The organism is Kitasatospora sp. NPDC023120 (assembly GCF_055560835.1).
The window spans coordinates 46,549-102,177 of record NZ_JBVHHY010000009.1 but is presented as its reverse complement, the minus strand read 5'-3'; the positions used below and the strand labels follow the sequence as shown (position 1 = coordinate 102,177).

General features: G+C 72.8%; 54 protein-coding genes and 1 pseudogene (1 of these 55 only partly in view). 26 read left to right on the top strand and 29 right to left on the bottom strand.

The genetic code is table 11. The features are described from left to right. From ACZ3TI_RS15275 to ACZ3TI_RS15265, 3 genes are all read right to left on the bottom strand, one after another. Positions 1-1,457: the 5' portion of a DEAD/DEAH box helicase gene (locus ACZ3TI_RS15275; RefSeq protein ID WP_465726662.1), read on the bottom strand. Its footprint begins 238 nt before the window's first position; the window shows 1,457 of its 1,695 coding nt (coding positions 1-1,457); it begins with the start codon at positions 1,455-1,457; the stop codon falls past the left edge of the window. A gap of 158 nt (positions 1,458-1,615) precedes the next feature. Continuing rightward, positions 1,616-1,822 (bottom strand): cold-shock protein, encoded by a 207-nt coding sequence (locus ACZ3TI_RS15270; protein ID WP_030060364.1) that lies wholly within the window; start codon positions 1,820-1,822, stop codon positions 1,616-1,618. Positions 1,823-2,135: 313 nt separating this feature from the next. Then, positions 2,136-4,319, bottom strand: a complete 2,184-nt coding sequence (locus ACZ3TI_RS15265; RefSeq protein ID WP_465726661.1) for an MMPL family transporter — start codon at positions 4,317-4,319, stop codon at positions 2,136-2,138. A gap of 599 nt (positions 4,320-4,918) precedes the next feature. Between ACZ3TI_RS15265 and ACZ3TI_RS15260 the strand changes: the two genes are divergently transcribed. The 4 genes from ACZ3TI_RS15260 to ACZ3TI_RS15245 all read left to right on the top strand — a co-directional run bounded on the left by ACZ3TI_RS15260 (position 4,919) and on the right by ACZ3TI_RS15245 (position 10,399). Then, positions 4,919-7,192, top strand: coding sequence for an MMPL family transporter (locus tag ACZ3TI_RS15260; protein WP_465726836.1), 2,274 nt, complete (start codon positions 4,919-4,921; stop codon positions 7,190-7,192). 141 nt (positions 7,193-7,333) lie between these two features. Next, a complete protein-coding gene (locus tag ACZ3TI_RS15255) occupies positions 7,334-8,227 on the top strand; it encodes a phosphotransferase enzyme family protein (RefSeq protein WP_465726660.1) in 894 nt (297 codons plus the stop codon). Positions 8,228-8,398: 171 nt separating this feature from the next. After that, positions 8,399-9,400 carry a polysaccharide deacetylase family protein gene (locus tag ACZ3TI_RS15250; RefSeq protein ID WP_465726659.1) on the top strand — a complete coding sequence of 334 codons (1,002 nt, stop codon included), beginning with the start codon at positions 8,399-8,401 and terminating at the stop codon, positions 9,398-9,400. 33 nt (positions 9,401-9,433) lie between these two features. Beyond that, the gene (locus ACZ3TI_RS15245) at positions 9,434-10,399 is read left to right on the top strand and encodes a hypothetical protein (protein WP_465726658.1); all 966 of its coding nucleotides are present in this window, start codon (positions 9,434-9,436) and stop codon (positions 10,397-10,399) included. Positions 10,400-10,503: 104 nt separating this feature from the next. On the opposite strand, the gene ACZ3TI_RS15240 is transcribed toward ACZ3TI_RS15245, so the two are convergent. The 3 genes from ACZ3TI_RS15240 to ACZ3TI_RS15230 form a co-directional block, all read right to left on the bottom strand. After that, positions 10,504-11,205, bottom strand: coding sequence for an exonuclease domain-containing protein (locus tag ACZ3TI_RS15240; protein WP_465726657.1), 702 nt, complete (start codon positions 11,203-11,205; stop codon positions 10,504-10,506). 216 nt (positions 11,206-11,421) lie between these two features. Next, entirely contained in the window at positions 11,422-12,354 is a 933-nt protein-coding gene (locus ACZ3TI_RS15235; RefSeq protein WP_465726656.1) for a GNAT family N-acetyltransferase, read from the bottom strand. 140 nt (positions 12,355-12,494) lie between these two features. Next, positions 12,495-13,685: an SAV2148 family HEPN domain-containing protein gene (locus tag ACZ3TI_RS15230; RefSeq protein ID WP_465726835.1), complete on the bottom strand. Its 1,191-nt coding sequence runs from the start codon at positions 13,683-13,685 to the stop codon at positions 12,495-12,497. A gap of 526 nt (positions 13,686-14,211) precedes the next feature. Here ACZ3TI_RS15230 and glgX point away from each other — a divergent pair. The 3 genes from glgX to treZ all read left to right on the top strand — a co-directional run bounded on the left by glgX (position 14,212) and on the right by treZ (position 20,625). Further along, positions 14,212-16,335: a glycogen debranching protein GlgX gene (gene glgX / locus ACZ3TI_RS15225; protein WP_465726655.1), complete on the top strand. Its 2,124-nt coding sequence runs from the start codon at positions 14,212-14,214 to the stop codon at positions 16,333-16,335. A gap of 94 nt (positions 16,336-16,429) precedes the next feature. Continuing rightward, positions 16,430-18,895, top strand: coding sequence for a malto-oligosyltrehalose synthase (gene treY / locus ACZ3TI_RS15220; protein ID WP_465726654.1), 2,466 nt, complete (start codon positions 16,430-16,432; stop codon positions 18,893-18,895). After that, positions 18,895-20,625: a malto-oligosyltrehalose trehalohydrolase gene (gene treZ / locus ACZ3TI_RS15215; protein ID WP_465726653.1), complete on the top strand. Its 1,731-nt coding sequence runs from the start codon at positions 18,895-18,897 to the stop codon at positions 20,623-20,625. The genes treY and treZ overlap by 1 nt, the downstream gene beginning before the upstream one ends. A 16-nt stretch (positions 20,626-20,641) precedes the next feature. On the opposite strand, the gene ACZ3TI_RS15210 is transcribed toward treZ, so the two are convergent. Together ACZ3TI_RS15210 and ACZ3TI_RS15205 are read right to left on the bottom strand one after the other, a co-directional pair. Continuing rightward, positions 20,642-21,535, bottom strand: coding sequence for a transketolase family protein (locus ACZ3TI_RS15210; RefSeq protein WP_465726652.1), 894 nt, complete (start codon positions 21,533-21,535; stop codon positions 20,642-20,644). Positions 21,536-21,612: 77 nt separating this feature from the next. After that, positions 21,613-22,365, bottom strand: coding sequence for a transketolase (locus tag ACZ3TI_RS15205; RefSeq protein ID WP_465726651.1), 753 nt, complete (start codon positions 22,363-22,365; stop codon positions 21,613-21,615). Between the two features lie 57 nt (positions 22,366-22,422). Here ACZ3TI_RS15205 and soxR point away from each other — a divergent pair, with 57 nt between their 5' ends. Together soxR and ACZ3TI_RS15195 are read left to right on the top strand one after the other, a co-directional pair. Next, on the top strand, positions 22,423-22,971 hold the full coding sequence (gene soxR, locus ACZ3TI_RS15200; RefSeq protein WP_465726650.1) for a redox-sensitive transcriptional activator SoxR: 549 nt from the start codon (positions 22,423-22,425) through the stop codon (positions 22,969-22,971). A 111-nt stretch (positions 22,972-23,082) separates the two neighbouring features. Then, positions 23,083-23,247 (top strand): annotated as a pseudogene (locus ACZ3TI_RS15195) (aminoglycoside phosphotransferase family protein); the annotation flags it as partial. Between the two features lie 4 nt (positions 23,248-23,251). Here the strand turns inward: ACZ3TI_RS15195 and ACZ3TI_RS15190 are convergent. From ACZ3TI_RS15190 to ACZ3TI_RS15175, 4 genes are all read right to left on the bottom strand, one after another. After that, positions 23,252-23,596: a GNAT family N-acetyltransferase gene (locus ACZ3TI_RS15190; RefSeq protein WP_465726834.1), complete on the bottom strand. Its 345-nt coding sequence runs from the start codon at positions 23,594-23,596 to the stop codon at positions 23,252-23,254. A gap of 215 nt (positions 23,597-23,811) precedes the next feature. Further along, a complete protein-coding gene (locus ACZ3TI_RS15185; protein WP_465726649.1) occupies positions 23,812-24,339 on the bottom strand; it encodes a GNAT family N-acetyltransferase in 528 nt (175 codons plus the stop codon). A gap of 175 nt (positions 24,340-24,514) precedes the next feature. Next, complete coding sequence (locus ACZ3TI_RS15180; RefSeq protein WP_465726648.1) at positions 24,515-25,135, bottom strand: formylglycine-generating enzyme family protein; 621 nt, start codon at positions 25,133-25,135, stop codon at positions 24,515-24,517. 9 nt (positions 25,136-25,144) lie between these two features. Beyond that, entirely contained in the window at positions 25,145-25,651 is a 507-nt protein-coding gene (locus tag ACZ3TI_RS15175) for a TetR/AcrR family transcriptional regulator (protein WP_465726647.1), read from the bottom strand. Here ACZ3TI_RS15175 and ACZ3TI_RS15170 point away from each other — a divergent pair. After that, positions 25,601-26,026, top strand: coding sequence for an SRPBCC family protein (locus ACZ3TI_RS15170; RefSeq protein ID WP_465726646.1), 426 nt, complete (start codon positions 25,601-25,603; stop codon positions 26,024-26,026). The genes ACZ3TI_RS15175 and ACZ3TI_RS15170 overlap by 51 nt on opposite strands. Before the next feature lie 76 nt (positions 26,027-26,102). Next, positions 26,103-26,534, top strand: coding sequence for an SRPBCC family protein (locus ACZ3TI_RS15165; RefSeq protein ID WP_465726645.1), 432 nt, complete (start codon positions 26,103-26,105; stop codon positions 26,532-26,534). Between the two features lie 3 nt (positions 26,535-26,537). Here ACZ3TI_RS15165 and ACZ3TI_RS15160 read toward each other — a convergent pair whose 3' ends face one another. The 3 genes from ACZ3TI_RS15160 to ACZ3TI_RS15150 all read right to left on the bottom strand — a co-directional run bounded on the left by ACZ3TI_RS15160 (position 26,538) and on the right by ACZ3TI_RS15150 (position 27,897). Then, positions 26,538-26,990, bottom strand: a complete 453-nt coding sequence (locus ACZ3TI_RS15160; RefSeq protein WP_465726644.1) for a hypothetical protein — start codon at positions 26,988-26,990, stop codon at positions 26,538-26,540. 242 nt (positions 26,991-27,232) lie between these two features. Further along, the gene (locus ACZ3TI_RS15155) at positions 27,233-27,508 is read right to left on the bottom strand and encodes a hypothetical protein (protein WP_465726643.1); all 276 of its coding nucleotides are present in this window, start codon (positions 27,506-27,508) and stop codon (positions 27,233-27,235) included. Next, positions 27,505-27,897, bottom strand: a complete 393-nt coding sequence (locus tag ACZ3TI_RS15150) for an ATP-binding protein (RefSeq protein ID WP_465726642.1) — start codon at positions 27,895-27,897, stop codon at positions 27,505-27,507. The genes ACZ3TI_RS15155 and ACZ3TI_RS15150 overlap by 4 nt, the downstream gene beginning before the upstream one ends. A gap of 248 nt (positions 27,898-28,145) precedes the next feature. Between ACZ3TI_RS15150 and ACZ3TI_RS15145 the strand changes: the two genes are divergently transcribed. From ACZ3TI_RS15145 to ACZ3TI_RS15115, 7 genes are all read left to right on the top strand, one after another. Beyond that, on the top strand, positions 28,146-29,000 hold the full coding sequence (locus tag ACZ3TI_RS15145) for a helix-turn-helix domain-containing protein (protein ID WP_465726641.1): 855 nt from the start codon (positions 28,146-28,148) through the stop codon (positions 28,998-29,000). Beyond that, complete coding sequence (locus tag ACZ3TI_RS15140) at positions 28,997-29,206, top strand: DUF397 domain-containing protein (protein WP_465726640.1); 210 nt, start codon at positions 28,997-28,999, stop codon at positions 29,204-29,206. Before ACZ3TI_RS15145 ends, ACZ3TI_RS15140 begins: the two co-directional genes overlap by 4 nt. Before the next feature lie 183 nt (positions 29,207-29,389). Then, the gene (locus ACZ3TI_RS15135) at positions 29,390-29,644 is read left to right on the top strand and encodes a hypothetical protein (RefSeq protein WP_465726639.1); all 255 of its coding nucleotides are present in this window, start codon (positions 29,390-29,392) and stop codon (positions 29,642-29,644) included. Further along, on the top strand, positions 29,625-30,161 hold the full coding sequence (locus tag ACZ3TI_RS15130; RefSeq protein WP_465726638.1) for a DUF6879 family protein: 537 nt from the start codon (positions 29,625-29,627) through the stop codon (positions 30,159-30,161). Before ACZ3TI_RS15135 ends, ACZ3TI_RS15130 begins: the two co-directional genes overlap by 20 nt. A 24-nt stretch (positions 30,162-30,185) precedes the next feature. Further along, the gene (locus ACZ3TI_RS15125; protein ID WP_465726637.1) at positions 30,186-31,034 is read left to right on the top strand and encodes a helix-turn-helix domain-containing protein; all 849 of its coding nucleotides are present in this window, start codon (positions 30,186-30,188) and stop codon (positions 31,032-31,034) included. Between the two features lie 201 nt (positions 31,035-31,235). Beyond that, a complete protein-coding gene (locus tag ACZ3TI_RS15120) occupies positions 31,236-32,432 on the top strand; it encodes a methyltransferase domain-containing protein (protein ID WP_465726636.1) in 1,197 nt (398 codons plus the stop codon). Between the two features lie 105 nt (positions 32,433-32,537). Then, complete coding sequence (locus tag ACZ3TI_RS15115; protein ID WP_465726635.1) at positions 32,538-33,056, top strand: DUF6879 family protein; 519 nt, start codon at positions 32,538-32,540, stop codon at positions 33,054-33,056. A 326-nt stretch (positions 33,057-33,382) separates the two neighbouring features. On the opposite strand, the gene ACZ3TI_RS15110 is transcribed toward ACZ3TI_RS15115, so the two are convergent. Further along, entirely contained in the window at positions 33,383-36,100 is a 2,718-nt protein-coding gene (locus tag ACZ3TI_RS15110; protein ID WP_465726634.1) for a WD40/YVTN/BNR-like repeat-containing protein, read from the bottom strand. A gap of 459 nt (positions 36,101-36,559) precedes the next feature. On the opposite strand from ACZ3TI_RS15110, the gene ACZ3TI_RS15105 reads away from it, so the two are divergent. Next, positions 36,560-37,369, top strand: coding sequence for a class I SAM-dependent methyltransferase (locus ACZ3TI_RS15105; protein WP_465726633.1), 810 nt, complete (start codon positions 36,560-36,562; stop codon positions 37,367-37,369). A gap of 343 nt (positions 37,370-37,712) precedes the next feature. Continuing rightward, positions 37,713-38,534 (top strand): hypothetical protein, encoded by an 822-nt coding sequence (locus tag ACZ3TI_RS15100; protein ID WP_465726632.1) that lies wholly within the window; start codon positions 37,713-37,715, stop codon positions 38,532-38,534. 165 nt (positions 38,535-38,699) lie between these two features. Here ACZ3TI_RS15100 and ACZ3TI_RS15095 read toward each other — a convergent pair whose 3' ends face one another. The 3 genes from ACZ3TI_RS15095 to ACZ3TI_RS15085 all read right to left on the bottom strand — a co-directional run bounded on the left by ACZ3TI_RS15095 (position 38,700) and on the right by ACZ3TI_RS15085 (position 41,011). Then, positions 38,700-39,245, bottom strand: coding sequence for a hypothetical protein (locus ACZ3TI_RS15095; RefSeq protein ID WP_465726631.1), 546 nt, complete (start codon positions 39,243-39,245; stop codon positions 38,700-38,702). 180 nt (positions 39,246-39,425) lie between these two features. Further along, positions 39,426-39,980, bottom strand: coding sequence for a GNAT family N-acetyltransferase (locus tag ACZ3TI_RS15090; protein WP_465726630.1), 555 nt, complete (start codon positions 39,978-39,980; stop codon positions 39,426-39,428). A gap of 122 nt (positions 39,981-40,102) precedes the next feature. Then, positions 40,103-41,011, bottom strand: coding sequence for a LysR family transcriptional regulator (locus ACZ3TI_RS15085; RefSeq protein ID WP_465726629.1), 909 nt, complete (start codon positions 41,009-41,011; stop codon positions 40,103-40,105). Between the two features lie 70 nt (positions 41,012-41,081). On the opposite strand from ACZ3TI_RS15085, the gene ACZ3TI_RS15080 reads away from it, so the two are divergent. After that, positions 41,082-41,819: a CTP synthase C-terminal region-related (seleno)protein gene (locus tag ACZ3TI_RS15080; RefSeq protein WP_465726628.1), complete on the top strand. Its 738-nt coding sequence runs from the start codon at positions 41,082-41,084 to the stop codon at positions 41,817-41,819. A gap of 55 nt (positions 41,820-41,874) precedes the next feature. Here ACZ3TI_RS15080 and ACZ3TI_RS15075 read toward each other — a convergent pair whose 3' ends face one another. The 3 genes from ACZ3TI_RS15075 to ACZ3TI_RS15065 all read right to left on the bottom strand — a co-directional run bounded on the left by ACZ3TI_RS15075 (position 41,875) and on the right by ACZ3TI_RS15065 (position 43,899). Further along, positions 41,875-42,462 carry a GNAT family N-acetyltransferase gene (locus ACZ3TI_RS15075; RefSeq protein WP_465726627.1) on the bottom strand — a complete coding sequence of 196 codons (588 nt, stop codon included), beginning with the start codon at positions 42,460-42,462 and terminating at the stop codon, positions 41,875-41,877. A 121-nt stretch (positions 42,463-42,583) separates the two neighbouring features. Next, positions 42,584-43,186 carry a dephospho-CoA kinase gene (gene coaE / locus ACZ3TI_RS15070; protein ID WP_465726626.1) on the bottom strand — a complete coding sequence of 201 codons (603 nt, stop codon included), beginning with the start codon at positions 43,184-43,186 and terminating at the stop codon, positions 42,584-42,586. 62 nt (positions 43,187-43,248) lie between these two features. Further along, positions 43,249-43,899: an MBL fold metallo-hydrolase gene (locus ACZ3TI_RS15065; protein ID WP_465726625.1), complete on the bottom strand. Its 651-nt coding sequence runs from the start codon at positions 43,897-43,899 to the stop codon at positions 43,249-43,251. A gap of 63 nt (positions 43,900-43,962) precedes the next feature. On the opposite strand from ACZ3TI_RS15065, the gene ACZ3TI_RS15060 reads away from it, so the two are divergent. After that, entirely contained in the window at positions 43,963-44,430 is a 468-nt protein-coding gene (locus tag ACZ3TI_RS15060; RefSeq protein ID WP_465726624.1) for a MarR family winged helix-turn-helix transcriptional regulator, read from the top strand. Here the strand turns inward: ACZ3TI_RS15060 and ACZ3TI_RS15055 are convergent. Together ACZ3TI_RS15055 and rpsA are read right to left on the bottom strand one after the other, a co-directional pair. Further along, positions 44,410-46,617, bottom strand: coding sequence for an MMPL family transporter (locus ACZ3TI_RS15055; RefSeq protein WP_465726623.1), 2,208 nt, complete (start codon positions 46,615-46,617; stop codon positions 44,410-44,412). The two genes, ACZ3TI_RS15060 and ACZ3TI_RS15055, sit on opposite strands and share 21 nt — an antisense overlap. A 223-nt stretch (positions 46,618-46,840) precedes the next feature. Beyond that, positions 46,841-48,331: a 30S ribosomal protein S1 gene (gene rpsA, locus ACZ3TI_RS15050; RefSeq protein ID WP_030061640.1), complete on the bottom strand. Its 1,491-nt coding sequence runs from the start codon at positions 48,329-48,331 to the stop codon at positions 46,841-46,843. Between the two features lie 416 nt (positions 48,332-48,747). Here rpsA and ACZ3TI_RS15045 point away from each other — a divergent pair, with 416 nt between their 5' ends. Further along, entirely contained in the window at positions 48,748-49,662 is a 915-nt protein-coding gene (locus tag ACZ3TI_RS15045; RefSeq protein WP_465726622.1) for a class I SAM-dependent methyltransferase, read from the top strand. An 8-nt stretch (positions 49,663-49,670) separates the two neighbouring features. Further along, on the top strand, positions 49,671-52,181 hold the full coding sequence (hrpB, locus tag ACZ3TI_RS15040; protein ID WP_465726621.1) for an ATP-dependent helicase HrpB: 2,511 nt from the start codon (positions 49,671-49,673) through the stop codon (positions 52,179-52,181). A 99-nt stretch (positions 52,182-52,280) separates the two neighbouring features. Here the strand turns inward: hrpB and ACZ3TI_RS15035 are convergent, their stop codons facing one another. The 4 genes from ACZ3TI_RS15035 to ACZ3TI_RS15020 form a co-directional block, all read right to left on the bottom strand. Next, on the bottom strand, positions 52,281-52,658 hold the full coding sequence (locus ACZ3TI_RS15035; protein WP_465726620.1) for a nuclear transport factor 2 family protein: 378 nt from the start codon (positions 52,656-52,658) through the stop codon (positions 52,281-52,283). Positions 52,659-52,739: 81 nt separating this feature from the next. Next, positions 52,740-53,207, bottom strand: coding sequence for an NUDIX domain-containing protein (locus tag ACZ3TI_RS15030; RefSeq protein ID WP_465726619.1), 468 nt, complete (start codon positions 53,205-53,207; stop codon positions 52,740-52,742). A 15-nt stretch (positions 53,208-53,222) separates the two neighbouring features. Continuing rightward, positions 53,223-53,414, bottom strand: coding sequence for a DUF397 domain-containing protein (locus ACZ3TI_RS15025; RefSeq protein ID WP_465726618.1), 192 nt, complete (start codon positions 53,412-53,414; stop codon positions 53,223-53,225). Further along, positions 53,411-53,947 carry a DUF5753 domain-containing protein gene (locus ACZ3TI_RS15020; protein ID WP_465726617.1) on the bottom strand — a complete coding sequence of 179 codons (537 nt, stop codon included), beginning with the start codon at positions 53,945-53,947 and terminating at the stop codon, positions 53,411-53,413. Before ACZ3TI_RS15020 ends, ACZ3TI_RS15025 begins: the two co-directional genes overlap by 4 nt. Here ACZ3TI_RS15020 and ACZ3TI_RS15015 point away from each other — a divergent pair. After that, a complete protein-coding gene (locus tag ACZ3TI_RS15015; RefSeq protein WP_465726616.1) occupies positions 53,868-54,389 on the top strand; it encodes a hypothetical protein in 522 nt (173 codons plus the stop codon). The genes ACZ3TI_RS15020 and ACZ3TI_RS15015 overlap by 80 nt on opposite strands. Positions 54,390-54,490: 101 nt before the next feature. Continuing rightward, complete coding sequence (gene tgmA / locus ACZ3TI_RS15010; RefSeq protein ID WP_465726615.1) at positions 54,491-54,994, top strand: putative ATP-grasp-modified RiPP; 504 nt, start codon at positions 54,491-54,493, stop codon at positions 54,992-54,994. Between the two features lie 20 nt (positions 54,995-55,014). On the opposite strand, the gene ACZ3TI_RS15005 is transcribed toward tgmA, so the two are convergent. After that, positions 55,015-55,629, bottom strand: a 615-nt coding sequence (locus ACZ3TI_RS15005) for a hypothetical protein (protein ID WP_465726614.1), incomplete at its 5' end; no start/stop codon positions are given.

The following is a 55,629-nucleotide window of genomic DNA, read 5'->3' as shown; positions in this document are numbered from 1 at the left end:
GCGCCGCCCGGCTTCTCCTCGGTCGGAGCCGCCGAGGCGGCCTGGACCACCGGCACGGCCAGGGTGACCGGGACGCCGCTCGGCGTGCGGGCGCCGGTGATCCGGGCCAGGTCGGCGTCGCCGGGGCGGATCTTGGTGACGGTCGGGCGGATGCCGGCCACCGTCATCAGCCGGTTGACCTCGCGGCGCTGCTCGGGCAGCACGAGGGTGACGACCGTACCGGACTCGCCGGCCCGGGCGGTGCGGCCGCCGCGGTGCAGGTAGTCCTTGTGGTCGACCGGCGGGTCGACGTTGACGACGAGGTCCAGGCCGTCGATGTGGATGCCGCGCGCGGCGACGTTGGTGGCGATCAGCGCGGAGACGTGGCCGTCACGGAACTGGTCGAGGACCCGGTTGCGCTGCGGCTGGGACTTGCCGCCGTGCAGGGCGGCGGCCTTCACGCCGTTGGCGAGCAGCTGCTTGGCGAGCCGGTCGGCGCCGTGCTTGGTGTGCACGAACATGATCACGCGGCCGTCGCGGGAGGCGATGTGCGCGGTGGCGGACGCCTTGTCGGTCGGGTCGAGCTGGAGGACGTGGTGGTCCATGGTGGTGACCGCGCCGGCCGACGGGTCGACCGAGTGGGTCACCGGGTCGTTCAGGAAGCGCTTGACCAGCCGGTCGACGTTGCGGTCCAGGGTGGCGGAGAACAGCATCCGCTGTCCGCCCTCGGCGACCTGCTCCAGCAGCTTGGTGACCTGCGGCAGGAAGCCCATGTCGGCCATCTGGTCGGCCTCGTCCAGGACGGTGATCGCCACGTCGGAGAGGTTGACGTCGCCGCGCCCGATCAGGTCGTCCAGTCGGCCCGGGGTGGCGACCAGGACCTCGGTGCCGCGGCGCACCGCGTTGGCCTGCCGGTTGATCGACATGCCGCCGACGACGGTGGTGATCCGCAGGTTGACGGCGGTCGCGTACGGGGTGAGCGCCTCGGTGACCTGCTGGGCCAGCTCGCGGGTGGGCACCAGGACGAGCGCCAGCGGGTGCCGGGCGACGGCGCGGCTCCCGGCGGTGCGGGCGAGCAGCGGCAGGCCGAAGGCCAGGGTCTTGCCGGAGCCGGTGCGGCCGCGGCCTAGCACGTCGCGGCCGGCGATCGAGTCGGGCAGCGTGGCGCCCTGGATCGGGAACGGCTCGGTGACGCCCTCGCGGGTGAGCGCGGCGAGGATGCCCTTCGGCAGGTCGAGCTCGGCGAAGGTGGCCGCCGGGGGGCGGGACGGGGTGCCCTGGACGACGGTGAAGTCGGTGGCCTCGGGCACGGCGGTGCGGGTCTGCTTGGGGGCGCCCTGCTTGGGGGACGCGCCGCGGCTGCGCGGCTTGCGCGGGCGCTCGCCGCCCGCGGCCCGGCGGGCCTGGTCGGTGCCGCGGGCGCTGCGGTCGGTGCTGCGGGGGCCGCGGTCGCGCGGCGGGCGGGCAGGGGTGGTCACGGGATCTCCGTCCGTCGGTCGGCAGCCCGCGCTGCGGGCTGGTCGGCCGTCGGAAAGGATTTCGCCGCCCCGGCCGTACGGCGGCATGAGCGGGGGCCCGCACCGTGCGGTGCGGGCCCCCGCTTCGCGATGATCGCGAGTCAGCGTGGAGGCTGACGTCAGCCGATGATCTGGATGTTCTCGGCCTGCGGGCCCTTCTGGCCCTGGGTCACGTCGAACTCGACCTTCTGGCCCTCGAACAGCTCACGGAAGCCCTGAGCCTGGATGTTCGAGTAGTGGGCGAAGACGTCAGCGCCGCCACCATCCTGCTCGATGAAGCCGAAGCCCTTTTCGCTGTTGAACCACTTCACGGTGCCGGTAGCCATAACCGTCTCCTCATACTGGGGCATCAGGGATCCACACCTCGTGAATCCCCAAGTAGCCGCGATCCCCATCCGGAGACTGAAACACCGGACAAAACAAATGCGCCTGTTGGTTGGAACCAGCAGGCGCACATACACGTTCATGGGAACCAAAACTGCAACTGACTCGACTGTAGCACGGTGCCACCCCGAGCGACCGGGGATTTTCCGCTGAACAGATCACGTTTGGCGCCCCCGGCAAACGGGCAGGCGGCGCCCCGCCGAAGCGGGGCGCCGCCTGTGGCCCGGCCCGGGACCGACCCGGGCCGGATCGGGATCAGCGCCGGCCGGCCGGCTCCGGCACGCCGTGCGCGCCCGCCAGCGGGGCCGGACCCTCGCCGTGGCCGTGGCCGGGGTCGGCGCCGTGGCCGGGCCACCAGGCCTTGTTGCCGATCAGCGCGGTGAGCGCCGGGGTGAAGAACATCGCCATCACGAAGGCCGCCAGGATGATGCCGAAGGCCATCGCGAAGCCGAACTCCAGCATGAAGACGTTGCCCGCGAGCATGAAGGTCGCGAACGACGCCGCCAGGATGAAGCCGGCCGCCGCAACGGTCGGGCCGCCGTGGCGCAGTGCCTCGCGCGCCGCGTCACGCGGGCTGCGGCCCTCCCGGGCCTCCTCGCGGAGGCGGGCGATGATCAGGATGTTGTAGTCGGTGCCGATCGCCACCACGAAGAGGTAGATGAGGATCGGCAGCATGAACATCAGGCCGGTCTCGCCGCCGATGTTCTGGAAGAGCAGCGTGGTGGCGCCGAGGGTGGCGGTGAAGCCGAGGCCCACCGAGGCCATCAGGTACCAGGGGGCGACCACGCTGCGCAGCTGCAGGGCGAGGATGAGCAGGATCAGCAGACCCGCGATCGGGAAGACCAGCTTGTAGTCGTGGCTCATCGCGAGGTTGATGTCCTTGTAGACGGCGGTCAGGCCGCCGACCTTCGCCGAGGTCCCTGCCGGCACCTGGTCGTGCGCGACCTCCCGGAGCTGCGTGAGGGTGTCGATCGCCTCGTTGCTGTCCGGCTTGTGGGTGAGCATGACGGTGAAGTCGGCCGTCACGCCGTCCGCGCTGAGCTGGGGCTTCGGCGCGGCCTGGGCCACTCCGGGCACCCCGCCGAGCTTGGCGGCGTAGGACTCGAACGCCCCCGGGTCGAGCTTGGCGCCGCTGGTGTTGGTCAGGTAGACGTGGGTCGGGTCGGCCGCACCGGCGGAGAAGCCGTTGATCATCTTGTCCTGGACGACCATCGACTCCTTCTCCTTGGGCATGGAGCTGCCCGCCAGGTCGAAGGTGCCGTTGTAGCTCAGGGCGCCGGCGGACAGCGCCAGCAGCACGCCGCCGGAGGCGATCGCGACCACGGCCGGGCGCTTCTGCACCATCCGGCCGAGCGCGGCGAAACGCGCGTCGTTCGGCTCCCGCATCCACTTCTTGCCGGGCCAGAACACGGCACGGGCCGGGATGACCGCGAGCAGCGCGGGGGCCAGGGTGAGCGAGGCGAAGGCGGTGACCACGACGGCGATGGCCAGGGCGGGGCCGAGGGCCTTGAACATGCCCAGGCTGGAGAGGATCAGCACGGCGAACGCGACGGTGACGGCGCCGGCGGCCGAGGCGATCGCCTCGCCGACCCGCCCGACCGCGTTGGCCACGGCCTCCTTGCGGTCGTCACCGGCCCGCAGCCGCTCGCGGTAGCGGAACGCCAGGAAGAGGAAGTAGTCCGTGCCGACACCGAGCACGACGACGATCAGGATCGCCGAGAGGACGGGGGTGGTCTCGAGGCCGAAGGCCTTGGTGGCGTAGTTGATCAGGCCGTTTGCGGTCGGCATGGCGACCACGAGCGAGACCAGGAGCGGCAGGATGCCGGCCAGGATGCTCCGGAAGATCAGCCCGACGATGATCGCGACCAGGACGATCGTCGCCATCCCGATGAGGGCGTCGGCCGAGCCGGAGGCCTCCTGCTGGTCCAGCGACTGTGCGGCGGCGCCGCCGAGCTGGAACTTGACGTTGGTGCCCGAGGCGAGTGCCTTGCCCTCCTCGCGGAGCTGCTTGGCGACATCCCCGAACGCCTTGGGGTCCTGCTGCTTGGTCTTGTCGATGGCTATCGGGGCGAGCGCGTACTTGCCGTCCTTGGACGTGGTCTGCTCACCGACCGGGATGATCTTCTCGACGGCCTCGATCTTCTTGTCCGTGAGGCCCTGGACGATCTTGGCCATCGCGGCCTTGTCGTCGCTGTTCAGCGGGCCACCGTCGTTGCGCTCGAAGAGCGCCAGCGCGGACGGCGTGAAGCTGGACGGGAACGCCTGCTCCTGGAGCTGCGCCGCCTGGATGGACTCGTAGTGCTTGGGCAGGAATGCGGATTCGTCCGTCTGGGAGGTGACCTTCGGCGCCGTCGCGACGATGGCGATCATCGCGACGACCCACGCGGCGATCACCCACCACGCACGGCGAACGACGAAGTGTCCTAGTCGGTGGAACATGCTCGATGCCTCCTGGGCATGGTTCACCGCAGCCCTGAGGGGGACGGGGCACTGGGCGACGGCAGGACCGGTCCGGGCATGCACGCAGGCATGCCCTTGCCGGTCGGCAGGTAAGTGGCTTGGGGCATCATCTTACGAGTACTTGCTTGCCGCCCGGCAAGGAGCCCCCGTATTCCAACCCCCGTGCGGGGCCCCCCGAAACGGCCCCGACCCAGTTTCTCCCGAGCGCAACCCCGTTGACCTCGTGCTCCGGGTGGAGTCTCCTCCCCCTCAGGGTGGAGTTGCGTCCCCTACCCCCTAGGTGGAGTTCTCGGGGTCGGGGGGTAGGGAAAACCCCACCCCGCCCCCGAGGAGAGCACCAGGGAGCGGTCACCCGCCAGCCGGATTACCGCTCAATCGCCGCTTCCCTACTGTCGGTTGGGCGCCGGTCCGCACCCGGCGCGCAGCGGCCGGCGGTACCCGTGACCAGGGAGCCGCCGCCCGCTCCCGTCCGGCGACGAACGCCGCTCTCCCAGGGGGGACCTCCCGTGAAGCCCGTGCAGAACAGCCCAGCGAAGAACAGACCCGCGCAGCCCGGAGCAGCGCGGGCCGGACTCGGCATGGCCGCCGCGATGGGCGCCTGGAGCGCCCGGCACCGGAAGACCGCCGTCTTCGGCTGGCTGCTCTTCGTCGTGCTGGCCACCGTCCTCGGCGGCATGCACGGCAGCACCAAGGTGACCGAGGCCGAGTCGATGCCCGGGCAGGTCGCCCGGGCCGCGCGGATCCTCGACGAGGCCGGGCTGAAGAGCCCGTCCGGCGAGACCGTCCTGGTCCAGAGCGCCACCCGCAGCGCCGACGACCCCGACTTCCGGGCCGCCGTCGGCCAGGTGGTCGCCGCCGTCGACGGCACCGGCAGGGCCGCCGAGGTCCGCTCGCCGTACGACACCAAGGCGGTCTCCCGGGACGGCCACTCCGTGCTCGTCCTGGTGACGCTCAAGGGCGACCGGGACGAGGCGCTCGCGGGCGTCCAGAGCGTGATGGACGCGGTGGCCGGCGTGCAGCGGAAGAACCCCGGGCTGACCGTGGTCGAGCTCGGCGACGCCAGCTCCGGCAAGTGGATCCAGGACCAGTTCAAGGACGACTTCGCCCGCGCCGAGTGGACGGCCGTGCCGCTCGCCCTCGGCATCCTGCTGATCGCCTTCGGCGCGCTGGTCGCCGCCGTGCTGCCGGTGGTGCTCGCGCTCACCGCCTTCGTCGCGGCCGGCGGGCTGGTCGCGCTGAGCAGCGGCCTGCTGCACACCAGCAACGACGCCGGCTCGGTGATGCTGCTGGTCGGCCTCGCCGTCGGCGTCGACTACTGCCTCTTCTACCTGCGCCGCGAGCGCGAGGAGCGGGCCGCCGGGCGCGACGCGCGGACCTCGCTGGCGGTGGCCGCCGCCACCAGCGGCCGGGCGGTGCTGGTCTCCGGCGTCACCGTGGTGGTCGCCATGGCCGGCATGTTCCTCACCGGGATCGCCGACTTCCGGGCGATGGCCTTCGCCACCATCGTGGTCGTGGTCACCGCCGTGCTCGGCTCGCTCACCGTGCTGCCCGCCCTGCTGTCGATGCTCGGCGACCGGGTCGACAAGGGCCGGGTGCCCCTCCTCGCCAAGCTCCGCCGCCCGGACGCCGCGGGCCCTGGCGGACGCTTCTGGAACGCGTTGCTGACCCCGGTGCTGCGCCGCCCGCTGGCCGCCACCGTACTCGCCGGGGCCTTCCTGCTCGCCCTGGCCGCGCCGCTGCTCACCATGCACACCGCCAACCTGACCTTCCGCCAGCAGCTGCCCGCGGGCAACCCGCTGGTCGCCGCCTCGCAGAAGATCGAGGCCGCCTTCCCCGGCAGCCCGGCCCCGGCCACCGTCGTCATCAAGGCCGCCGACATCGACTCCCCCGCGATGACCGCCGCGATCGCCGACCTCAAGGCGAAGGCACTGGCCAGTGGGCGGATGCACGGCCCGGTGGAGGTCGCCGTGCACGCCGACCGGAACGTCGCCACCGTCGACATCCCGCTCAACGGCACCGGCAACAACGCCACCAGCAACGACGCGCTGAAGACCCTGCGTGAGGACCTGGTGCCCTCGACCGTCCTCAAGGTGCCCGGCACGGAGGCCCCGGTCACCGGGCGCACCGCCGGCTCGTACGACTTCAACGCCAGGATGACCGGTTCGATGCCGCTGGTCCTCGGCTTCGTGGTCGCCTTCGCCTTCCTGCTGATGCTCACCTCCTTCCGCTCGATCGCCGTGGCCGGCACCGCCGTGGTGCTCAACCTGCTCTCGGTGGGCGCCGCGTACGGGGTGCTGACGCTGGTCTTCCAGCACGGCGTGGGCGCCTCGCTGCTGGGCACCGCCGGGGTCGGCGCGGTGGAGTCCTGGGTGCCGCTGTTCCTCTTCGTGATCCTCTTCGGGCTCTCGATGGACTACCACGTGTTCGTGGTCTCCCGGATCAAGGAGGGCCACGACCGCGGGCTGCCGACCCGGACCGCGATCGCCCACGGCATCCGCTCCACGGCCGGGGTGGTCACCAGCGCCGCGGTGATCATGGTGGCGGTGTTCGCGGTGTTCGGCACCCTGTCCATGCAGGCGATGAAGCAGATGGGCGTGGGCCTGGCGGTGGCGGTGCTGATCGACGCGACGGTGATCCGCGCGGTGCTGCTGCCCTCGGTGATGAGCCTGCTCGGCGACCGCAACTGGTACCTGCCGCGCTGGCTGCACTGGCTGCCGGACCTCTCGCACGGCGAGTCCGTCCCGCCGCTCGGCGCCGCGAGCACCCTGCACGGGCAGCCCGCCGCCCCCGCCCCCGCTCCCGCCCTCGCCCTCGCGGCCGAGGGGGCACGGCACCGGCGGGTCGAGGTCTGAGCCGCCGGACCGGCTGACCCGTCGGACGCCGGCGACGCGGACGACGCCGGGCCCCGCAGCGCGCGGGGCCCGGCGTCCGTGCGTCATGATGATCACCGTCCGGGGCCTCCCGGGTGACCACCGCCGGAACGGAGCCCAGTCATGATCCCCTTCGACGAGGGCCGCGCCCGGCTGCTGCTCGCCCACGCCTGCGAGTCCGCCGGACTGCCCGGCCCCGGTGACGCCCGGCTGCTCGCGCTCGGCGAGAACGCCGTCTTCGACCTCGGCGACCCGGCCGTGGTCGCCAAGGTCGGCCGCGGCCCCGAACTGTACGACCGGGCGCACCGCGAGCTGACCGTCGCCCACTGGCTGGCCGGCCAGGGCGTCCCGGTGGTGCACCCGTACGACGCGGTGGCGCCCGAGCCGCAGCTGGCCGACGGGCACCCGGTCACCTTCTGGCACCGGCTCGCCCCCGCCGTCCGCCCCGCCCGCCCGGTCGACCTCGCCCCGCTGCTGCGCACCCTGCACCGGCTGCCGGTGCCGCCCGTGCCGCTCGGCCGGCGCGACCTGCTGGCCCCGGTCGAGCGCTGGCTGGCCTCCGCCGAGGGGCACGTCGACCCCGCGGACGTCGCCTTCCTGCGCCACCGCCGGGACGCCTTCGAGGCCGCCCTGCCCGACCTCGCCCCGCGGCTGCACCCCGGCGTGATCCACGGCGACGCGCTGCCGCGCAACGTCCACGTCGGCCCGGACGGGCCGGTCCTGCTCGACCTCGAGTTCGTCGCCAACGACCTGCGCGAGCACGACCTGGTGGTCCTCGCCCTCGCCCACGACCGCTACGGCGTGCCCGGCGAGGAGTACCGCGCGTTCACCGAGGCGTACGGCTGGGACGTGCGCGAGTGGCCCGGCTTCACGGTGCTGCGCGGCGCCCGGGAGACCGCCAGCGCCTCCTGGGTGGCGCAGCAGGCGGCGAGCAACCCGGCCGCGCAGGCGGAGTTCCGGCGGCGGGTCGACTCGCTGCGGGACGGCGCCACCGAGGTGCGCTGGTACCCGTTCTGACGGGGTCCGCTACCGCCGTCGGCGGGCGGACGCCAGCCGGGGCGGGTGTGAGAAGAGTCTTGGCGGGCAGGGGTCCGGCGCGCAACCGGGGCACGTACGGTGGGCGTCCTATCGGACAGTCATCCCGGCCCGAGGGATCGGCACCGCACTCGCGCCCCAGGAGCCGCCGCCATGCACCGGACCGCCCGCCGCCCCTCCGCCCCGACCCCGTCCCGCTCCCGGCGTCGACTGATCGCGGGCTGCGTGGCGGTGGCCGCCGTCCTGGGGCTGACCGCGTGCGGGACCGCCAGCGGAGCCCTGCAGTCGCCGAGCACCGCGGCCCGGCCGCCGGTCGCCGCGCAGCCGAGCGGGACGGCGGCGGCCACCATCGCGCCGGCGCCCGGCTCCGACGGGATGCCGCCCGCCCCGGGGGGCTCGTCCCCGTCCGTCCGGTCCGCCGCGTCCTCCCCGGCCGTCCCGGTGAAGCCGCGCACGCCCAAGGCGCCGGACTCCTCCTCCCCCGGCGCGCCGTCCTCCCCCGCGGCGTCCACCCCGCCGTCCGCACCGCCCACCACCCCGCCCGGGCACCCCGGGGCGGGCGCGGTGATCGGCACCGCCGCCTCCGGCGGCCGCACCGTCGCGCTCACCTTCGACGACGGCCCCGGCCCCGCGACCGGCCCGATCCTCGACCTGCTCGCCCAGTACCACGCCAAGGCCACCTTCTGCGAGATTGGCCAGAACGCCGCCGCCAACCCGGCCGTGGTCAAGCGCATCCTGGCCGCCGGGCACCGGCTCTGCGACCACAGCGTCCACCACCCGCAGCCCTTCGCGAAACTCCCGCACGACAAGGCCGTGTACGAGATCACCGCCGCCCGGGACATGATCGTCCAGGCCGGCGGCCCCGGCACCGAGGTCGGCTGGTTCCGCGCCCCCGGCGGCGGCTTCAACGCCGACAACGAGAACATCACCGCGGGCCTCGGGATGTCCTCGCTCGGCTGGTCCGTCGACCCGCGCGACTGGTCCCGCCCCGGCGTGCCGGCCATCGTCTCCACCGTGCAGAAGCAGCTCAAGCCGGGCGGCGTGATCCTGCTGCACGACGGCGGCGGCGACCGCGGCCAGACCGTCGCCGCACTCAGGCAGCTGCTCCCCTGGCTGGTCGCCCAGGGGTACACCTTCGACTTCCCGGCGGCCTGACGGCCTGACGGAGCATGGCCCTAGGGTGTGCGGGTGACCGACAGCAGCCCCACCCCCGCCGAACTCGTCGCCGCCGTACCGGGACTGGCCCCGTACCTGCGGCCCGCCACCCTGCTCCATCCGTACGCCGCGACGCCCGACCCGCAGGCGAGCCGGATCGGCGGCCCGGCGCTGTGGCCGGCCGACCGGCCCTGGCCGCACTGCACCGCCCGGCACCTGGACGACGAGTACCAGGACGTCCCCGAAGCCGACCGCGCGATCTGGGAGTCCATCGACCGCGCGGTGCGGGAACGGGCCAGGGCCGGCGGTGGCGCGCACGTCCTCACCGCGGAGGAGGCCGCCGAGCAGCGCCGGATCATGGGCGACGCCGGATCCCTCGACCTGGTCAACTGGCAGACCCACCGGAAGGTCACCGAGCGGCCCGCCGCCGGCACGGCCATGGTGCCCCTCGCGTACGTCCGCGCCGAGGACGCCCCGCACCTGCCCTGGCCGCAGGGCACCGACCGGCTCCAGGTGCTCTGGTGCCCCAACGACCACGACGACCTTCCGAACACGCGCTACTACTACGGCCCGAACGTCGAACTCCACTGGCAGCGCGCCGCCGACCTCGCCCCCGCCGCGCCCCCGGCGCCCCGGCGCAGCGACGGGACGTACCTGCCGACGCCCTGCGCGCTGCGCCCCGAGCAGATCCTGGACCTGCCCGACCAGGACGAGCTGCCCGGCGAACTCCACGACTCCGCCGAGGAGTTCGCGCGGCAGTTCGGCCTGGAGTACCACCGGGCCCTGTCCTGCGCGGACGGCTGGAAGCTCGGCGGCTGGCCGTCCTGGCACTCCACCGACCTGGTCCCGATCGACTGCGGCTGCGGCGCGCGAATGGTCCACCTCTTCACCGTGGACAGCGGCGGTGACCCGGACCTGTCCGTCGGACGGTTCGGCGAACTGCACGTCTTCACCTGCCCGGTGGACCTGACGCACCCGGTGGGCCTGGACATCCAGTGACTCCCGCAGCCGGCGGCCCGCCGAGGCCGCCCGCCCGGGCCCGGGTGGGCGGCCTCGGCGGGGGCGAAGGCCCCGCCGTTCGCGGAAGACCCGGGCCCCGCCCGCTAGCGGGCGGGCCAGCGCGGGTCGACCACCGCCTGCGGGTCCTTGCCGCGGCGCAGCCAGGCCTGCAGGCCCTGCGCCCAGTCGTGGTACCAGTCGATCTGCCGCCGGTGCAGTTCGGCGGGCGCCACCTCCCCCACCTCGGCCGGGTAGCGCCCGGCCAGTGCGACGGCGACCCGGACGGCGGCCAGCGCGTCGCTGCCCGCCTCGTGCGCGTCCGTCAGCTCCACCCCGTACACCTCGCAGACCCGCTGCAGGGTCCGCGAGCCCTTGCGGTACTTGTCCACGGCCCGGTCGATCACCAGCGCGTCCAGCACCGGCCCGACCGGTCCGCCCATGCGCTGCGCGAGCGTCGCCAGTCCGTACCGGCGCAGCTCGGCGTCGAGGAGCGACAGGTCGAACGGCGCGTTGAACGCCACCACCGGCCGCCCGGCGGCGATCCGCTCGCACAGCGCGGCGGCTATCTCCTCCACCGCCTCCTTCGCCGGCCGCCCCTTGCTCCGCGCCACCTCGTCCCCGATCCCGTGGATCGCCTCCGCCTCGGCGGGTATCGGCACCCCGGGGTCGAGCAGCCAGTGCGCGGCCCCCACCCGGGCGGCCCCGACCGTGTCCACGAGCGCGGCCGTGACGATGCGGTCCACGGCCGGGTCGGTGCCCGTGGTCTCCAGGTCGAAGCCGACCAGTGGCTGCTGCCACCAGCTCATCAGGTGTGTCCTTCCGTCCTGCCTCTCGAAACAGCCCCTATCATCACCCGCCCCACCGACAACCCGGCCCACGCCCCCGGCCGCACCCCCACCCGGCGGGCGGGGAGGCGTGTGCCGGTCGCGGTCGCAGGGGCGGGCCGGTCACCGGCCGTCCGGCCTGCGCGCCCCGGAGCGTCCGGAGCCGTGTGGCTCCCTCCGGGACCGGCGGGAGAACCGCTACCGCACCAGCCGGCGCGCCTCGGCGAGGACCTCGGCGTCGAGCTCCTCACGGGTGCGGGTGGTGGCGCCGAGGAGGTCGTAGTCGTCATCGAGGCACGAGAGCGGGTCGGCCGCGTCCAGCCCGTGCCCGAACCGCTGGTGGACGGCGCGGGTCAGCCCCCGGGGCGTCAGCTCCCCGTCCAGGAAGCGCGCGGCGAGCGTCCGCAGCGCGGCCCGGTCGGCGGAGTCGCTCCCGTACGGGTGGAAGACCAGTCCCTGCTCGGCCAGCGCGGGCGGCAGCAGCGTCTCCAGGTCGGTGGAGGCGTCGCCGTACTCGCAGGCGGCCAGTTCGCGCAGGGCCGGGCCGTCGAGCCCGGCGACCAGCGCCTCGCAGGCCGCGTCGATCACCGCACGGCCGGCGGCGGCGCCGGTGCTCCACAGGGCGGCCCAGTCCTGAAGGCGGGTGCGCGCCTGTTCCGGGGTGGTGGCGGGGGTGGGTGCGGGGGCCGGGCGGTACATGTGGACGTCGATCCGGTCCTCGTGGACGACGGTGAAGCCGTGCCGCTCGTACAGCCGCCGGGCGGCGCTGCCCTGCAGGACGACGAGGTGCACCGGCTCCCCGGCGGCGTCGGCCTCGGCGAGGAGGTGGCGCAGCACGGCGGTGCCGAGGCCGCGGCCCTGGAGGTGCGGGGCCAGGTAGAACAGCTCCAGGTGGCGCCCGCCCCGCTCGTCGGGGCGGACGGTGACGGAGCCCGCGAAGGTGCCGTCGGCCAGCAGCACGGACGTCCACCTGGTGGAGAAGGAGTCCGCCACCCGCCGGCGGGAGCGGTCCGGGTCCCAGCGGCCGAGGCGTTCCAGGTCGGCGCGCATGACCCGGTCCTTGAGGTCGGTGATGCGTTCGAGGTCGGCGAGCGCGGCGGGTACCAGGGTCCAGGCGGGGGGCTTGTTCACGGTCCGCAGTCTGGCAGCCCTGCCGCCGCTGCGACCAGGGCGTTTCTCACGATCCGAACCTCACGCCGCGACCTCACGCCGCGACCTCACGCCGCGGCCTCACGATCCGAACCTCGCGGCGCGGCCTCGCCGAGCCGCCCTCAGGACACCGGCCGGGAGTCCGCCCAGACCCCCTCGAACTCCTCGCGGTAGACCTCCAGCAGTCCCGGTTCGGTGCCTCCGGGCTGCTGGCCGGCGCCGCCGCGCAGCACCAGCGCCGGGGACTCCATTCCCCGGGAGCGGCGCAGGTAGGGCTGGATGACGCCGAGGTCGCGGCCCTGTCGGCGTCCGCCCGCCTGGCCGGTGGTCCGGGGGCCCTCGACCAGGTAGGCGGTGAAGCGCGGGGTCTCGTCGAAGACCCGGATCTCGAAGCCGCCCTGGTCCCGCAGCCGGGCCCGGACCCTGCGCACGTGCATGATGTTCATCTCGATTGAGCGGGACAACTCGCTGCGCCCGAGGCCGAGTTCGCGTTCGCGTCGGCGCACCGCGCTGCTCGCCGGATTGAGGAACAGCAGCCGTACCCGGCAGCCCTCCCCGGCGAGCCGCACCAGGCGCTTGCCGGTGTAGTTCTGGCAGAGCATGCCGAGGCCGATGCCGAGCGCGTCGAGGCGCCGGGCGCCGTCCAGCAGGTCCTCCACCGGCAGGTCGCGCTGCAGCCGGACCCGGTCGGCGTGCACCGCGACCACGTCCGCGTACCGGCCGGCGACCAGGGACTCCACCACGTCGGCGGGCACCCCGCCCGCGCCGCCGTCCAGGACGGCCAGCAGCCGGGCGGCGGCCCGCTCGGTCTGGGCCAGGACGGTCTGGGTGAGCACCCGGTTGCGGGACACCACGTGCCGGGCCACCTCCAGCTCGTCCAGCGCGAGCTCGATCTCGCGCCGGTCGGCCAGGTACGGCTCGAAGCAGGGCCAGTGCTGGACCATCAGTTCGCGCAGCTGGGGCAGGGTGAGGAAGACGAGCGGGTCGTCGTCGGCCGGGTCGAGCAGGTAGCCCTTGCGGCGGCTGACCTCGCGCACCGCCCCGGCCCGGTGGGCCCACTCCTCGCCGGCCGGTCCGGCGGCGGCGGTGACCCAGTCCTCGCCGTGGGCGGGGGCGTAGATGGGGTGCAGCACCTCGTCGACGAGGGAGCGCAGCCGCTGCTCGACCAGGTTGAGCCAGACGTAGGCGCGGCCGGACATCCGCACCCGCTGGTAGGAGTCCTCCCACTCGGCGGCCGACCAGGCCAGCGCCGGTATCTCGACCGGGCCGCTCTGGGCGGGCACCAGCGAGCGGCCGGTCAGGGTGGGGCGCATGACGACCGTGGGCGCCTCGCTGCGGGCCGCGCCCCGGCCGGGGCCGTCGGGCCCGGAGCCGCGGCCGCCGGCGGGGAACACCATGCGCCACCTCGTCTGGTCGTCTTCGTTCTGCCCCGGGGCCGTTGACTGCCCGTCGGCAGTCCGCCGGGTCGGCCGGGGCGGCCGGACGATCAAGGGTACTGCCCGCCGAGAGCCGACCGCAGCCGTATGCCCGAGGGCTCCGCCCCTACCGGCAGGGCCGCCGGGGCCCGCACCTGCGGCGCCACCGGGCCCCGCACCACCGGCACCACTCTTCACACGAATGCCCGCCGGACACTCGTTCGGACCAACCCGGGCCGGTTCTCCCCGCCGCCGGGGAAGGGCTCGGGAAGTATTGCGGGCTGTGCTCTGCGTCACGGCGCGCGAGCGCCGCACATGTCCGGCCGCCCGGCCGGGCAGGAGAGCGTCCGGGTCCGGGCAGGCTGCCGGACCTATCGTCGGACTACACGGCAGTTTCCGTCTGCAGCAAGGAAGTTGGGGAGTCATGCAGGTCTGGCCCGGTACGCCCTACCCCCTCGGCGCCACCTACGACGGGGCCGGTACCAACTTCGCCGTGTTCTCCGAGAGCGCCGACCGCATCGAGCTGTGCCTGCTCGCCGAGGACGGCTCCGAGACGGCGGTCGAGCTGCGCGAGACGGACGCCTTCGTCCGGCACGCCTACCTCCCGGGCGTCCAGCCCGGCCAGCGCTACGGCTTCCGCGTGCACGGACCGTACAACCCGGGGCTGGGCCAGCGGCACAACAGCGCCAAGCTGCTCCTGGACCCGTACGCCAAGGCGATGAGCGGGCACATCGACTGGGACGAGTCGGTCTACGGCTACCACTTCGGCGCGCCAGAGCGCCGCAACGACCTCGACTCCGCCCCGCACACCATGCACTCGGTGGTGATCAACCCGTACTTCGACTGGGGCACCGACCGACCGCCGCGCACCGACTACCACCGCACCGTCATCTACGAGGCCCACGTGAAGGGCCTCACCCGGCTGCACCCGGGCATCCCCGAGGAGATCCGCGGCACCTACGCGGGCCTGGCCCACCCGGCGGTGATCGAGCACCTGGCCAAGCTCGGCGTCACCGCGATCGAGCTGATGCCGGTGCACCAGTTCGTCCGCGACCACCGGCTGCGGGACCTGGGGCTGGCCAACTACTGGGGCTACAACACCGTCGGCTTCTTCGCCCCGCACTCCTCCTACTCCTCCACCGGCGACCGCGGCCAGCAGGTGCAGGAGTTCAAGTCGATGGTCAAGGCGCTGCACGCGGCCGGGATCGAGGTGATCCTCGACGTCGTCTACAACCACACCGCCGAGGGAAACCACCTCGGCCCGACGCTCTCACTGCGCGGCCTGGACAACGTCTCCTACTACCGCCTCGCCCAGGACCAGCGCTTCTACGAGGACACCACCGGCACCGGCAACAGCCTGCTGATGCGCAGCCCGCACGTGCTCCAGCTGATCATGGACTCGCTGCGCTACTGGGTCACCGAGATGCACGTGGACGGCTTCAGATTCGACCTCGCCGCCACCCTCGCCCGGCAGTTCCACGAGGTGGACCGGCTCTCCTCCTTCTTCGACCTGGTCCAGCAGGACCCGGTGGTCTCCCAGGCCAAGCTGATCGCCGAGCCCTGGGACCTCGGCGAGGGCGGCTACCAGGTCGGCAACTTCCCGCCGCTGTGGACGGAGTGGAACGGCATGTACCGGGACACCGTGCGCGACCTGTGGCGCGGCGAGAACGCCGCCCTCGCCGAGTTCGGCTCCCGGCTCACCGGCTCCTCCGACCTCTACCAGGACGACGGGCGCCGCCCGATCGCCTCCATCAACTTCGTGACCTGCCACGACGGCTTCACCCTGCGCGACCTCGTCTCCTACAACGAGAAGCACAACCAGGCCAACGGCGAGGACAACCGCGACGGCGAGTCCTTCAACCGCTCCTGGAACTGCGGCGCCGAGGGCCCGACCGCCGACCCGGCCGTCGAGGAGCTGCGGGCGCGCCAGCAGCGCAACTTCATCGCCACCCTGATGCTCTCCCAGGGCGTGCCGATGCTCTCGCACGGCGACGAGCTCGGCCGCACCCAGCTGGGCAACAACAACGCCTACTGCCAGGACAACGAGCTCACCTGGGTGCACTGGCCCGAGGGCGACGGACCGCAGGCGCGGCTGCTGGAGTTCACCCAGGGCATGGTCTGGCTGCGCCGCGACCACCCGGTGTTCCGGCGGCGGCGGTTCTTCCACGGGCGCCCGGTGTCCGCCTCCGGCGGCTTCGACGACCTCACCGACATCGCCTGGTTCACCCCGGCCGGGGAGGAGATGACCAAGCGCAACTGGGGCGCCAGCTACGCCAAGTCGCTGACCGTCTTCCTCAACGGCTACGCGATCTCCGAGCCGGACCGGCGCGGCGGGCGGATCGTCGACGACTCCTTCCTGCTGATGTTCAACGCGCACTTCGAACCGCTGGAGTTCACCGTGCCCGCCGGTCACGGGCAGGAGTGGCAGCTGGTGGTCGACACCGCGCAGCCCCGGCTGCCCGCGCCGGGGACGGGGGCGCGGGTCAAGGCGGGGGACACGCTCTGGCTCATCGACCGCTCGCTGATGGTGCTGCAGCGGCCGGCGTGAGGCCCGGGCAACGACCGGCCGGAGGACCATGCGGTCACCTGTTCGGGTCAGCAGCGGGTCTTGGCGGCGGGCTCCCCCGGGTACCTATGGAGCTATGACCTCCGCCGCCGAGCCCGCGCAGCCCCGCCCGGCCGCCTCCCCTCCCCGCGGCGCGCCCACCGCCAGCTACCGCCTCCAGCTCCAGCCCGGCTTCACCCTCCACGACGCCACCGCCGCCGTCCCCTACCTGGCCGCCCTCGGCGTCTCCCACCTGCACCTCTCCCCGCTGCTGGAGGCCGTCCCCGGCTCCACCCACGGCTACGACACCGTCGACCACACCCGGATCAGCGAGCAGCTCGGCGGCGAGCCGGCGCTGCGCGAGCTCGCCGCCGCCGCGCACCGGCACGGTCTGCGGCTGATCGCCGACGTGGTGCCCAACCACATGGCCGTGCCCGCCCCCGAGCGGCTCAACCGGCCGCTCTGGCAGGTGCTGCGCGACGGGCCCGACTCGCCGTACGCGCGCTGGTTCGACATCGACTGGACCGCCCAGCCCGGCCCCACCGACGCCCCCGGACGCGGCCGGGTGCTGCTGCCGCTGCTCGGCGACCGGCTCGGCGCCGTCCTCGACCAGCTCACCGTGGACGGCGGGACCCTGCGCTACCACCGGCACGAGCTGCCGCTGCGCCCCGGCACCGAGTCGCTGCCGCTGCCCGAGCTGCTCGCCCACCAGTGGTACCGGCTCGCCTGGTGGCGCCTGGCCCGCACCGAGCTCAACTACCGGCGCTTCTTCACCGTCAACGAGCTGATCGCCCTGCGGGTCGAGGACCCCGAGGTGTTCGCCGCCACCCACGCCGTCCTGCTGGGGCTGCACGCCGACGGCATCCTGGACGGCTTCCGGATCGACCACCCGGACGGGCTCGCCGACCCGCTCGGCTACCTGCGCCGCCTCGCCGACTCGACCGGCGGGGCGTACACCGTGGTCGAGAAGATCCTCACCGGCGAGGAGCGGCTGCCCGAGGACTGGCCGGTCGCCGGCACCACCGGCTACGACGCGCTGCTCCGGATCGACGGCGTGCTCACCGACCACGCGGGCGCCTGCCGGCTCGCCGGGGCGTACGAGTCCTACCTGCGCGGCGGGCGTGGCGGCCCGGTCCGGGACCTGTGCGAGGACCCGCACCCGGCCGTCTTCGCCGCCCGGCGCGGGCGGGCCGACATGACCGGGGAGCAGGGCGAGCTCACCGCCGAGGTCGAGCGCCTGGTCCGGATCGCGCTGCGGATCGGGGCCGCCGAGCCCGCGCACGCCGACCACGCGCCCTGGCAGCTGCGCCGGGCGCTGCGCCGCCTGCTCACCCACTACCCGGCGTACCGGCCGTACGCGCGGCCCGGCGAGGCTCCGCCGCCCGCCTCCCGGCAGCAGCTGCGGGCGGCCCTGGACGGCTCCGACGACCCCACCGACCGCCTGGTCGCCGCCCTGGCGCTCGGTGAGCTGGGGCGCGGCGCGGACAAGGACGAGTTCTGCGTGCGCTTCGCCCAGACCGCCGCCGCCGTGGCCGCCAAGGGCGTCGAGGACACCGCCTTCTACCGCTGGAACGCGCTGCCCGGCCTCAACGAGGTCGGCGGCGAGCCCGCCCGGCCCGGGGTGCGCCCGGCGGACTTCCACGACTGGTGCCGCCGGCAGGAGCGCGTCTGGCCGCACGGGATGACCGTGCTCTCCACCCACGACACCAAGCGCAGCGCCGACGCCCGCGCCCGGCTCGCCGTCCTCGCCGAGCAGCCGCAGGCCTGGGCCGCCGAGGCCGCCGCCTGGTCCACCGCGGCCGGGCCCGCCGCCCCCGGCCTCGACCGCGACGCCGACTGGCTGCTCTGGCACACCCTGGTCGCCGCCTGGCCGATCACTCCGGACCGGCTGGTCGCCGCCCTGCTCAAGGCCGTCCGCGAGGCCAAGCTGCACACCTCCTGGACGGAGCCCGACCCGCACTACGAGCGCGCCCTGGAGGAGCGGGCCCGCGCCGTCTACGACAACCCCGGGCTGCTCCCCCGGATCGAGGGCACGGTGCACTCCCTCGCCCCGCACGCCCGTTCCAACACCCTCGCCGCCGCCCTGCTGCACCTCACCGTGCCGGGCGTGCCCGACCTCTACCAGGGCAGCGAGGAACCGCTGTACACCCTGGTGGACCCGGACAACCGGGCGGTGGTGGACCTCGGCGCGCTCGCCGTGCGGCTCACCGACTCGGCCACCGCCCGCCCCGGCGACCTCGCCCGCGAGAAGCTGCACCTCACCACCACCGCGCTGCACCTGCGCCGCTCCCACCCGCTCGGCGAATACCGTCCGCTGGCCGCCGCCGGCCCCGCCGGGGACCACCTGCTGGCCTTCGCCCGCGGCGACGACACGGTCACCGCCGTCACCCGGCTGCCGTACGGGCTGCAGCGGGCGGGCGGCTGGCGGGACACCGTGCTGGAGCTGCCGCCGGGCGCTCCGTGGACGGACGAGCTGACGCTGCGGAGCTTCCCGGCGGGCCCGGTGCGGGTGGCCGACCTGCTGGCGAGGTACCCGGTGGCACTGCTGACGAGGAGGGGCTGATGGCGGTCTACGAGGTGTGGGCGCCCGCCGCCGCCTCCCGTGTCCGCGTCGAAGTCGATGGCTCCGCCCACGAGTTGGCGCGCAGCGCCGACCGGGACGGCTGGTGGTCCGGCGAGGCCCCGGCGGGCGACTACGCCTTCCGGCTCGACGACGGCCCGCCGCTGCCCGACCCGCGCTCCGCGTGGCAGCCGCACGGCCCGGACGGCCCGAGCCGCCCGGTGGACCACGCCGCGTTCCGCTGGTCGCACACCGGCTGGCGCGGCCGCGCGCTGCCCGGCGCGGTGCTGTACGAGCTGCACATCGGCACCTTCACCTCGCGCGGCACCTTCGAAGCCGCCGCCGAACACCTCGACCACCTGGTCGAGTTGGGCGTCGACTTCGTCGAGCTGATGCCGGTCTGCCCGTTCCCCGGCCGGCACGGCTGGGGCTACGACGGGGTCTCGCTCTGGGCCGTCCACGAGCCCTACGGCGGCCCCGAGGGTCTCAAGCGCTTCGTCGACGCCGCCCACCGCAAGGGCCTCGGCGTGGTGCTGGACGTCGTGCACAACCACCTCGGCCCGTCCGGCAACTACCTTCCGCTGTTCGGCCCGTACTTCACCGACCGGCACCACACCCCGTGGGGCTCCGCGGTGAACCTGGACGCGCCCGGCTCGGACGAGGTGCGCGCGTACCTGATCGGCAGCGCGCTCGCCTGGCTGCGCGACTACCGGATCGACGGCCTGCGGCTGGACGCCGTGCACGCCCTCGCGGACGACCGCGCCGTCCACTTCCTGGAGGAACTCTCCCACGAGGTGCAGAAGTTGGCGGTCGCCACGAACCGCCCGCTGTTCCTGGTCGCCGAGTCCGACCTCAACACCCCGCGCACCACCGCCCCGCGCGAGGCCGGCGGGCACGGCCTCACCGCCCAGTGGAGCGACGACTTCCACCACGCCCTGCACTGCGCGCTCACCGGTGAATCCCAGGGCTACTACGGTGACTTCGCGCGCGAGCCGCTGGCCGCGGTCGCCAAGACGCTCACCCGGGGCTTCTTCCACGACGGCACCTGGTCCTCCTTCCGCGGCCGCAGCCACGGACGCCCCTTCCCGACCGGCGAGGGCCACCGGCTGCTCGGCTACCTGCAGACCCACGACCAGGTCGGCAACCGGGCGCTCGGCGACCGCGTCTCCACCTCGCTCCCCGCCGGCCGGCTCGCCTGCGGCGCCGCGCTGGTGCTCACCTCGCCGTTCACCCCGATGCTGTTCATGGGCGAGGAGTGGGGCGCCGCCACCCCCTGGCAGTACTTCACCGACCACACCGACCCGGGCCTCGCGGAGGCCGTCCGGCAGGGCCGGCGGCGGGAGTTCGCCGAGCACGGCTGGGCCGCCGACGCCGTCCCCGACCCGCAGGATCCCGCCACCGTCCTGCGGTCCGTCCTCGACTGGACCGAGCCCCGGCGCGCCCCGCACGCCCAACTGCTCGGCTGGTACCGGACGTTGATCCGGCTGCGGCGCGAACGGCCGGAGCTCGCCGACCCCGACCTCGGCGCGGTGCGCACGGAGTTCGACGAGGCGGCGGGCTGGCTGGTGGTGCACCGGGGGCCGTACCGGGTCGCCGTCAACCTCGGGCCGGACGAGGCCGCGCTGCCGCTGGGGGCCGCCGGGCGGGAGCTGGTCGCGGCCTTCGGACCGGCGGCGCTGGACGGCGCGGCGGTGCGGCTCGGGGCGGACGCGGCGGCCGTGGTCGCGGTGTAGGCCGCCGCGCGCCCGCTCACCAGAGGTAAGCGCCGATCCGCTCCCGCAGCTCCGGCGCGTCCAGGCCGTAGGCGGCCAGGTGCTCCGGGATCGAGCCGTAGTGCCGGTGCTCCTCGCGCGGCACGCCCAGGCCCAGCACCCGGTGCGGGCGGTCGGCCAGCGCCTCGTGCACCTCGTTCGCCGAGGTGCCCGCCAGGTACGGCTCGACCAGCACCACATCCGCCCGGTCGCCGACCGCCGCGCGCAGCCCGGCGGTGTCGAAGGGGCGCACCGTCGCCGCGTACAGCACGGTGGCGTCCAGGCACTCGGTGGCCGCGAGTACCGCGTCCAGCATCGGCCCGACGGCCAGGACCACCCCGCGCGAGCCGGTGCGGACGGTGGTGAAGCGGCCCGGCTCCACCGCCACCGGCGCCGCGTTCTGGTGCGCCGAGAGCCGGACGTACACATTGCGGTCGCCGTCCGCGTAGGCGTGCCGCAGCAGTTGCTCGGCCTCGTCCGGGTGACCGGGCACGTGGACGGTCCAGTCCGGCAGGGTGTCCAGCAGGGCGACGTCGCCCGGGGACATGTGGGTACGGCCGCCGGCCGGCCAGTCGTACGAGCCGGCCGCGCTCACCAGGACGGCGCCGACGCCCTGGTGGATCAGGTCCAACTTGACCTGCTCGAATGGCCGTTCGATCAGGAAGCTGGCGAAGGTGTGGGCGACCGGACGCATCCCGGTGAGCGCCAGACCGCCCGCGGCGCCGATCAGCAGCTGTTCCCTGATGCCGACGTTGACCACCCGGTCGGGATGGCGCTCCCGGGCCGGGGCGAAGGCGGCCGCGGTGATGTCGGCGAGCACCACGGCGAGCCGGGGGTCCTCGTCCAGCAGGCGGGTGGTGACGTCGACGAAGCGGTCGCGCATGGTGTCCATCGGTTCGGGTCCTTTCGGGGGTACGGGCTCTGTCTGCGGGTGGGGCGGTGTGCGGAGCGGAGGGGGAGGCGGAACCCTCAGTGGTTCTCCTTGGGCTCCACCCGGGCGACCACCACGTGCGGACGGCCCGGGTGCTCGGCGGTGAAGGCCCGGTACAGCGCCTCGTGGTCGCGGCCGTCCACCGTCGCGGTGGACCAGCCCTCGGAGGCGAAGCGCTGGGCGATGCCGCCCTGCCAGCCGTGCGTGGCCGAGGAGTTGTCGATGACCACCACGTGCAGCCGGTCCAGCCCGTACGCCCCGGCGAAGGCGACCGCCTCGTGGTTGGAGCCCTCGTCGAACTCGGCGTCGCCGACCAGCACCCACACCGCCGGGTCGGTCAGGCCCTGCGCCCGCAGCCCGAGCGCCGTCCCGACGCCCAGCGGCAGGCCGTGCCCGAGCGAGCCGGAGGAGATCTCCACGCCGGGCACCAGCGTGCGGTCGGGGTGATGGCCGAGCGGCGAGTCGTAGCCGCCGAAGCTCGCCAGCACCTCGGGGTCGACGAAGCCCTTGGCCGCCAGCACCGCGTAGTACGCCATCGGGCCGTGGCCCTTGGAGAGCAGGAAGCGGTCGCGGTCCTGGTCCTCGGCGGTGGCCGGGGTGACCCGCAGGACCCGGTCGTACAGCACCCAGAGCACGTCCAGGGTGGAGGTGGCGGCCGGGCCGTGCTTCTCGGCGCCGGTCATCCGGCCCATCAGCGCCGGCAGGTCCTCGAACCGGGTGTCGGGACGGACCTCCGGCAGGTCCTCGGAACGGGCGTCGGTCACGGTGTCCGCGGTTGCGTTCGTCGTCATGACCACGATGGTGCAACTTAAAGCCGACTTGAGGTCAAGCGGTTACAGTGGGTGCCCATGACCACCCTTCCGGACAGCCACCGAGCCCCCGGCCCGCACCACAGCGACCTGCTCACCATCGGCCAACTCGCCGACCGCAGCGGCCTCGCCGCCTCCGCGCTGCGCTACTACGAGAGCCTCGGCCTGATCCACGCCACCCGCACCTCCGGCGGCCAGCGCCGCTACACCCGCGGCACGCTGCGCCGGGTCGCGTTCATCCGCGCGGCCCAGCGGGTCGGCCTCTCCCTGGACGAGGCGCGGGTCGCCCTGGACCGCCTCCCCGACCGCCCCGCACCCACCCGCGCCGAGTGGGACAAGGTCGCCGAGTCCTGGCAGGGCCGCATCGACGAACAGATCGCCGAACTGGAGCTGCTGAAGCGCAAGTTGTCCGGCTGCATCGGCTGCGGCTGCCTCTCCCTCTCCCGCTGCGCCCTCTACAACGCCGGCGACCGCGCCGCCGAAGCCGGCCCCGGCGCCCGCTACCTGCTCACCCGCGACCCGGCCGGCGGGCCCGAGCCGGTCTCCACGACCGCCGACGACTGCGGAGCCGACATCGACACGCGCTGAAAACGGCTTGTCGCAGCCCCGCCGGGCCGCCTACCGTGCCGCCCATGCTGCCCGTGGTGGAGACGGACGAGCAGTGGGACGCGGTCGTCCCCGACGAGTCGGTGATGCGCCCCGGGGCTACTGGGCCGGCTGCTGGCCGCGCACGGACGCCCCTTCGACCCCCGCCTGCTGATGGCGTACACACTGCTCCACGTCTACAGCAACCTTCCCTGGTACCTGCGGGAGTTGAAGCCGACGGCAGCCACGCTGGACGCCCTCGCCGAGGAGTGGTTCGGGTGGCTTAGGGCTTTGGATCGGTGCGCAGCAGGCTGTAGACGACCCCGTCCCGCCACTCGCCGTCCCGGAAGGTGGCGCCGCGCCGCACGCCCTCGCGGGTGAAGCCGACCTTCTCCAGGGCGCGCTGCTCGGCGTGGTTGGTGACCTCGGTGTCCGCCTCCAGCCGCATCACCGTCGTGTGCGCGAACAGGTACCGCGCCAGCTGCCGTTGGGCCTCGGTGCCGATACCCCGGCCGCACAGCTCCGCGCGGAGCTGGATGCCGATGTTCCAGTAGTACGTGTTGGGCCCGGCGTTCACCCGACGCCAGGAGACGAAGCCCGCGAACTCGCCCCCGGCCCGGACCGCCAGCGCCGACTGCTCGTCGGAGAACAGGCCGTTCTCGGCCCAGAGCCGGGGCGGAACCGGCCGGGGTCACGCCAGCCGAACCACTGGAACGGCGCCAGCTGTTCGGGGCCGGCGAGCAGCGCGTCCAGCTGCGGAAGGTCGGTCTCGGCGATCGGGCTGAGGGCGATCGGTTCGTCGGTCATACCGACCCCAACGGACCTCACCCGTACGTCGGTTCCTCAGAGCGCGGGCCGGGGGTCGGTGCGCAGCAGGCTGTAGAGCACCACGTCGCGCCACTCGCCGTCGCGGAAGGTCTGCGCCCGCTGCACGCCCTCGCGGGTGAAGCCGACCCTTTCCAGCACGCGCTGCTCGGCACGGTTGGTGGACTCGGTCTCCGCCTCCAGCCGCATCACCGGCGAATGCGCGAACAGGTAATCGACGAACAGCCGATGGGCCCGGGTACCGATTCCCCGGCCGCGCGCCCCGGGCAGCAGCTGGGCGCCCAGGTTCCAGTACGGGGCGGCCGGGGACGCACTTTCCCGCATGGCGGCGGCGTAGCCGCAGAATTCGCCGTCGGCGGTGATCGCGAGCGTCCACTGCTCGTCCGTGAGCAGCCCGTTCTCGCCCCAGACCCGGCGGATGCGGTCCGGCTGCCGCCAGCCGGACCACAGGTGTTCGCCCATGACGTCGGGGTCGTTCAGGAGGGACAGGAACTGCGGGAAATCGGCTTCGGCTATCGGGCGCAGGGAGATCTGTTCCTGGTTCATGCCTGCGAGAACGCCCGCTCGGACGCGGCGGTTCCACAATTGGCCGATGAATTCCGGCAGATCTCCTTCCGTCGCGGATTTACTGCGCCGACACTCCCTTCTACTGCACCGCCATTCTCTTTACTGCGCCGAAATTTCCTTTACTGCGCCGACAATCCCCTTACCGCCCCTGGCGTCACACCCGAATCGAGCGGGCGATCCGGAATCCCACGTCGTCGATCCCCAGCGTCGGGTGGCTGCGGCGGCGGACGGAGGCGCGGCAGCTCCAGTGCTCGTCGAACCAGCCGCCGCCGCGCAGGACGCGGTAGCTGCCGTACACCTCGGGGTCGTAGAGGTCCCAGCACCACTCCCACACGTTGCCGAGAAGGTCGTACAACCCGTAGGCGTTCGGGAGGAGTTCGCCCACCGTGTGCGGGCGCTCGCCGGAGTTCGCTCGGTGCCAGGCGATCTCGTCCAGCGGGCCGTAGCGCGGGCCGTCCGTACCGGCCCGGCAGGCGTGCTCCCACTCGGCCTCGGTGGGCAGCCGGTAGCCGTCGGCGGCGTGGTCCCAGTGCACGTCCTCGCCGTCCGACCGGTAGGTGGGGGTGAGGCCTTCACGGCGGGAGAGCTCGTTGCAGTAGCGGACGGCGTCGCGCCACGACACGCTGTGCGCGGGGCGGCGGTCGCCGGCCACGCCCTCGTACTGCTCGCGGGTGACCGGGCAAGGCGCCAGCTCGAACGACGCCACGTCGACGGCCCAACTGCGCCGGGTGCGACGGTCGGAGAGCGTGACCCGGCCGGCCGGTACGGTGATCATCCGGCGATCCTACGGTTTGCCCCCGCGCAGCAGGTCGACCGCGCTCCGCTCGGCCAGTTCCTCCGCGTGCGGCGGCAGCGGCGCCCCGACGTTCAGCGGGTGGCGCACCACGGCGAGGGGGAGCCCGATGGCGGCGAGCCTGACCCGGTCGACGTCCAGCGCCGTCGTGGCACCCGCCCGCCCGGCCAGCGCGGCGAGCGCTTCCCGCACCTGTCGGCCGCCCTCCCGCTCGCGCCGCAGGTGCTCCTCGGACCACTCGGCCTTGCCGAAGGCCTCCGCGCCGTGCAGCAGCACGACGGCGCGCTCGCGGTTGGCCCGGCACCAGGCGACGACCTGCCGCGCGACCGTACCCGCCGCCAGGTGCGGTTCGGGGTGCGCGTCGAAGGCGGGCAGGCAGTCGGCCTGGAACTCCGCCACCGTCCGCAGCCACAACTCGGCCATCAGGCCCGCCCGTTGCGGGAAGCGGTGGTACACGGAGCCGTTGGGCGCACCGCTCTCCCGGGCGACGGCGGACATGGTGACGGCGGCCGGTCCGCCGGCGGCCGCGAGTCGGACGGCGCCGCCGGAGGGCACGGCCCGATCCGCTACACCGTCGTCGGGTACGCGCCCGGCCGGTGGGTGCGCTTCCGCTTCGACGGCCCGCGCGGCCTCGACGGCTACCACGAGTTCACCGTCCACCCGGCGGGTGAGGCCACCGTGCTGCGGCACACCATCGCGATGCGACTGAGCGGCCCCGGCAGGCTCGCCTGGCCCCTGGCGATCCGACGGCTGCACGACGCCCTGATCGAGGACAGCCTGGACCACGCGGTGCGGGCCTGCGGCGGCACCCTCGCCCGACCCGCCCGCTGGAGCCCGTACGTCCGCCTGCTGCGCCGACTTCGGCAGCGCTGAACCACTGGCGTCCGCCCCACCCCGCGCCCGAGGATGAATCCGTCGTGACGGAACATCAGAGAGGGCGGTAACGACCATGGCGGAGACGAAGGTCAGCACGGTGGTGGAGGCCCCGGCCGAGCGGGTGTGGGAGCTGATCGGGAGCTTTCACGGCCTCGGCGGCTGGCACCCGGACCTGCCCGAGAGCAGCCTCGGTAACGAGCTGACGGGCAACGCGATCGGCGCGGTGCGGGTGTTCGAGTTCGACGGCACCGTGCTACGCGAGACCTTGCTCGGGTACGACGAGGACGCGCGGAGCTACACGTACAGCTTCCCCGACGGGACGTTCCACCTGGACGGCTACCGGGCGACGCTCAGGGTCACCCCGGTCACCGAGCTGGGCGCGAGCTTCGTGGAGTGGTACGCGACGTACGACGCCGAGGCCGTGCACCGGAAGCAGTCGGGCGACCTGGTGCGCGGCGTCTTCGCGTCCGGCCTCGCCGCCCTGCGCGAGCGCTTCGCGAGCTGACTCTCAGACCGAGAGCGCCCACAGGCTGACAGCCGACCAGCCGACCGCCGTGGCCGCCGCACACAGCCAGGCGACCACAGCGGCCCGGCGGCCACGACTGCGGCCGCGGGCCCGCTGGAACGCCGCGATCAGGCCGGCGATCGCGGTGACCGGCAGAGCCAGGAAGGCCAGGTACAGGGGCCAGGCCTCGATCGCCACCGCGAACAGGAGACCGACGAGGCCCGAGGGAATCGACGCCGCCGCGACGCCCATCCCGGCGGCCGCACAGGCGACCCGGAAACGCTTCCCATCGCGGAAGAACGGCGGCACGGCACAGGCGACGACACAGAGCAGCCCGGCCGAGTACAGGAACACTCCGGCCGTACCGAACCCGTCCGTGATGGCGACCACTGGCAGCAGGAACACGACGACGCCCAGCCCGGACAGCCACCGGGCACTCACCGGCACCGCATCCATGACTCCCCCTGCATGCACCTGAATTTTTGAACGTGTTCGAACCTAGCATGCAGGGGCTCATCCGACACGCCACTACCCCGGTGGCCGCCGTTCGCCCACGATCCCGGCCAGGATGCGGCGCCGAACGGCCGCCGACGCCTCGGGCAGCCGGCACGCCAACTCGGCCTCAAGGCGGCGCCGTTCGGCCCGGAAGAGTCGAGCGAGACGACTGCGGGAGCAGTGCAGGAACCACCAGTCCCGGATCACGCGGGCTCCCCGGAGGGGTTCGCCCAGCGGATGCGGACTTCGTGACCGCCGACGGGGAGGACGAGGACGGGGTCGGCGGCGAGGCCCCGGATCACGTCGCGCTTGGCGCAGGGGCCGGTGAGGCGGCGCTCCAGGGCGTGGTGCTGGGATCGGGACATCGGGAGGTGGCAGATCGACGCCCAGATCCTCTCCAGCATTCTGGGATCGAGGGTGACGACGACCGGCGGCTTAACACCCGGGACCTCGATGACGATGTCGTGATCGGCCCTCACGCGGCCACCTCACACCAGACGATCTTGCCGCGGGGCTCGCGCGGGCAGCAGCCCCAGCGCTTGGCGACGGACGTCACGAGGTGCAGCCCGCGCCCGGCCTCGTCGCCGAGGCCGGGCGCGGGAACGACGGGCACGCGGTCCCGCCGGGCGTCGTGCACCTCGATCCGGAGGCGGGTCGAGTCGACGTCGAGCGCGAGGTAGATGAGGTAGCCGGGCGGCGTCCCGTGCAGGACGGCATTGGTGACCAGCTCCGAGACGGCGAGCAGCCCGGAGTCCTGGAAGCGCTCCCCGTCCGGGACGGCGGAGAGAAGGGCGAAGAGGCGGCGACGGGCCTCGGCGGGAGCACGGCGGCTGCGCGGCAACCAGATGGTGGAGGAGGCGGAGGACATGGCGAATTCACCTTCCGGCGAGAGGGGTTGAAGCCATGCGAGGACCGGGCGAAGACATGGGAATGCCCGGCCGCAGACCCGATCTTGATCACTCAGGCGATCCGTCGGACTACTCCCTGTAGCATGCACCCGCAAAGCAATTGCATGCAACTGCTTCCACCAAGCAATTGCATGATCTAGAACGGGGGTTCAGCTCCTGAAGGGGTGGCAGACTATGCAAGGAAGCGAACAGCCAGGGAGTGTGACGCGTGGGCAGTCCGACCGTGCTGCGGCGTAGGCTCGGCGGCGAGCTTGGCAAGTTGCGCGCATCGCGCGAGATGAACGCCAAGGACGTAGCCGCCGCGCTGGGTTGGTCCGCTTCGAAGCTGAGTCGCATCGAGGGCGGCTTGGTACCACTACAAGAGCGCGACGCCGCGAGACTGCTCGCCCACTACGGCGTCACTTCACCCGATGAGGTGAAGCATTTCCTCAATCTGACGCGCCAGAGCCGCCAGCAGGGCTGGTGGCACGCATATGGCGAGGCGGTCCCGGAGCGATTCCGTGCGTACGTGGGTTTCGAGTCCGACGCCACGAAGATCCTCACGTTTCAGTGCGAACTGGTTCCAGGGTTGCTGCAGACCGAGTCCTACGCACGACATGTGATCCGCTCGATGCAGCCCACGGAGTCAGCCAGCGAGGTCGAACGCAGGCTCGCTCTTCGGATGGAGCGACAGCGAATCCTCGATCAACACGACCCGCCTCAGATTTGGGCGATTGTCGGCGAAGCCGCGATCCGCCGCCCGGTCGGCGGCAACACCGTCATGGCCGAGCAGCTACGACACATCGCCGACCTGGCAGAAGAACGCCCGAACATCACCGTGCAGGTGCTTCCCTTCTCGGCCGGTGCGCACGCCGCCATGGGCGCATCTTTCTCGATCCTCTTCTTCAGCGACATCCCCGGCAGCGTCGCCTACTCCGAGACCATCACCAGCAAGACATACGTCGAGGATCAGGCCGAGATCGCTCGCCACGAAGACGTATTCCACCGACTCATGGCCTCATCGATCCAACCCGAGAAGGCCATCACCCGGTTGAGGAACGTCGCAGAGGAGTACGGCATATGAGAGATCAATTCCACCAAGCGACCTGGCGCAAGAGCACCTACAGCAACGGCGACGGCGAGTGCATCGAGCTTGCTGACGGCATCACCGGCATCATCCCGGTCCGCGACAGCAAGGACCCCCACGGCCCGGCCCTCACCTTCACCCCCGAGGCTTGGCAGTCCTTCCTCGCCGGCATCCGCTCCGACGACTTCCCCACCACCCTCTGAAGCATCTCCCGGGCGGCCCCGCGCACCACGCGGGGCCGCCCCCCGTTCATTGATCGATTCCGACCTCCTCCGATCGATACTGACAGGGCATTGCCGACCACCTCCGCGCATTCTTGACGGCTCGCCACCTCTACGGAACCGTGGCGCAAGTACCAGCAAGTGGACCTGCTACGGGAGGACACCATGGCGCTACGGTTCATCGGCATTGATCCCAACACCGAGCACGAGGGGTCGCCCACGGTATGGGTGGACGATGAGACGCAGGAGATCGTGATCCAGGGTTGGCGCCCCGATGCCGCATTGCACGCCGAGATCAGCGCGACGGAGTGGGCACCCGGCCATGCCAAGGGCGTGCCCGATGCCGAGGCCGTCTTCCGTATCCCTACAAGGCTGATTCCGATCTTGAGGAAGGCATGCGATGACGCAGAGCACCGGTAGGGTGCCGGACTTCGCCGACCTGCTGAAGAGCGCCCAGCGCTCCGCCGTTCACCTGGAGATGCGGGACACCTACGCCGGCCAGGACAGCGGCGGCTTCGCCGAGTACCTTCGCAGCGGGTACACCAACAACGACCCTGAATCGCAGCACTGGACCCGATGGGGGGCGATGGTTCGCACGGCCACCGGTCGCGGTGTGGTGATGCGTCGGGCCCGGATCGTTTCCGAGCCGGTCACCGACTACATCCGCTACGAGCACGCCCTGACCGTCGCGAACGTGGTACTGGGCGAACAGGTCCGCTGGCTGCCCCGTCGCGAGTCCTCCGATATCGCGCTGCCGGGAAACGACTTCTGGCTGTTCGACGGCGCGACCGTGCTGTTCAACCACTTCGCCGGCGACGGCGCGTGGGCGGAACCTCGGCTCACGTTCACCGACGACCCAGCCGTGGCGAAGCTCTGCGCCTCGGCATTCGAGGCCGTGTGGGAGCGCGGCATCGATCACGACAAGTACACCGTGTAACGCCGACTCGCCGGACAGCCAGCCATGCCTTCCTCTCCTTCCTCCAGTGCCCAGGCCGCCCGGCGCGCCGTCGCCTCGCGGCTCCGGGAGTTGATGCTGGACGCGGGACTCCGGGGGCAGGAGCTGGCTGTCCGGTGCGGTTGGCACGAGTCCAAGACGTCCCGCATCATCAACGCCAAGATGCCGCCCTCCGACGGCGACATCCGTGCCTGGTGTGCCGCCTGCGGTGCCGACGACCAGGCCGCCGACCTCATCGCCACGGCCCGCGCCGTCGAATCGATGTACATGGAGTGGCGGCGCGTCCAGCGCAAGGGGATGCGCAAGGCGCAGGAGACCATCAACGCCCTGTACGAGCGGACGGCGCTAACACGGGTGTACGTCTCCAACGTCGTCCCCGGGTTCTTCCAAACGCCCGCCTACGCCACCGCCCTGATGCGCACGATCCGCCAGTTCCAGGGACATCCCGACGACGTCACCGAAGCCGTCGCGTCCCGGATCGCGCGCAGCCGGTTTCTGTACGAGGGTGGACACCGCTTCGCCGTGGTGATGGAAGAGAGCGTCCTGCGGCATCGAATCGGCAGTTCAGAGGAGATGGTCGGCCAACTGCGGCATCTGCTGGCCGTCCTTCCGCTCGCCTCCGTATCCCTCGGAGTCATCCCTTTCGGGGCTGAGCGGACCGTCTGGCCCCTCGAAGCCTTCTATCTTCACGACGACGAGCACGTCATGGTGGAGACGCTGACAGCGGGCATCGACGTCACTCAGCCGCGAGAACTCGCCGACTACGCCCGAGCGTTCGCTGAGCTGACGAGGATGGCCGTGCACGGCGACGGGGCCGTCAAGCTCATCACGTCCGCGCTCGCCGCTCTCGGGTGAATCCGCGCAAGAAGCCGCAAGTACGTTGAGTGTCGGGTCGACTACTCCCTACCGTCGTCGATACGACCCCGCGCGCGAGGACGACCGATCCCCCTTGGCCTCCGTGCGGGCACGCATCCGAGTACGAGAGGAGACCTCCATGACGGACCGGCGTGGCCATCTCGCGCGCCATCGCAGATCTTCTGGAGAAGGGCAGCACAGGTGAGTGACCCCCTGGACGGGACCGAGGAGGCGGCGCACCGGCTGCGCATCGCGCTGGCGGAGCAACTGGAGCGCAACAGCTCGCTGCGCACCCCGCAATGGCGGGACGCGGTACTGGCGGTGCCCCGACACGTCTTCCTGCCGAGGTTCTACACCGCCGCTGACGGGTTGGACGGCATCACGCGCTACACCGCCGTCAGCCGGGACACCGACGCCCAGCGGTGGCTGCGGCTGGCCTACGAGAACACCACGTGGGTCACCCAGCTCGACCACGGCACCACCCCGCCGAACGGAGACCCCTCCATCGGTACTCCCACCAGCTCCTCCACCCTCCCCGGCGTCGTCGTCCGGATGCTCGAAGACCTCGACGTCCCGGACGGCGCGAACGTGCTCGAAGTCGGAACCGGCACCGGCTACTCCACGGCGCTGTTGTGCGCCCGGCTCGGCGACCGGTACGTGACCAGCGTGGAGCACGACGCCGCCCTCTCCGCCGCAGACGGCGAACGGCTCGCCTCCCTCGGCTACCGGCCCCGCCTGGTCGTCGGCGACGGCGCCAAGGGCTGCCCGGACGGCGGACCGTACGACCGGATCATCGCCTCGTACTCGCCCGACCGCGTCCCGCCCGCGTGGCCGGCCCAGGCTCGGCCCGGTGCGATCATCCTGGTGTCGCTCGTCGGCAGCCTCGACGCCTACGGGTACGTGAAACTGCAGGTCGGCGATGGCGGCGAAGCGCAGGGCCGGTTCATCGACTCCGATGTCTCGTTCATGCTCTCCCGCGAGACCCGGCGGCCCCCGATCGGTCCCCTCATGCGCGCCGCCCTCCGAGCCCGCCACGACACCGCCGGCCTCGACACCGCCGTCCATCCCGACACCCTGGACGACCCGTCCTTCCTGTGGACCGCCCAGATCGCCATGCCCGGCACGACCCGGCTGCGTCTGGCGGCCGACGGCGTCGCGGGCCGGTGGTTCCTCCACTCCGACGGATCATGGGCGGTCCTGGAGAGCCGAACCGACGGCACCACCCGCGCCTTCCAGGGCGGCCCGCGCACCCTCTGGTCCGAGCTGGAGGCAGCAGCCACCACATGGTTCTCCAACGGCCGTCCCGGGCTGGAGCGTTACGGTCCTACGGTGACCCCGGAGACGAACACCGTCTGGCTGGACGACCCCGGCAGCCCGGTCGGCGTCCTGGGCCAGTGACCGGACAGCGAAGCCGTCGTCCGCATGCCCGCGCGGACATCCCCGCGCACGACACCGTGATCGAATTTCCCAAGCGCATGACGCAGTTCTTCCCGGAGGTGAACGGTGGCGGCGGCCCCCACGCTTGAGGTCCTGCTGCGGACCTGCACCCGCTCGGCGCTCCACCTTGAGATGCGCGACGGCTACATGCGCGACGACCCGTTGCTCCTCCGGTGGCTCAGCGGGCACCGGGACGATCCGGCGGACCGTACCTCATGGTGGAGTCCCTGGTTGCAGCTGATCGAGGAGACCACCAGCCGCGGGGTCGACGTACGACGAGCCCGCGTCGTCTCCGAACCGGCGAGCGAGTACATCCGCTTCGAGCACGAGATCACGTTCCGGAACATCGCCTCCGGCGAGCAGGTCAGATGGCTCCCCCGCCGGCAGGCGACCGATCTGGCCCTCCCGGGCAACGACTTCTGGCTCATCGACGGGCGAACTCTCGTAGTCCACCACTTCAGCGGCGAAGGTGACGTCGTGGATCACGAAGTCACCACGGCACCCGGGACCGTAATGCTCTGCGCCTCGGCGTTCGAGGCCGTCTGGGATCGTGCAGTGCCGCACGAGGACTTCCGACTGACCTGACCTGTGTCCGCGTCATCCAGTCTCGCAGGGCGGCGCCGGTGCGGGCGGTCCTGCGCGCACCCGCGCAGGACCGCCCCACGGCCACCGAACTCGCCCTCGCGCTGGCGAAACCGTGAAGCTCCGGTAGCTCCGGGAGCTCACGGCCGATGGTGCCTGCGCCGTCCAACGGATCGACATGAACGGCGACCTTGCCCGGCTCCCTTGATGGTCAACTGCCGTCCGCATCTCCGTGCGGGCGATCCCACTCCTACGAAAGGCATGCGGTGATCCCGCCGGTCGGGGCCGGTCCGCCGACAGTCCCCGACCCAGCTACGCACCCGACTCGCCTACGGCATCGCCGTCTTCCAGATGCCGCGCCCGTGCGTGGCGACATACACCGACGTGCCGTCCGGGCTCGGTGAGAGGTACACCGCCGCGGCCGTGGGCAGGTTGCCGTTCGCCGCCGCGTCGGCGGCGCCGAGGCGCTTCCAGTGGCCGAGGCCGTCCGTCTTCACGTCGTCCGTGAACACGCCCAGGTCCGTGGCGACCATCAGCGTCCCGTCCGGGGCGAACAGCACGCGGTTGGCGGAGGCGTCCACCAGCTGGTCGGCGGCGCCGTCCGCGCCGCTCACGTCCTGCCAGGTGGCGCCGCCGTCCTTCGTCCGCCACAGGTGGCCGTAGCCGGCGCCCGGGCCGACGTTCCAGTGCCGGGAGAAGCCGGACACCGCCGCGTACACCGTCGCTCCGGTCGGGTCGGACGGGTCGATCGCGAGGTCCTGGATGTAGCGCACCGGGAAGTCCGCAGGGAGCGCAAGCTGGTGCCAGCTGCCGCCGTAGTTGGTCATGATGCCGCGCCCGAACCCGGCGCCCGGGTTGCAGTCGCCGCACCAGGCCGCCCAGATCACGTGGTTCCCGGCGACGTACTTCTGCGACGTGATCGCGGTGATCGAGTGCCCGGCGCCCGAGTCGGCGAGCTTCTGCCAGTCGGCGCCCGACGTGCTCTGCCAGGTCTTGGTGTTGGCGTACACGTACTGGCCGCCGGCGACCCAGTAGCCGGGGTCCTTGGTGTCCGCCCCGAACGGCGCGATGAACCGCGCGTTCGGGTCTGCCGGGTCGATCGAGGTGATCGCCGACGGGGTGCCGTCGTCGTTCGCCGTGTAGCCGCAGTTGTTGGTGACGGACATCGCGAGGTTGGTGTACTCCCCCACCGTCTGGCAGCCGTTGGCCGGGTTGACCAGCTGGTCGCCGCCGTCGCCGCCGAAGGGCGCGGCCATCTCGCCCCTCGGGTTGAGCTGTTGGGTCACCGCGCCGGTCGTGCCCGGGTAGGTGTAGGTGTACGTCGAGCCCTTCGGCACCAGCACCGAGGCGCCGTTGTCCTGCAGGCCGCCCCACACCGCCTCGCCGCCGCCCGGCAGCGTGCCGGCGCCGACCGAGTAGTACTGCAGCGTGCGCAGCGTGCCGCTCTCGTTGAGGTTGCGCCAGCCGGGCGCGGTCTGGGTGGTGGGCCGGGCGTACACGCCGCCGTCGTTGCCCGCGTACACCTCCGGGGCGCGGCCGGGCCAGGTGGAGAAGGCCAGGGCGTGCTGGTCGGAGTGCATCACGTTGCCGTCGCAGGTGTTCTGCGCGGCGACGTAGCTGAAGCAGTCCAGCCCGAGGTTCCAGTACCGGCCGACGGTCGTCCAGGTGGTGCCGCCGTTCCGGGTCTCGTACAGCTCCTCCAGGCCCAGGTAGAGGTGGTTCGGGTCGGCCGGGTCGACGGCCAGCGACTGGTCGTACCAGGACTGCACGCCGGGCTGGTAGCCCGGGCCCATCACGGTGAGCTTCATCGCCGAGCCGCTGTTGGCCAGCTTGCTGCTGTCCGCGATCTGGTTGAACGGGCCGTTGATGTCGCCGCTGTTGCTGACGTAGACGCCGCCGAGCAGGGTCTGCGGGGCCTTCGCACCCGGGTTCTTGTTGTACAGCGCGGGCGACTCGACGACCGCGTACAGCTTGCTGCCGTCGGCGGAGTACGCGAAGGTCGTGTTGCCGATGTCGCCCGGGTTGATCCCGCCCTGCGGGTTGGCGGTGCGCCAGGTGGTGCCGGCGTCGTCGGAGCAGTAGAAGCCGTTGTACGTCGCGCCGCCGCGCCAGGCGACGTTCGCCACCAGCCGCTTGCCGCCCGAACCCGGCTGCACCACCAGGTCGTTGACGATGTCCGCGTAGGAGGCGCCGGTGCCGCAGGCCACCGCGCCGATGCCGACGCCCGCGCAGGGGGCGAGCACCTTCTGCCACGGGGCCGCCCGGGTGGCGCCCAGCGCCCGGCGGTACACGCCGTGGGAGGTCGCGGCGAAGGCGTAGCCCGCCTCGGGGTCGAAGCGCAGCGTGTGGATCGAGCTGTTGTCGAGTTCGCCGCCGCCCAGCGCGTCGGCCTGGCTGAACGCGTTCCGGCTCGGGTCGGCCAGGCGGTAGACGCCGGTGCCGAGGTAGTTGTCGAAGGCGGTGGTGGCTTCGCCGGTGCCGAGCCAGAGCGCGCCGTCGGGGGCGACGGCGAGCGAGCCGACGGCCAACGAGGGCAGGTGGTCGGCGATCGGCGTCCAGGTCGCGCCGTCGTCGGTGGAGCGGAACACGCCGCCGTCCGCGCCGCCCGCGTACACCACCCCGGGGTGGGTCGGGTCGGTGGCGAGTGCGGCGATCCGGCCGGTGTTGAAGCCGCCGCCCGCGCCGCCGTTGGACGCGACGTGGTCCCGGTAGTGCGCCGCGTCGCCGTTGTACGGCTGCGTGGTGACCTCGGTGAACGACGCCTGCCGTACGGGCATGCCGAGCACGTGCTGCCAGGCCGCTCGGTACGCGCCCGCGGTCACGGTGCCGCCGGGCGAGACCCGGGGGTCGTTGAACTGGTCGATGGATTCCATCAGTTCGCCGGCGTCCTCACCGGCTTCGCGGTGCTCGGTGCTGGTACCGCCCGTGCCGGTCGTGGCGGCGACGGTGCCGCCCCACGCGGTGGCGGTGCCGGCCGACACGATCAGTGCGGCGGAAAGCAGCGCGGCGCGGGTTCTGCCGCGGCGCGCTCCGGAAGGGGAGCCCATGGATTCTCCGGTCCGTCGGGGGGATCCGCCTCCGCCGGTTGCGGAGACGGCAACAGGAGATGGAGCGGGCGGACTTTATCCCGATCGGGCGAGTCGTCAACAGCCCTTGGATTCGGGCGATTTGGACCTTCTTACCGAGCTTTTGACCGGCCGGATTCACTGAATGGAGAAGCGGCGGAGAAAGCCCCGAACTCCTTTGTCGAACCTTTGCCTCGACCCTCTTCCCAGCAGCCCTCGTCCCTGCATGGACATGCCTTTTCCCGGCTCCGGGCCGGGGCACCGCCGCACGCCCGCCCGAACCCGGACCACCGGTGCCCACCACTGCCGCGAGAGCCTCAACAGCCCAGGCCACAGCGGTTCTTGCGCCGCTCCCGCCGCGCCATCGGACCGCCTACGCTCGACCGCATGAACCGCACGGACCCGATAAACCCCGCGGACCCGATGTACCCCGTGAACCGCATGAACCGCACGATCCGTACCACCGAGGACGTCCTCGTCCTCCTCGACCGCCTCTTCCCTCCCGCCGAGCCCTTCTGGGACCGCTTCTACGCGGACCGGTCCGCCGACCGCCCGTTCTTCACCCCCGAGCCGGACGAGAACCTGGTCTCCTACCTCGACCGCGGCCTGCTCGCCCCCGCCCCCGACCGCACGGGCGCCGCCGGACCGCTCCGCGCCCTCGACGTCGGCTGCGGGCCCGGCCGGAACGCCGTCCACCTCGCCGCCCGCGGCTACGAGGTCGACGCCGTCGACCTCTCCTCCGCCGCCGTCGCCTGGGCCGAGGAGCGCGCCCGCGAGGCGGGCGCCGGTGCCGGGCTGCGCTTCCACCGGGCGAGCGCCTTCGAGGCCGAGCTCCCGCACGCCCGGTACGACCTGGTCTACGACTCCGGCTGCCTGCACCACCTCCCGCCGCACCGCCGGGTCAGCTACCTCGCCCTCCTGGACCGCGTCCTCGCGCCGGGCGGGCACTTCGCCCTCACCGCGTTCGCGGCCGGCTCGATGGGGTCCGAGCGGCCCGACGAGGAGCTGTACCGGCTCGGGACGCTGGAGGGCGGCCTGGCCTACTCACCGGACGAACTCCGGTCGCTGTTCCGCGATCTCACCCCGCTGGAGGTCCGCCCGATGACCGCCCAGGGGCCCGGTTCCGGGCTCTTCGGCGTCCCGTTCCTCCTCACGGCACTCTTCCGGCGGCCGGCCGGTCCCCGACCGGCCGCAGCCGGCCCGCTCAGCGGCCGCCGCACGCTCCAGAATTCCCCCGCACCCCACCCATAGCTCCCGCCGCGCCCGCACACATGTTCCCCACCAGCACCGTGCAACCGTCCGAGCCGCTCGAGCGTCCGTCGGAATCCCGCTTTGCTCCCGGCGGTCGCTTGGCATAGGTTTCGACCGCCATCGACGCAGCACCGGCGCTGACCGCCCCTCAGACCCGAGGAGGGCGGCGCTGCCAGGAGCCGGACGGCAGTACGTCAACGGGGGAGGAACAGCCATGCCGAGTGCCCGCGACCACGGGTCGCCCGGGCGGCGGGGGCGGACGGGCGGTGCCGCGCATCCGCGGCCTGCGGCCGACGCGCGCCCGACCCCGATCCACGCCACCGGACACTTGAGGAATCGTCAGTTGCGCAGCACCCGACCGGTCTCCACCACCGCCGTCACCGCCGCGGCCCTCGTCTGCCTCGGCGTCCTCAGCGCCTGCGGACCGGACAACAGCGGTCAGGACGGCGTCAAGCCCGCCACCCCGACTCCGTCCGCCACCCCCGCCGCCCCGGCCGGGACCGGCACCCCCGGCACGGGTGCCTCCAAGCCGGCCGGCAGCGGCGGCGCCGACGCCGCCAAGGGCATCCCGGCCAAGGCCTGGATGGACACCAAGAGCATCCCGATGGACGAGACCTACCACTACGCGCCGCTGGCGGCCAACGCCAAGCCGCAGACCGGTCCGGTCCAGTTCAAGGGCATGGAGCTGTGCCACGCCCCGGTCGCCAAGGACGACGAGCCGATGTTCACCGGCACCGCCTCCGCGAAGGCCTCGGTCGGCTTCGGCGGCGACCGCTGGACGGCCCAGCAAACCCTGCTCTTCGTCGGCGACCCGACCCACAGCAGCGGCACCAAGCAGCTGACCAACGCGGCCGACGGGCACCTGACGGACGCGCTCAAGGACTGCGCCAAGACCGCACCCGGCGCCACCGTGAAGGTCAACAGCGCCGCGGACGCGCCGTACTTCGCCGCCGTCCTGACCATCCCGCAGGCCGACGGCACCACCGCCACCCTGCACGAGTACGTGGTCACCGACGGCGGGGCGGTCAGCGAGCTGTCCGTCTGGGCGACCACCAAGGCGGGCGCCCAGCCGAAGGACGCCTGGAAGGCCCCCGAGGACAGGTACGTCGGCACCGGCATGACCGCGCCGATGTGCGAGGCCCTGCCGGGCTGCGACGGGCGCTGACGCCCGGCGGCGCTCCGCGCGAGCGCCCGCACCACCCCCCATAGACGGCCGTCCGGTCCGTCCGGCACAGGGGACCGGACGGACCGGACGGCTTCTTCGCGTTCTCCACGCCCGCGCGGCGAACCGGCTCCACCGCGTCAGGGCTTCTCCGAGCCGCGGACTACCTCACAGCCCCAGCACGCCGAGCGCCGTGGTCCAGTTGCTCGCGATCGCGCTTCTGGCGTCGTCCAGGCCCACCCGGCCGGCGCACACCGCGTTCTTGAGCTTGGTCTCGACGGAGTCCTTGCTCGTGGCCGGCTGGCTGCCGTAGCGCGGCTCGGGCCACAGGTTGGCCGGGTCGCGCGGGGCGCCGCCGAGCTCCAGCGGGACGAGGTGGTCCTCCTCGTAGTCGGCCGTGCTGGTGTCCGCGTAGCCGTACGCGGCGATCTGCTGCACCTTCAGCGCGTTGGTGTAGCTGGTCGACGGACGGACGGTGGCGGTCCAGCCGGAGACGCAGATGGTCTGGCCGATGGTGTCCTGGGTGACGTCCGGGTTGTACGCACCGGGGGTGCAGTACGGGTCGGGCAGCGGCAGGTACGCCTGCGAACAACTCGCGGTGAGCGTAGCGGACTTCACGGTGGCGGCGGTCGCCGGGGCGGTGCCGGCGGCGAGCCCGCCGGCGGCGAGGGCGGCAGCCGCGGCAACGACGGTCAGACGCTGACGGAGCATCATGGGGAAGTTCTCCAGGGGGCGGCCCGACCTGTCGCCGGGCGACTGTGCTCATGACAGCACCGTGCGGGCGACGACCGTCAGTCCCGGGACGTGAACGCCCGGTGCCCGGCCCTTCACAACCCGGCGGAGCCGCCCTACCGGCCCTGAGCGGACCCGGCAGGCGGCCACGACACGAGCCGATCAGCCCCGGAGCACCGCCAGTTCGACCTCCCGGCCGGGCCCCTCGCCCGGCACGGGCAGCACCACGCCGGAGCGTTCGAACCCGGCCTTGACGTACAGCGCCTCGGCGCGGGCGTTGTCCTCGTGGACGAACAGCCGCACGCGCCGGATCCGGGGTTCGGCGAGCGACCAGGACCACTCCCGGGCGGCCCGGAGCAGGTCGACCGCGAGCCCGGTGCCGCGCGCCTCGGGCCGGACGTAGACCCCGACGATGTGGGTCTGCTCGACCTCGACGACATCGCCCTCCAGGGCGCCGGGCCCGCCGGGCCGCTCGACCAGCACGCTCACCGTGCCGAGCCAGCGTCCGTCCGCGTCCTCGCCGACGAACTGCGCCACGGCGGAGCCCGCGGCGGCCCCCGTCGTGCGGTCCTGCCAGAACTCGTCGGGCTTGGCGGCCGCCTGCTCGTACGTCTCGAGGAAGGCGATGGCGGCGACCGGGTCCCGCAGTGCGTCCAGCCGGATCTCCCTGACCCGCGCCCAGTCCTCGTGCCGTACACGTCTGATGATGGTGCTCATCGCGTGATGATTTCATCGGAGCCGACAGCCCCGGCAACCCGGATTCCGCTCCTGCCGCAGGACGACGGCCGCCGGCCAGAACGGCCGCCCGACCACCGGCCCACCCGCCCCGGACCGCCCGGTCAGACCGCGGCGCCCCGCCCCTCCTCCAGCAGCCGCGCCAGCAGCGCCGCCGGCCCTTCCGGCAGGCTCCCGTGCACCAGCTCGGTGCGGTACACCAGCCGAGGCTCGTCGATCGGCGCGCACGCGACGCCGGGCGCCCCCGCCGTCACCGACGCGGGCAGCAGCGTGAGGCCGTGCCCGGCGGCGACGAGCGCGAGCAGCCCGTGCAGGTCGGTGCCCTGGTAGCGGGTCGCGGGCCGGAAGCCGTCGACGCCCGCGGCGGCGCGCAGCCGGGCCACCGACGGGGTGAGGTCGGGGGCGTCCAGCCAGCGGGCGGCGGTGAGGTCGGCGAGTGCGACGCCGCTGCGGCCCGCCAGCGGGTGGCCGAGGGGCAGCGCGACGACGACCGGCCGCTCGTCCACCGCGACGGTGCGCAGCGGGCCGACGTCGGGCAGCGGCAGCGGGTCGCTGGGCGCGGCCAGACCGTCCATCAGGGCGAGGTCGACCTCGCCGGTGGCGACCTGGGCGGGCAGCACGTCCTGGGCGAGCACCCGGACCACCGGCTCCACCCGCGGGTACGCCCGGCGCACCTCGCCGAGCGCGCGCCCCAGCGTCGCCCCGAACGCCAGCGGAGTGGCGCCGAGGACGAGCCGGGCGCTCGCGGCACCGGCCAGGCGCGCCACGTCGGCGCGCGCCGCCTCCAGCCGGACCAGCAGGGGAACGGCGTGCTCCAGCAGCCGCCGCCCGGCCTCGGTCGGGCCGACCGGGCGGCGGACCAGCAGGGCGGTCTCGAGGTCCGCCTCCAGTGCGGCTATCTGCTGCGAGATCGCGGACTGGGTGAAGCCGAGCTCCCGCGCCGCGTCCGAGAAGGAGCCGAGGCGGGAGACGGTGACGAAGGTGCGCAACTGCTGGGGATCCACGGCGGTCATCAACCGATCTGATCGGAGCGTAAGAAATCATCGTTGGCGCTGATCTCGGGTGCGGGGTCAGGATAGCCGCATGACCTATCTGACCCCGCGGGTCGCCCTGGTCGGCGACCGCTCCCCTGCCGTTCGCTCGCACACCCGCGTCCCCGGCCTGCTCGACGCCCTCGCCGAGCGCGACCAGCTCGTCCTGGACGCCTACTGGATCCCGACCGAGGCCGCCGGGGCACCCGGCGCCCTGGACGGCTTCGACGCGGTCTGGCTGCTCCCCGGCAGCCCGTACCGCAGCGAGGCGGGCGCCCTGGCCGCCGTCCGGACCGCCCGCGAGCGCGGAATCCCCTTCCTCGGCACCTGCGCCGGGTTCCACCACGCGGTGCTGGAGTACGCCCGCAACGTCTGCGGCCTGCCCGACGCCGTCCACGGCGAGTCGGCCCCCGACGGGGAGCAGCAGGTGATCGCCCCGCTGAGCTGCTCGCTGGTGGGCCACGAGGGCGCCGTCGCGGTCACCCCGGGCACCCTCGCCGAGCGCGTCCTCGGCACCACCCGCACCCTGGAGCGCTACCACTGCGCGTACGGCCTCAACGCCGCCTACCTGGACCGGCTGCGCTCCCACGGCCTGCGGTTCAGCGGCGCGGACGAGTCGGGCGAAGTGCGGATCCTGGAGCTGTCGGACCAGGACCACCCGTTCTTCCTCGCCTCGCTGTTCCAGCCCGAGCTGTCCGGCGACGGCACCCGGGCGCACGCCATGATCCGCGCGCTCGCCGCCGCCGCCGTCGCCCACGCCGACTCGTCCGCACTGGCACCCGCCGCCTGACCGCGCCGCACACCGGAGAGCGGCGCGGGTCGGCACACCGGCGGCGGGTGCGGCCTCACATCGGCAGCGACCGCAGCCGGACCGGCCCCTCCGGCCACCCGGCTCCCACCGCCAGCGGCGCCCACATGGTGCGCAGCGGCATCACCGCCAGCCGCCCCTCGGGCTGCTCCACCGTCACCTCCCGCGTCACCTCCCGGAAGTCGAGCCCGCGGTAGAACGCGGCCAGCGGCGGACGGCAGAACAGCAGCGCGTACCGGTGCCCGAGCGTGCGCGCGTGGTCCAGGGCGGCCCCGACCACGGCGCGCGCGAGGCCACCACCGCGCCGGTCGGGGGCGACGCAGACCCCGCCGACGCCCATCACCGCCAGGTCGACGCCGCCCGCGGTGAGCGTCAGCGGCCGCAGCCCGGCGTGCGCGACGAGCCGCCCGTCGGCGGCCCGGACCCCGAAGTGGATCTCCTTGGGCAGGAAGGTCAGCCCGGTGTACGCGACCCCGTACGGGTCCTCCCCGGTGCCGAGGACCTCCTGCTGCTCCGCGAGGCCGTACTGCGCCAGCCGTTCGACGACCGGCAGCCCGGCGACCGTGTGCGGCTCGGGCGAGCGGGGCCCGGCCGGGTGCGGCACCGGCGGAAAACGATCATTCATTCCGCCATGCTCTCCCGACCGGGCGGCCCGGCGACAGCCCCTTCCCGGCCACTCGGTCCGACAGCCGTCCCGGCCGCGACCCCGGTGTGGATCCGACTTCCCGCTCCCGTATGCGGCGGGGTCAGGGGGCGACCGCGCGCGCCGCCAGCTCCGTCCAGACCTCGTCCACCCGGGCCGACAGCTCCGCCAGCCCCCCGCCGTTGTCGATCACCAGGTCCGCGATCGCCAGCCGGTCCGCCCGCGCGGCCTGCGCGTCCATCCGGGCGCGGGCCTCCGCCTCGGCCATCCCGCGCAGCCGCACCAGCCGGTCCAGCCGCACCTCGTCGGCCGCGTCGACCACCACGACCAGGTCGAACAGCGGCGCCAGCCCGTTCTCGGCCAGCAGCGGCACGTCGTGCACCACGACCGCGTCCGGCGCGGCGGCCGCCTCCAGTTCGGCGGAGCGGGCCCGCACCAGGGGGTGGACGATCGCGTTCAGCGCCTTCAACCGCTCCGGGTCGGCGAACACGACCGCCCCGAGGGCCGGGCGGTCCAGCGTGCCGTCCTCGCGCAGCACCTGTGGGCCGAACTCGGCGACCACGGCCGCCAGACCGTCCGTCCCGGGGGCGACCACCTCGCGGGCGATCACGTCGGAGTCCACGATCACCGCGCCGTGCGCGGCGAACAGCCGGGACACCTCGCTCTTGCCCGCGCCGATGCCGCCCGTCAGTCCGATCTTCAGCATGGCGCCAGGCTACCGGCGCACCCCGGGCCCGTCAGCACCGGCCGGGCGCCGCTCGACACCGGTCAGCCGAGCTCCAGGCCCTCCCCGTCCCCGAGGACCACCAGCTCCGCGCCCGTGCCCGGCCCGTCCGGCCCGACCATCCGGCTGTGCACGGCGAACCCGACCGGGCTGAGCACCGCCTCGTGGACGGGCACCGCCCGGCGCGGCCCCGCCTCCCGGACGTAGTCGACCACCTCGGAGACCTTGCTCCACGGTGCCGCGAGCGGCAGCAGCAGGGTGTCCACGGCGTGCGGAGGCACGGTGAACGCGTCACCGGGGTGGAAGAGCCGACCGTCGAAGAGGAAGCCGATGTTCCGCACCCGCGGAATGTCCGGGTGGATCACCTCGTGCCACTCGCCGTGCACCGAGACGCCGAGCCCGCCGGGCCCGCCGAGCTCGAAGGCGTCACCCTCGCCGACCACCGACACCCGCTGCGCGACGCCCTCCAGCTGGGCGGCGACGGCGGTGTTGGTCCACACCCGCAGCGCCGGATCGGCCTCCAGCGCGGCGCGCAGCCGGGACTCCTCGAAGTGGTCCATGTGCTCGTGGGTGATCAGGACGGCGTCCGCCCCGGCCAGGGCGGCGGGGTCGGTGAACATCCCGGGGTCGACGACGACGGTGGTGCCGCCGTGCTCGATGCGTACGCAGGCGTGTCCGAACTTGGTGATCCTCATACCGCCAAACAGTACAGCAAGACTGCACAGTTTTGCTGTACAGATTCCCGGTAAGCTTGTCCTGTGAACAACCCGGCCTCCCCCGCGAACGACCCGGCCTCCCCCGGGAACGACCCGGCGCCCGAAACCCTGGAACTGGCCGCCGACCTGCGCGCCGCACTCGGCGGCCTGGCCCGCGCCCTGCGCTCCGGCGACGAGCTGCCGCAGAACCAGGCCGCCGTGCTCGGCCTGCTGGTCCGCGACGAGCGCCTGTGCACCGTCGCCGAACTCGCCGAGCTCCAGCGGGTGCGGCACCAGTCGATGGCCCGCACCGTCGCCCTGATGACCGAGGCCGGGCTGGTCACCCTGCAGCCCCACCCCACCGACGGGCGCAAGCAGCTGGTCACCGCCACCGAGGCCGGGCGCGCCGCGCTCATGGCGCAGCGCGCCCGCCGCGAGACCGTGATCGCGGCCGCCATCGAGGCCCGCCTCACCCCCGCCGAGCAGGCGCAGCTGCGCGCCGCGGTCGCCCTACTGGAGCGTCTGCGCTGAGCCCAGCAGCTCCGGCCGGGGAGCGGGGATCGCCGCCGCGCCGATCTCCGGCAGCTCGACGTGCTCGCTCAGCCCGAACCGCTGGTGCAGTCGCCGCAGCGGCGCGGGCGCCCACCAGTTGAACTCGCCGAACAGGCTCATCGCGGCGGGCACCAGCAGGCAGCGCACCAGGGTGGCGTCGACCGCGACGGCGACGGCGAGCGCGATGCCCATCTGCTTGACCATCAGCATGTCCCCGAGCGCGAACCCGGCGAAGACGATCACCATCAGCAGCGCCGCCGAGGTGATGATCCGACCGCTGCGCTGGACGCCCAGCTCCACCGCCTCGGTACAGCTGTACCCGCGCGAGTGCAGCTCCTTGATCCGGGCGAGCAGGAACACCTCGTAGTCCATCGACAACCCGAAGGCGAAGGCGAAGACCAGCACCGGGATGAAGGTCTCCAGCCCGCCGGTCGGGCTGAATCCGAGCAGCCCGCTGAACCACCCGTCCTGGAACACCAGGGTGAGCGCGCCGAGCGAGGCGCCCAGCGAGAGCAGGTTCATCAGCAGCGCCTTGACCGGCATCACCACCGAGCCGGTCATCAGGAACAGCAGCACCAGCGTGCCCGCCGCGACCAGCCCGAGCGCCCACGGGCCGCGCGAGAGCAGTTCGTCCTGGAAGTCGACCACCGAGGCCGCGCCGCCGGTGACGTAGGTCTTCAGCCCGCCCCGGTCCGCCCGCAGCTCCTTGACCACGTCCTTGGCCTGCCCGCCCTGCGGGTCCCCGTGCACCAGCACGTCGATGGTGGAGACCCCGTCGTTCACCGGGCTCACCGCCCGTACCCCGCTCACCCCGGGCAGCTTGGCCACCACGTCGTCCGCGTAGGCCTGCGCCACCGCCGCACCGCCCTCGACGACCACCGTGATCGGCGCGGCCGAGGCCTGCGGGAAGCGCTGGTCGACGGTCTCGGCGACCTGCCGCCCGGCCGAGGAGGCGGGCAGTACGGCGGCGCCCGAGTTGCGCATCTCGGCGTGCAGGAACGGCGCGCCGGCGGCGATCAGCAGCGCGGTGCAGGCGAGCGCGACGAGCACCGCCCGCTTGCGGACCCGGCGGACGGTCCGGCTGAAGAACCCCTCGTCCGGTACCGGCGCGGTGGGCGTCTTGATCCGCGACCCGGCGAAGCCGAGCAGCGCGGGGACCAGGGTCAGCGCGGCGGCGACGGCGATCACCACCACGCTCACCCCGGCGGCGGCCACCGCCCCCAGCACCGGGCTGGTGAAGACGAACAGGCCCGACAGCGCGACGGCCACGGTCAGCCCGGAGAAGGCCACGGTGCGCCCGGCGGTCGCCGCGGTGCGCTCGACGGCGGCGGCGATGCCCGCGCCGTGGCCGCGTTCCTCGCGGAAACGATTCACCATGAGCAGCGCGTAGTCGATCGAGAGTCCGAGCCCCAGCACGGTGGCGATCGGCAGCACGCTGGTGTCGATGTCCATGATCTGGCTGAACCCGAACATGGCCAGCAGCGCGCCGCCCACCGAGGCGACCGCCCCGATCACCGGCAGCGAGGCCGCCGCGAGGCCGCCGAAGACCAGCACCATCACGACCAGGGTGAGCGGCAACGTCACCATCTCGCCGAAGCGGGTGTCCCGCTCGGTCTGCTTCTTGACCTCCTGCTGCAGCACCAGGTCCCCGCCGACGGTGACGTGCGCACCGCCCGTGCCGTCCAGCGCGGCGAGCCGCGTGGTGACGGCGTCGGTCTGGGCGGAGGTGGCGGTGTCGGCCATCCGTACGGTGACCAGGCTCGCCGTGCCGTCGGCGGAGCGCAGCGCGGCCGGCGCCGGGCCGGTGCCGTACGCGTCGAGAGCGGAGGAGACCCCGGGCAGGCCGGTGATCTCGGTGGTGGCCTTCTCGACGGCGGCCTTGACCGCCGGATCGTCCACCGGCCTGCCGTCCACCACGGCGGTGACGGTGCCCTTGGCCGGGTCGGCGGCGGCGACCACCGCGCTTCCCCGGTCGGCCTCGGCACTGGCGGAGGAGGCGCCGGCCACCGAGCCTTCGAAGACCCGGCCGCCGATCAGGACGCCGACGACCAGGACGACGGCCCAGAAGCCGAGCACCCAGCGGCGGTGGCGGAAGCAGAACCGGCCGAGGGCCGCGAGTCGGCCGCCGACCACGGCGGTGGGGGCAGCGGAGGAGGGGTTGCGCATAAAGGAGCCTTTCGGGCAGCTCCATTCAATGTAGGCGCAACCCGAACTTCGACCTATAGACGGGCAATGAGCCCCATCTCACACTTTCCTTCACATAAGGAACACATCAGTTGTAGAACGCACGGGTCACCGGATAAGTCAGTGCGGAAAACCAAATGGGCCCCACCCGGAAATTCCGGGTGGGGCCCATTTGCTAGCTATCGGCTAGCGGGAAGCGAGAGCCTCAGCTCTGGCCGCCGGCCAGCTTCTCGCGCAGGGCGGCCAGGGCCTCGTCGGAGGCCAGGGCGCCGGAGCCCTCGTCGCTGCTGGACGAGTAGGAGCCACCGGCGGCAGCGGCGACGGCGTCGCCACCCTCCTCGGCAGCCTGGGCGTCGGCCTCGCGGCTCTTGATGACCTGGGCCTGGTGCTGCTCGAAGCGGGCCTGCGCCTCGGCGTACTGGCGCTCCCACTCCTCGCGCTGCTTCTCGAAGCCGGGCAGCCAGTCGTTCGCCTCGGGGTCGAAGCCCTCCGGGTAGATGTAGTTGCCCTGGTCGTCGTACGAGGCGGCCATGCCGTACAGGGTCGGGTCGAACTCGACCTCGGCCGGGTTGGCACCCAGGGCCTCGTTGGCCTGCTTGAGCGACAGGCTGATGCGACGACGCTCGAGGTCGATGTCGATGACCTTGACGAAGATCTCGTCGCCGACCTGGACGACCTGCTCCGGGATCTCGACGTGGCGCTCGGCCAGCTCGGAGATGTGGACCAGACCCTCGATGCCCTCGTCCACGCGGACGAACGCACCGAACGGAACCAGCTTGGTGACCTTACCCGGAACGACCTGGCCGATCTGGTGGGTACGGGCGAACTGCTGCCACGGGTCCTCCTGGGTCGCCTTCAGCGACAGGGAGACACGCTCGCGGTCCATGTCGACGTCGAGAACCTCGACGGTGACCTCCTGGCCGACCTCGACAACCTCGGACGGGTGGTCGATGTGCTTCCAGGACAGCTCGGAGACGTGCACCAGGCCGTCGACGCCACCCAGGTCCACGAAGGCACCGAAGTTGACGATCGAGGAGACGACGCCGGAGCGCACCTGGCCCTTCTGCAGGGTGGTGAGGAAGGTCTGGCGGACCTCGCTCTGGGTCTGCTCCAGCCAGGCACGGCGGGACAGGACCACGTTGTTGCGGTTCTTGTCCAGCTCGATGATCTTGGCCTCGAGCTCCTTGCCCACGTAGGGCTGGAGGTCGCGGACGCGACGCATCTCGACCAGCGAGGCGGGGAGGAAGCCGCGGAGGCCGATGTCGAGGATGAGACCACCCTTGACGACCTCGATGACGGTACCGGTGACGATGCCGTCCTCTTCCTTGATCTTCTCGATCGTGCCCCAGGCACGCTCGTACTGAGCGCGCTTCTTGGACAGGATGAGACGACCCTCCTTGTCCTCCTTCTGGAGAACCAGGGCCTCGATGTTGTCACCGACGGCGACGACCTCGTGCGGGTCAACGTCGTGCTTGATCGAGAGCTCGCGGGACGGGATGACGCCCTCGGTCTTGTAACCGATGTCGAGGAGGACCTCGTCACGGTCGACCTTCACGATGACGCCCTCGACGATGTCGCCATCGTTGAAGTACTTGATGGTCTCGTCGATGGCGGCGAGGAAGGCCTCCGCGTCGCCGATGTCGTTGACCGCGACCTGCGGGGTGGTGCTGAGGGAGGAGTCGGTGGGGCTCGTCATTAGGAAAAGGGCTCCGGTACGGACATGAAAGTCGTAGGTAATGCCACGCGGAGGGCCCGTATCGCTCCCACCGAAAGCCGGACAGCCAAGAACACGGCGCACCGGCGATCCCGTCGACAACGAGAACCGGCGTCCGTCTTGCGACCGTGGGGTCTTCGACAGATGCGAGCGCGACCTGCTCCGTCCGAGGCGCGCAGGCCCGCAGCGCAACTTGTAGCATACGGGGACGGCCAGGCACGGTCAACGCCAGACGAGGCAAGACGGTGGAGCCTGGTACGGATCAGGCCATATCCTCCGATTGCGCGCCTCTCGGCGGCGCCCGCAGGAGCCCTTTCCCCGGATGCCACCGCCAGGACCCGGACCCCTCGCGGGGCCGGTTCGCGGCAGCGGCGCTTCCGCATTCCATACCCTACGCGATGGGCATTGTCACCGTGGCCACCACCCCCCAGTCCGACCTTCACGATCTTGACACGTCCGCCGATCCGGCTGCCGGCGTGTCCGCTGCGGAGGAGGCCGACCAGTCCGGCGCGGGGGGCGACGACGACGCGGTGCGGCGCGCGGCCGGCACCGGGGAGAGCAGCCGGGCCAGCCGGCACTGGTGGGACCGCAACGCCGACGAGTACCAGGACGAGCACGGCGAGTTCCTCGGCGACGACCGCTTCACCTGGTGCCCCGAGGGCCTGGACGAGGCCGACGCCCGCCTGCTCGGCGAGGTCGCGGGCAAGGACGTGCTGGAGATCGGCGCCGGCGCCGCCCAGTGCTCGCGCTGGCTGGCCGGGCGCGGCGCCCGCCCCGTCGCCCTGGACATCTCCTACCGCCAGCTCCAGCACTCCCGCCGGATCGACCTCGGCCGGGGCACCGCGCCCGTCGCGGTCGTCCAGGCCGACGCCGCCGTCCTGCCCTTCGCCGACGGCTCCTTCGACCTCGCCTGCTCCGCCTACGGCGCCGTCCCGTTCAGCGCCGACACCACCGCCCTGATGCGCGAGGTGCACCGGGTGCTGCGGCCCGGCGGGCGCTGGGTGTTCTCGGTGACCCACCCGATCCGCTGGGCCTTCCCGGACGAGCCGGGCGTCGAGGGCCTCACCGCGATGTCCTCCTACTTCGACCGCACCCCGTACGTCGAGCAGGACGAGCAGGGCCGCGCCACCTACGTCGAGCACCACCGCACCCTCGGCGACCGGGTCCGCGAGCTGGTCGGCGCGGGCTTCCGGCTGGTGGACCTGGTCGAGCCCGAGTGGCCGGCCTCCCTCGAACAGGAGTGGGGCGGCTGGTCCCCGCTGCGCGGCCGGCTGATCCCGGGCACCGCGATCTTCGTCACCGAGCGGGGCTGAGCCACTCCGTGAACCCGGCCTGGCGCGACCTGCCCGTCCGCACCGCCCTGCCCGCACTGCACGACGCGCTGGACGGGCAGGGCACCGCCGTCCTCGCCGCGCCACCCGGCACGGGCAAGACGACGCTCGTACCGCTCGCCCTGGCCGGGCTGCTCGATCCCGAGCGTCCGGTACGCCGGGTGCTCGTCGCCGAACCGCGCCGCCTCGCCGTCCGGGCCGCCGCCCGGCGGATGGCCTGGCTCCTCGGCGAGTCGGTGGGCGGCCGGGTCGGCTACACCGTGCGCGGGGAGCGCCGCGTCGGACCGGAGACGGTGGTCGAGGTGGTCACCACCGGCGTGCTGCTGCAGCGCCTCCAGCGCGACCAGGAGCTGCCCGGAGTGGACGTGGTCGTGCTGGACGAGTGCCACGAACGGCACCTGGACGCCGACACCGCGCTCGCCTTCCTGCTGGACGTCCGGGCGGCGCTGCGGCCCGAACTCGGGCTGGTCTGCGCCTCGGCGACCTCCGACACCGAGGCCTGGGCCGAACTGCTCGGCGGCGCACCGGTGGTGGAGGCCCACGGGGTTTCCCACCCGGTGGACGTGGTCTGGGCACCGCCACCGCGCGCCGTCCGCCCCGCGCACGGCACCCGGGTCGACCGGGCGCTGCTCGACCATGTCGCCGCGACCGTGCGGCGGGCCCTGGACGAACGCGACGGGGACGTGCTCTGCTTCCTGCCCGGCGTCGGCGAGATCGCCCGGGTGGCCGGGCAGTTGGGCTCCGTCGCCGCCGAGGTCCTGCAACTGCACGGCCGCGCCCCGCAGTCCGTCCAGGACGCCGCGCTCGCGCCCTCCGACCGGCGACGCGTCGTCCTCTCCACCGCCGTCGCCGAGTCCTCGCTCACCGTGCCCGGCGTACGGGTCGTGGTCGACGCCGGACTCGCCCGCGAACCCCGTACGGACCACGCCCGCGGCCTCGCCGCCCTCGTCACCGTCCGTGCCTCGCTCGCCGCCGCCCGCCAGCGCGCCGGACGAGCCGGGCGCGAAGCCCCCGGCACCGTCTACCGCTGCTGGCACGAGGCCGAGGACGCCCGCGCCGCCCGGTTCCCCACCCCCGAGATCGCCCTCGCCGACCTGACGTCGTTCGCCCTCCAGGCCGCCTGCTGGGGCGACCCGGACGCCACCGGGCTCGCCCTGCCCGACCGGCCCCCGGCGGGGGCGATGGCCGCGGCCCGCCAGACCCTGCTCGCCCTCGGGGCCGTTTCCGCCGACGGCCGGGCGACGAAGCGCGGCGTCCGGCTCGCCCGCACCGGGCTGCACCCGCGGCTGGGCCGGGCCCTGGTCGACGGCGCGGCGGCGGTCGGCGCGCGGCGGGCGGCCGAGGTGGTCGCGCTGCTGTCCGAAGAGCCGCCACGGGCGCTGGGCGACGACCTCGGCGCGGTGTGGCGGACGGTCCGCTTCTCCGGAGACCCCTACGCGGCCCGCTGGCGCGACGAAGTCCGCCGGTTGCAACGCGCCACCTCCGACGAACCCGCCACCGACCTCCCCGACGCAACCGCCGCCGGCCTCGTCGTCGCCCTCGCCTTCCCGGAGCGGATCGCCCGCGCGCGGGTGGAGCGGCCCGCCCCCGGCGAGCGCAGCCCGTACCTCATGGCCTCCGGGACGGCTGCCGAACTCGCCCCCGACACCCGGCTCGGCGCCCTGCCCTGGCTCGCCGTCGCAGTCGCCGACCGCCCGGCGGGGTCGCACTCCGCCCGTATCCTGCACGCTGCGGCCCTCGACGAGGACACCGCCCGCCAGGCCGGCGCACCCCTCCTCACTGCGCGCGAGGAGGTCCACTGGGACACCCGGCGAGGTGAGGTCGTCTCCCGCCAGGTCGAGTCGCTGGGTGCCATCGAACTCGCCGAGAAACCCCTCAATCGCCCCGACCCCTTGCTCGTCCGGGCCGCTCTCCTCGAAGGCCTGGCCCGCGAGGGCGTGAGTACCCTCTTCACGTTCCCGTCCAACCTGCGCGAACGCCTCACCTTCCTGCACACGGCGATCGGCGCCCCCTGGCCCGACGTCAGCGACGAGGCACTGCTCGACCGCGCCGAGGAGTGGCTGGAACCCGAGCTCTCCCGCGCCCGCCGCCGCGCCGACCTCGCACGGATCGATACGACGGCCGCACTGCAGCGCCTTTTGCCCTGGGCGAGTGGACAGGCCGGCCGCCTGGACGAGTTGGCCCCCGAACGCATCACCGTGCCATCCGGCTCGAAGATACGGGTCGACTACAGCACCGAACGCCCAGTGCTGGCCGTCAAGTTGCAGGAACTCTTCGGCTGGAAAGCGGCTCCCACGCTGGCCGGCGGACGAGTACCGCTCACCGTCCAGCTGCTGTCCCCTGCCGGCCGCCCCGCCGCCATCACCGGCGACCTGGAGGGATTCTGGCGCAACGGCTACCACGCCGTCCGAGCGGACCTCAGAGGCCGCTACCCCCGCCACCCCTGGCCGGAGGACCCGACCACAGCCGAGCCCACGAAGCGCACCAACGCCAGGAAGTAGCAGGAGCCGAACAGCGAACGGTGGCTCGTGCTGTGACCGCTCAACACCGCAGCCTGACCAACTGCGAACCGCAGCTCCCGAGCGCCGAAGGGGGCAAGTTCAGGAGGCAGACGGCTCGATCTCCCCCGCAAAGACGATGACCTGGTCGATGAGGCTCCGCCGCAGATGGACGACGTCCGTTCCCGCCAGGCGGGGGCCTCCGTCCGGCGTGGTGAAGACCCACTGGTACCGGGCCCACTCGTCAGGCATGTCCACCGCTGAGCAGCGCTTCATCGTGCCGGTCCCCGCCGGGTGGCGCCGGATGTCCAGCACGAACCGCTCGACCGCCGCGATTCCTTCGCTGCGGCCCAACGGTCCCCAGAAGACCACGTCTGAGGTCAGGGCCTGGGAGAGCAGGGCGGTCACATAGCTGTCGTCCGAAGCGTTGAACGCGGAGATGAACGTGTCGATCGCGGAGCGTGCGGTCTCTTCCTGCATACCCCAGTAATACCAGCCGTTTCGCGCGCGGTCGTCCCGCGAGCCGCCTTCCGATCACGGTGAACCATCCCGGTCACAGCACTAGCGCACCACGGGGAACGCCCCGGAGCGCCAGTCGGCCAGCCGCTTGCGGATGTTCGACACCATCGGTAGCCCGTCCGTTTCGGCCGGGGTGAACCACGCCACCTCGTGGGACTCGTCGGACACCCGCAGCTCCCCGCCGAGCGGGCGCCCGAGGAGGCAGATGGAGAACTCCTGGCGGACCTCGCCGTCGTCGTAGGCGAACACGTGGCGGGGGTCGGTGTAGGTGCCGACGATCCCGGTGATCTCGATATCGATACCGGTCTCCTCGCGCGTCTCGCGGATACCGCACCCGGCGAGCGACTCACCGATGTCCATCGTGCCGCCGGGCAGCGCCCACATCCCGTTGTCGGTACGCCGCTGGAGGAGGACGCGGCCCGCATCGTCGACCACGACCACGGACGCGGCCGGGACGAGGGAGTTGACCTCGGGAGCGTCCGGGTCGTCCTCGTAGTCACGCCTGGCCAAGATCCGCCACCTCCGTCACACGTCACCGAACTCGCCGGAGCGGACAGCAGCCACGAATGACTGCCAGGCGGCTGCCGGGAAGGCGAGCGCGGGCCCCTCCGGGTCCTTGGAGTCACGCACGGGAACAGTGCCGGGCACGCTCCTGGAGACCTCGACGCACTGCCCGCCATTGCTGCTGTAGCTGGACTTGAACCAGTCGAGGGTCATAGTTGCCTCCGTAGCTCGCGGATCATCGCCACCGAGTCCGCCTGTGAAAGGGCATGCGTTTGCAGCTGATAGTAGGCCGCCAACTCGGCCGTCACCGCGCTGGCATCCCGCTCCAAACGCCCTTGGTGTGCGCTCTCCGCGTAGGAGATCAGCGATCGGTCCGGCAACGTCAGAATCGACACCGGAAGATCGAAGGCCCTGTCCTCCCCGAGGTGGTATGGGGCAAGCTGGAGCCGCACGGTGGGCTCGCCGGCGAATTCAATGAGGCGGTCGAGCTGGGCCGCCATCACCGCATCTCCGCCGACGGTCCGACGAATGCAACTCTCATCCATGACCACGTGCACCAAGGGCGGCGACTCCCGGCGCATGACGACCTGACGGTTCAAGAGAACACGCACTCGCTCGTCCGCTTGGTCCTGCGTAATGCTTCTCCGACGCACGGCGCCCGCCGCGATGGCGGTTGCGTACTCCCTCGCCCGCCGCACCGGCGAACCCCTGCCCTCCGCCCGCGCGGTCTGCCTCGCCCTCGGCATCCCCCACTCCGAAGCCACCCACCGCCTCGCCGAATGCCACGACGCCCTCCTCGCCGACCCCCGCCCCGGCTCCCGCCCGAACTCCGAGGCCGACACCGGCGAACTCCTCGAAGCCCTCGGCGTCTTCGACGTCCCCCAGCCCCTCGACGCCACCGGCCGGGCCGTCGTCGACCTCTTCCTCGTCGCCATCGAGGCCATGGGCGGCATCCGCCCCGGACACCGGCACGGCCTCAGCCGCTGGTTCACCACCGGCAACCTGACCGCCGCCTACCTCTCCCTCGCCGCCGCCCGCCCCCTGCCCCGCACCGGCGACCCCGCCCGTTACTGGACCGCCCTCACCACCGCCGGCGAACTCCTCACCACCACCCCCACCCCCGACACCCGCATCAAACTCGCCCTCGCCCACTGCCGCACCCACGCCACCAAAGCCACCCGCCCCTGACCGTGCACAGGAAGTCGACCCACCGACTTCCCGCACCCTGAACGACTCTGCGCAGCAGCCGAGTTGCCAGAAATGACCGAATACCGATACAAGGAGGACACATGTCGAAGACACCCACACCGTGGGGCATCGGCAGGATGAGGCCCTACACGGCCACTGCCACGCTCCCGGCGTTCACGCCCCTGATCGACCCCGAGACGCAGATCTCCGTCAGCGGGGCGGTCACCCTCACCGGGATCACCGATCGGCGCGGCTCGGCAGTGTGGGAAGCGACCGGTGCCGTCAAGACGGGGTTCACCCGCACCGGAATGGCTGACGGATTCGTGCACTACGCAAACCGGTCGGCCCCGACCCGATCGACGCTACCGAACGCATTCCGAGAACACCGGAGCCCGGGGCGAGCCGTCGCGCCGGGCTCCCGCCATGGTTGCGCGTCAGTGCTCGCCGGCACGCCATCGGGGACACCTGTGCGCCGCCGCGAGCCCACCACCGGTCACGCCGGCGCCCGGAAGCAGTCGACTCCTTTACTCACCAGCCGGGCGGCACACTGCCGCGCCCCTGGACTTGGCGGGCCCCGGAAACACCCGCGTTCGGGCCCGCCATGACTCGCAACCGCGGGGCGGACTCAGGCGGTCAGGGCCACGATGATGCTCCAGTCGGGGCTCAGGCCGCCCTCGGCGAGTTCGGTGAAGATGCCTGTGGTGTCGATCCGGCCGGTGGCGATGTCGCCGTTGCCGGCCCGGTAGAACAGGGCTTCCTCTCCGACCGGCATGATGCGGGTCCAGCCGGAGGACAGTCGGCCCTCGGCGAGTTCGGTGAAGATACCGTCGGTGTCGATCCGGCCGGTCGCGATCACCCCGCTGTCCGCGCGGTAGAACAACTCGGCGCCCAGGGTCTTGATGTGGGTCCACGCGGGGGAGAGCCTGCCCTCGGCGAGCTCTGTGAAGATCCCGTTCGTGTCCAGGTTCCCGGTGGCGATCACCCCGTTGTCCGCCCGGTAGAACAGCAGCACCCGGCCGACCGGCACGATGTGCGTCCAGCCCGAGGACAGCCGCCCCTCGGCCAGCTCGCTGAAGATCCCGTTGGTGTCGATCCGCCCCGTGGCGATCACCCCGTTGTCCGCCCGGTAGAACAACAGCTCCCGACCGACCGGCACGATGTGCGTCCAGCCCGAGGACAGCCGCCCCTCGGCCAGCTCGCTGAAGATCCCGTTGGTGTCGATCCGCCCCGTGGCGATCAC

Bases quoted from the DNA above. Each gene is read 5' to 3' on its own strand.
- ACZ3TI_RS15270 (WP_030060364.1), bottom strand. From the start codon at position 1,822: ATGGCTACCGGCACCGTGAAGTGGTTCAACAGCGAAAAGGGCTTCGGC.
- ACZ3TI_RS15265 (WP_465726661.1), bottom strand. From the start codon at position 4,319: ATGTTCCACCGACTAGGACACTTCGTCGTTCGCCGTGCGTGGTGGGTG.
- ACZ3TI_RS15260 (WP_465726836.1), top strand. From the start codon at position 4,919: ATGGCCGCCGCGATGGGCGCCTGGAGCGCCCGGCACCGGAAGACCGCC.
- ACZ3TI_RS15255 (WP_465726660.1), top strand. From the start codon at position 7,334: ATGATCCCCTTCGACGAGGGCCGCGCCCGGCTGCTGCTCGCCCACGCC.
- ACZ3TI_RS15250 (WP_465726659.1), top strand. From the start codon at position 8,399: ATGCACCGGACCGCCCGCCGCCCCTCCGCCCCGACCCCGTCCCGCTCC.
- ACZ3TI_RS15240 (WP_465726657.1), bottom strand. From the start codon at position 11,205: ATGAGCTGGTGGCAGCAGCCACTGGTCGGCTTCGACCTGGAGACCACG.
- ACZ3TI_RS15230 (WP_465726835.1), bottom strand. From the start codon at position 13,685: ATGCGCCCCACCCTGACCGGCCGCTCGCTGGTGCCCGCCCAGAGCGGC.
- glgX (WP_465726655.1), top strand. From the start codon at position 14,212: ATGCAGGTCTGGCCCGGTACGCCCTACCCCCTCGGCGCCACCTACGAC.
- treY (WP_465726654.1), top strand. From the start codon at position 16,430: ATGACCTCCGCCGCCGAGCCCGCGCAGCCCCGCCCGGCCGCCTCCCCT.
- treZ (WP_465726653.1), top strand. From the start codon at position 18,895: ATGGCGGTCTACGAGGTGTGGGCGCCCGCCGCCGCCTCCCGTGTCCGC.
- ACZ3TI_RS15210 (WP_465726652.1), bottom strand. From the start codon at position 21,535: ATGGACACCATGCGCGACCGCTTCGTCGACGTCACCACCCGCCTGCTG.
- ACZ3TI_RS15205 (WP_465726651.1), bottom strand. From the start codon at position 22,365: ATGACGACGAACGCAACCGCGGACACCGTGACCGACGCCCGTTCCGAG.
- soxR (WP_465726650.1), top strand. From the start codon at position 22,423: ATGACCACCCTTCCGGACAGCCACCGAGCCCCCGGCCCGCACCACAGC.
- ACZ3TI_RS15185 (WP_465726649.1), bottom strand. From the start codon at position 24,339: ATGAACCAGGAACAGATCTCCCTGCGCCCGATAGCCGAAGCCGATTTC.
- ACZ3TI_RS15180 (WP_465726648.1), bottom strand. From the start codon at position 25,135: ATGATCACCGTACCGGCCGGCCGGGTCACGCTCTCCGACCGTCGCACC.
- ACZ3TI_RS15175 (WP_465726647.1), bottom strand. From the start codon at position 25,651: ATGTCCGCCGTCGCCCGGGAGAGCGGTGCGCCCAACGGCTCCGTGTAC.
- ACZ3TI_RS15165 (WP_465726645.1), top strand. From the start codon at position 26,103: ATGGCGGAGACGAAGGTCAGCACGGTGGTGGAGGCCCCGGCCGAGCGG.
- ACZ3TI_RS15160 (WP_465726644.1), bottom strand. From the start codon at position 26,990: ATGGATGCGGTGCCGGTGAGTGCCCGGTGGCTGTCCGGGCTGGGCGTC.
- ACZ3TI_RS15150 (WP_465726642.1), bottom strand. From the start codon at position 27,897: ATGTCCTCCGCCTCCTCCACCATCTGGTTGCCGCGCAGCCGCCGTGCT.
- ACZ3TI_RS15140 (WP_465726640.1), top strand. From the start codon at position 28,997: ATGAGAGATCAATTCCACCAAGCGACCTGGCGCAAGAGCACCTACAGC.
- ACZ3TI_RS15135 (WP_465726639.1), top strand. From the start codon at position 29,390: ATGGCGCTACGGTTCATCGGCATTGATCCCAACACCGAGCACGAGGGG.
- ACZ3TI_RS15130 (WP_465726638.1), top strand. From the start codon at position 29,625: ATGACGCAGAGCACCGGTAGGGTGCCGGACTTCGCCGACCTGCTGAAG.
- ACZ3TI_RS15125 (WP_465726637.1), top strand. From the start codon at position 30,186: ATGCCTTCCTCTCCTTCCTCCAGTGCCCAGGCCGCCCGGCGCGCCGTC.
- ACZ3TI_RS15110 (WP_465726634.1), bottom strand. From the start codon at position 36,100: ATGGGCTCCCCTTCCGGAGCGCGCCGCGGCAGAACCCGCGCCGCGCTG.
- ACZ3TI_RS15105 (WP_465726633.1), top strand. From the start codon at position 36,560: ATGAACCGCACGATCCGTACCACCGAGGACGTCCTCGTCCTCCTCGAC.
- ACZ3TI_RS15095 (WP_465726631.1), bottom strand. From the start codon at position 39,245: ATGATGCTCCGTCAGCGTCTGACCGTCGTTGCCGCGGCTGCCGCCCTC.
- ACZ3TI_RS15090 (WP_465726630.1), bottom strand. From the start codon at position 39,980: ATGAGCACCATCATCAGACGTGTACGGCACGAGGACTGGGCGCGGGTC.
- ACZ3TI_RS15085 (WP_465726629.1), bottom strand. From the start codon at position 41,011: ATGACCGCCGTGGATCCCCAGCAGTTGCGCACCTTCGTCACCGTCTCC.
- ACZ3TI_RS15080 (WP_465726628.1), top strand. From the start codon at position 41,082: ATGACCTATCTGACCCCGCGGGTCGCCCTGGTCGGCGACCGCTCCCCT.
- ACZ3TI_RS15075 (WP_465726627.1), bottom strand. From the start codon at position 42,462: ATGAATGATCGTTTTCCGCCGGTGCCGCACCCGGCCGGGCCCCGCTCG.
- coaE (WP_465726626.1), bottom strand. From the start codon at position 43,186: ATGCTGAAGATCGGACTGACGGGCGGCATCGGCGCGGGCAAGAGCGAG.
- ACZ3TI_RS15065 (WP_465726625.1), bottom strand. From the start codon at position 43,899: ATGAGGATCACCAAGTTCGGACACGCCTGCGTACGCATCGAGCACGGC.
- ACZ3TI_RS15055 (WP_465726623.1), bottom strand. From the start codon at position 46,617: ATGCGCAACCCCTCCTCCGCTGCCCCCACCGCCGTGGTCGGCGGCCGA.
- rpsA (WP_030061640.1), bottom strand. From the start codon at position 48,331: ATGACGAGCCCCACCGACTCCTCCCTCAGCACCACCCCGCAGGTCGCG.
- ACZ3TI_RS15045 (WP_465726622.1), top strand. From the start codon at position 48,748: ATGGGCATTGTCACCGTGGCCACCACCCCCCAGTCCGACCTTCACGAT.
- ACZ3TI_RS15035 (WP_465726620.1), bottom strand. From the start codon at position 52,658: ATGCAGGAAGAGACCGCACGCTCCGCGATCGACACGTTCATCTCCGCG.
- ACZ3TI_RS15025 (WP_465726618.1), bottom strand. From the start codon at position 53,414: ATGACCCTCGACTGGTTCAAGTCCAGCTACAGCAGCAATGGCGGGCAG.
- ACZ3TI_RS15015 (WP_465726616.1), top strand. From the start codon at position 53,868: ATGGCGGTTGCGTACTCCCTCGCCCGCCGCACCGGCGAACCCCTGCCC.
- ACZ3TI_RS15020 (WP_465726617.1), bottom strand. From the start codon at position 53,947: ATGCCGAGGGCGAGGCAGACCGCGCGGGCGGAGGGCAGGGGTTCGCCG.
- tgmA (WP_465726615.1), top strand. From the start codon at position 54,491: ATGTCGAAGACACCCACACCGTGGGGCATCGGCAGGATGAGGCCCTAC.